This window comes from Pseudomonas gebzensis (assembly GCF_034427815.1).
GTDB lineage: Bacteria > Pseudomonadota > Gammaproteobacteria > Pseudomonadales > Pseudomonadaceae > Aquipseudomonas.
The window spans coordinates 114,722-168,225 of the sequence record NZ_JAXQNS010000013.1 but is presented as its reverse complement, the minus strand read 5'-3'; the positions used below and the strand labels follow the sequence as shown (position 1 = coordinate 168,225).

The following is a 53,504-nucleotide window of genomic DNA, read 5'->3' as shown; positions in this document are numbered from 1 at the left end:
TCGCAAAGCGGCTCCGAGCGTAGATCGATGCGCGAGCTCGCAGGATGGACAGGCAGCCCCCCATAGGGGGGCGGGACAGGAGGTACCCCCGCATTGATCAGAGGAGGATGGTCTAAATATTATTGCTTTTGTACTGCCGTTAGCCGATTTTTGGACGTTTCGGCGGCCAGGTCGACCAAGGCCTCGCCGCTCAAAGTCGGCACGGTGTTCAGCGTCTGCAAAGAACATGTGAATTAGTGTTCCCAGGTACGAGGGCACAATCGAGCACAGAGCGCGAATCGACATTCAGATAGCCCCCGCAGGGGGCGGTACAGAGTCGATGGTCTTCGCCCCTGCGGAGGATGGTCTAACTATGTTCGCGAGGCGATCGACGCGTTTAATCTGCAGCGCCGCATTTTTGATGATTCCTAGCTATACCAATCCACGCTTGTACGTGAAATCTGTGCGTATGCACGCCCTCCTCTGCGCGAGATTTCGTGTACGGCGCTTATCAATGGACAAAGGTCAGCTGCTGAAATAAATGCGACCTCTTACTGGCTAAGGCCTCAATCGGCCTCTCTCGATTTTCGACATACCTGCGACAGCTCATGGCAATTCTTGTGACTGGCCTGGCTTGGGGCATTGATGAGAGACTGAGCCTCGATTCGCTCTACCGGAATGACCTCTCGCTTGTGGTTTGCACAGGTATGCCTCACATTTTAAAGCGAGACTTGGTGCCATCGCGGACCCGTGGCGGCCTTGCTGGTGAGCTGTGCGATTGGGGGCTATGATCGAACGCACGGCAAGAGCATTGGGCTTTTGGCCATCCATTAAGGGGAGCAACCCATGGGTAAAAAAATTGATGTCGCCAAAGGTTTGGCGAGTGATGTTTGGAGTAAGGTCGTACATGACCAAGCAGATAGAACGGGGCTATCAGCAGCCCGAGTTGCAAACTCGCTGGACAAGGGAGTTGACGCCGACGTGGTTGCTCTGCAGGTGACCCGAAACCAAGAAAAAAACAGCCCTGCCGATCCGTTGGCCTTCACTGGAGAGGACATGCAGTCAGTTGCCAAATTCTACAAGGCAAACAAGCGTCGTGTTGCTTATACCGGCGTCCAGGCAGCTGAGATCGATAGCAATCAAGCGGCTCTAGATGATGCTTGCGATTCGGGGTCGAATGGTGCTTTGCCAGCGTGACAACTCGAATGGATCGAAAAGGCCGAGCTCTTGCTCGGCCTTTTTATTTTCCATGATGTTTGTAATTCGCTTCGCAGGGGCATTGCGCTACTGCGGAATCACTGTTTGATGCGTGCTGCTAAAGCGGCTTCCAAGGCATTGACGGCCCAGTCCGGGCACGGGTTCGAACTGGGCTTGTCGGGATCATTCACCCAGGCACGAACAGTGCGAACGGCGCAGGGCCTCTGAGTGTGTTCGCAGATGAGCGCGGCGCTCTGAGCCTGAGTTATCCCATGTCTGACAAGAAGGGATTTGTATCGCGTCCGGTTATCCATGGCCGACTACTCGCTGTTTTGAGGCGTCTCGATAACGATCCTCAACGACCCTTCGGTGGGCACTTCTAAGAGGCTACGAATTTTACGGCTCAAAGCATCATCAAACGGGCTTTGAAAGGGGAAATATCGGGGAAACAGGATCGCAATCGTGGGTGCCATCAGCGTGAACACCAAGCCGATACAGCCAAGAAGCTTGCGCAAGCCTTCTGTGAACGCTGCGGGATCTGCGGCTCTCATGTAAATTAGTACGCTTGTGAATGAGTCAGGCGAAAAGAGCGCGAGCAACAAAAAAAAACCGAGGAGCACGGAGAGCACTGAAATGTAAAACTTGATCAGTGTTCGCAGAACCGAGCCTGCCGCCGCGAAGCCCCATGCCAGATAAAGCCTCCGGTCTTTGCGCACACTCCTGACAATGGCATGATAAGTTTTGGCTGGCAGTGAACCAACTTCGATGCCATTCACGTGAACGCGGGCAATGGTTGATGTCATGGATTTGTCTCATGCAGTTGGTAGCTGAATAGGGATTTACGCCTACCCGCGCAGAGTAGGCATTTATGCCTATTGCGTCAATCGACTGGGCTTCGCATTTTCCGTGAAAAACGCATGGACTCTGGTCGTAGGATTCACAAAGAACCTATCACAAACTATCTCAGGATCTTCCGCATTTCGTCTGCAATCCTGACAGATAGACCCATGACAGCCCATATCCCCGTGCAACTTCCCTTCGCCCTGGAGAATTCAAACACTTGATCCGCGCTGCATCCGTCACTGGCCGTCGGTCAGAACGTGACGTGATGCTTCTCTAGCTGACGCACACCACCGGCGATCGCGTTATAGAGTTGGCTTTGCTGAAGGTGGCTGACGCGCTGTATCCCAGCGCTGTCAACAAGCCCGAGGTGTACTTGCGCGCAGATATCACCAAAGGCTGTCGACCGCATGATGTCTACCACAAACATAATCGGTGCCGCGCTCGATGCGTGGTTGGAAGTCTGGTACCGGTACCGCTGAGGGCTTTCTGGTGCGGATGAGGACCGAGGGCTTTGCGCAGCTTCAAATATGGTCGCGCAGAACAGGGGGCAAGCCTGTGTATTGGCTTTCAAACATTACCAGTTGGCCAGCGAGCTGGTTGCATACCGCGATTTAGACGCGCTGCAACAGGTAATCACCAGCCCCGACTGCCAGGCCGGTATCAAGCAGGAACCTTCCCACAGTGGCAGGAGATCTGTTGCGGCCAAGGTGCTTGCCGCAATTGGCTATGTTGAGACGGTGAAGATCATTCTTGGACACGCCTTCCTTGACCACGGCAAACCAGATTTGGTGTCGACCAAGCTATGAAGGGCGGGCGTTCGGGATGGCACTATGATGCTGGGTCAATACATGAGAGACTTTACCGATATCGGTAAATCTAAGCTACACCATAGGAGTGTTTGATGCCAGTTGTAAAACGGGACCTTGTCCCAGGCCAGGTAGATCCTGAGCACCTTCGACGCCTCATAGGCCTTACCCGAATCACAGCTGAGGGGGTGAAATCTGCGCTCTACCGCCACTTTGTTGATGGCAAGAAGCAGACCGTGGCCTGCGCAGAATTCGGTGTGAGTGACACTACGCTTTCAAGGAAGGTTTCCGACCTCAACAAGCTAAGCTGTGAGGTTCGTGAACTCGCTGCTTTTTACCTTTAACGGTAAAATAACCTTGCATTTATTTACAGTTATGTGTAAACTTACTCTCATTGAAGCGAATCACTGAGGGTTAAAGATGGGTTCACCAAGTGCTGTACGAGTTGTTGTGGATATCACGGGTGGAGCGATCCACGCAGTCTATGCCGATCAGCCCGTCGAGATTGTTTTCGTCAGTCACCACCACGATGACCGTGACGATGATCAAGTGGAGTCTGGCTTCAGGTCGATCCAGGGTGAACCGGTTGCGCTTTGGATGGAGGGCAGTGACTCGGACAACGGTGCGGACTGCGAAGTTGTGGATCATTACTTCGAGCAGTATGCCAAGCCCTAGCCCTGCTATAGGCCCGGTTCTCCGGGCCACTTCACCAGTTCAAGCAAAGCACTAAGGAACCGGCCATGGCCAACCGTAACGAAGAGTTTCTTTCAGTTATTGACAGTGCCGCCAAGGCTGCAATCCTCAATTCAATTGCTGGTCACTACGGGATTACTTCCGAGGAAGCATTCGCCGAGGTTGCTGATGCCGGCGCCGAACACCTGCTGGACTACATGGTTGAGCCGCAGCGCACCGCCACGTCGGTTCTGATGCAGCGTCACGGGATGCGAGGCTGGTAGGCAAGTCGCGTACGGCAAGTTTGCAATTCTGACTGTTGATTGAGGACGCACGAATGGAAAGTCTCCGAGACCGCTATGCCATTTACGTTGAGCAAGCCAAGCAACTGGGCTGCCCCATCAAGACCTTTGATGAGTGGCTGAGTTCTTAACTCCACACCCTTCGGCCCGCCTTGTGCGGGCTGAAGCAGTAGGCAGTATGCAGTAGGCAATTACCGAGTCGCTGGTGGTAGTGGATGAGCTGCGAGATCTATGCGCAGCATTCGAGGTTGTCTCAATGGTTTTGGCTGGTGCAAAAGTGATTGTGACGCTCGATGCAATTCCTCCTCTAGAACGGGTCAGGGCTTTGTTGAAAGCGCAGGGCATTGGGGAGAAGTTGCTGGAGCGGTTGCTTGAAAATGGCCAAGTGCTGGCGATCACCGCGAAACGATAGAAAGACGCGAAACGAGCGGTGTTACGCCGCTCGCCCTCAATTCAAGGAAAACGACAAATGCGCTCACCCACCCTGAAAGAATGCCCAGGCTGCAAGACCCGGCAAAAGTTTTATGCCGGGGATGTTTGCCACACCTGCTCTACCAGGCTTCGCGACTTTCCGTCTATGAAAGCCACCTTGGATCAGATGGCAGGTGGAGCGTCGAGACGGGTACACTTTGGCTCACGGTTACCGCTGCCGTTCGGTTGCTATTCGGCGCCGAGCCGTGAGCGGATGGCCGAAGCATTATCGGAGCTGTTACAGGCATCGTTTGCTACAGAGGTTGTGACTGATGCGGCTGTGGCCGCAATTCAGTTCGCCCTTGAAGATGATGACGGAATGCAGTTCCTACGACTATGGAACCAGGGTGATTTTGATGTGATTCGCTCCGAGTGGCCAGAGGCTCCTGAGCAGGTATTCATCGGCGCCGACCCGTTGCACAAACCGTCGAAGTAAAAGGGGCATGACCATGACACGGCTGATCGAGGCGCTACGCGCAACCTCTGCCAAGTGGCGAGAAGGCAACCAGGAGTACTGTGGCGGCATCGTGCTGATGTGGGAGTGGGATGTGTACGGCTGGATGAATGAATTGCGCGATCCTGCAAGCGAACGCCCTGGCGTCTATGGGGTGGACAAGGACGGACTGATCTTCAGGGCCGAAGGTGGCGATGACTACAACGGTGCAAAAACTTGGGTCGCGGTTGACCCTGACGCTCAATAGGAAATCGCCCAGGTACGACACAAGCCCAGCCCTAGCGCTGGGTCGATTACGTAGAGGCACGCCCGTTTTTGGTGCCCGAGAACTGATAACACAGCTGGAGCATTCATGGCACGGATCAAAACTAATGGTGCAGAACTGAAAAGGTTTTGGGCTAACACAGACCCCCAGTTCTGGCCAACCGATTCCCACGTCGACGGCATGTGGTGGCAAGTGAATGGTGCCGAACAAGAGGACGTAGACGTTGAGGCTCTTGATGATTGCGATGTTGTGCTGGTAGACGGCGCAATTGTGTATGCCGACGATGATAAGGACTTTGCTGGGGTGATGAAAAAGTGGCGTAAGGCACAGACGCATGTGACCTTTGCTGTCGAGCTGCCGACTGAGCATGAAGATGCTCTGGCAACTTTCTTGAAGGGCCTAAAAGGTAAAATCCTTGGGCGGTAGGACAATGCCATGTATACCGATTGTACGAACATTGCTCAAATCGCCGTGAACCGCTGGAACGATGACGATGGCTAAGCACTTTGATCCCTGCCCTGACGACGATGAAGCAGAGCAGGCGCCCTGCGGCACTTGGCTCGGGGATGCCAGCGACGGCACAAGTATTTGGGCGCAAGTCGATTGTGGTTTGTGCCTGAGAATGAAGGTCAAGATCAGCGCCATGCACGCAGCAAGCGAAGCCGCCATCGTCGAGCAGATGGGTGACATGGCGGTATACATGCGCTCAGTTGAAAACACGACCACCGACGTACAACCCAACATGAAGCTTCCAGTCAAGTAACCGGCACCACTCACGTGCGCGCTGGAGGTTTTTTGATTGCCCGTGGACAGCTAGCAGGCGGTTTGATTATCGAAGCTGGCGGACACGCCATCGTCCATGGCCAGGTATCTCGCAATGTGTTCAATCAGGGGACGCTTGAACTGCTAGGCCAGGTGTCAGGCAAGGTGATTGGGAATCCGCCGACCAACCCTATAATGCCGGTTCAAATCGTCGGTACTGACCTTGAGGTTCCGTTTCGTGGGAAGACCACCTCATGGACGTATACCGGGTAGTTCGAGGAATTCGCCTAGTTACGCCCAAGCCCCGCCGTCGAATGTTGGGCCGAGGACGTAGAGGCCGTGAATTGCGACCCTCATTACGGAGGATGGAATCAGTGGCTAAGTACAAGGTTGAGCAGTTCGCTCATATCATCAAGGACAACGGTAAAGGTTACGACAACCTGTACCTTTCCCTCAGGCTTCAGAATTCGGCAGGAAACCCAGCCAGTCGGGAGTACCGGATCACTCCTGACACCCGGTGGCCCGACTTGGCGGTGTTGACCAATACCATTGTCGCTGGACTGGCTTTGGCGCAGCAGACCGGTCAATGGATTGGGCTTTCTGACTTCGAAGAGCGCGTGTATCTGTTTCTGGAATTGCCTAGCACCGCTGGCAAGGAAAATATCCAAGTAACTGCTGAGAAGTTGTAACGCTTCGAAATTGAGTGGCGTTACAGACTGTCGTGACGTCACTCTGCCCGAATACCAGACGCAGCCAAGGCTGCAAGTAAAGGGAAATCACCTTGGAGGTCCCCGTAATGACCCGTTATCTATTCGATGCCCAGCGCTTTTATGCAGATGACGAGCGCTACAGTGACGGCTCAGGGTTGAGCTACATGACCACAGATTTTGCTCGCGTCAGCTCGGCGTTCACCAGCTTTCAGCGCGACCGCAAGGAAATGTACTCTGTCACAGTGACATGCTGCGACACTGGGGCGGTTCTGATGCACGCCGGACCTTCCGCACAAGACGCTGAGCGCTCAATGAATCGCGCTTGGAGTCGGCGATATCGATCGCGTAGCGCTGCATAGCAAATCGCTCAGCTGCAACCCAAGCCCTGGCCTAAAAACCGGGGCCGAGGACGTAAAGACGGGTGCGATTTTCGCGCCCGCGAAACTGATAGGGAATCCGCAGTGACTGGCCCGAAAGCTATCTTGCTGGACCTCGACGGCTACACGCTGGCCAGCGTTCTTGACTACGCTGAAGCCAAAGCCGAATTGGCGGATATCGTCAATGCCCTGGAGTCACCCGGCCCGCTGGCGCTGGAAGCCGCGCTTGAGAAGGTGATGGGGTGTGCGCGAGCACTGGCCGATCAGGTCTTAGCGGTGCGCGAACGGCAGGCCAGCGGCGCTGCCTCTGGATCGCAGAATCTACCGAAAGATAATGCTACCGATGGTGAGCGCTATACCGCAGGCTTGGTGTTTGTCGCGAGTGGTAGCCTCGACCCGGACGGGCACGAAGTCGAAACTAATACGCCCTACTACTTCGGCCACTCTGTCATCCAAGCATTTGAAGCAGGTGCGCATTGGCAGGCTAGGCGCGATATTGAAACAGTGTAGGAAAACGACCATGCCTAATCATCTGGTAGCGCTTTTGAAATGTTTACCTCAGCAGCCACAGCGCCAGGATTCGACAAACGCTCAGCTGGCTGACCTGCAAGCCTTCGCGAACCGCCTTGGCCTGTACGATGCCGCCGACGTGATCAAGCTCATCGTTGCCGCTAATAACAGGTAGGAACACTCCGATGCCGATCAAGCCGAACACAACGTATCGATTCGTCAAAAGCGGCAATCTTGTCCGCGCTGTTGCATCAACCACCTATGGAGGTCGTGGCAACTGGGTCGTGACTCGCATCGATTCGGGCAAGGAAATGATCGTTCCTGGTAGAGCATTGATCGACCCCAATCGTGCTGACTGGTCGTAGGAAGGAAACACAAATTTTGTGAATGGGGAAAGCCCGTGCGGTCATGCGGTGTTCTTCTTGGCCAGCGAACTGGACAGGGTCATGAGCGCTTACATTTCGCTCCCACGCAAGTCGTCGGGGCAGTAATTAATCGGTTTAAGGAAAAGGTAATGCACTCAGAAAATGTGCAGGTGAAGCATCCTGATTTGGACAAGGCTCAGGCTTTTGCACTTCGGACCGGGGTGTCAATTCCGAATACGACAGATCTTGCTGCGCTCGGTGAAGGTGACTGTGTGAAGGTGGGAGTTGGCTTAGACGGTGTAGGTAGTGAGGCTTTTTGGGTCGAGCTGCTCGCCATCGGCCCACCTCAGATGTTTGGAGTAATCGTCAACCAGCTCAAGTTCACAGCCAGGCACAATCTTGCAGCGGGCGACGTAATCATGATCGAGCGCGATGACGTCCTCGCGATAACGAAGTAGCTTTTGATGCAGCTCCTGTCCAGAATTGGACTTTAAGTTTAGTGGTAGCGGAGGCCTCTGGCTCCATTGATCGTGTTGCAGTGGTTGAGGGAGGGTTACGTGTCGATCCTATGGAGCTCGCGTCTGGCCCGCTTCATGAGGCAGGACACATTGCTTTGATGCCATCTCGCTTCCGTCATTTCTTGACCAAGAGTCTTGACGAGTGAAGGCGGTAGATTCTCGCAGCACTTGATCACTTAATCCTTGAGCCAGACGATCCACTCATGCGCGCAATGGTCCAAAGGAGCGATCCCGAAGTTACTGTTTGGGCGCGGGCAGCCGGTGAGTCGATCGGCATACGCGGCCGAGCAGTAAATTGATCAGCTCAGGCATAAGCAGCTCGCGAAAGCAGTGCGGAGTAGGAATTTGACAGCGATGAACAAGAGTCAGGCGGACGCCATCAAGCAGCTTGAAGCAGCGCTACAGCTGTGCAAGAAATCAGGCCTCGCGTTGGTCGGTATTGATGGCGCTTTGTTGGCCACCGTTGCAGACGCCGCGTTCAAGGCAGAATGCCGGGTGATGTCAAGCTGTGAGGCTGTGATGAACAGATCCAACAACGACCACGCCGGGACTGTGACGGTTGAAACCCATATGGTTTACCTCGACAGCGGCGCAACCTAGAAAATTGACAATGAGACTGCACTCGGGCTGGTAATCCTGGCTACGTCGTCTTCTGCACTTGTTGCAGGTAAAGGCGAATAGGAAACTGTCTTCTACTGTGCCCCACAGATGATCCTGATGCTCTTTGGCTTGCCAGCGGAATTACTTGTAGCGCGCTGGTTGTATGCCTGGACCAGCGCCGCAAAGCCACGCGTGCTGCCACCACAGGCTTGGAAGATCGTGTTGCCCGTGCCCAGAAGCCCTATTGCTGACGCAGAGGAAAACCAATGAGCGTCAAAGCTGAAATCAGAGCTATCATGTCATCACCGGACACCAGTGATTGGCTGAAAAGTGCCCTCACCTCGGCGCTAAAGCGCGACTGCAACAATGCGGCGGGGGATGCTGAAATCTTGTTGCACATCCTGGAGCGGCATGCCACTGAGACACTGGAAGCCGCTCGCGCAACGTTGAATCTACACCCTGATCTTGACCAATTCAGCAGTGCTGACTTAGGCCTATCCGCCCAAGGCATCAGCCGGTAAGAAAATGACAATTTAATGCCCCTTGATTGTACGCCCCTAAGGGCGTACAATTGGCTAATCTACGATGGAGATTGGCCATGCTTAGCACCCCCACCTCTTTTGAAATGCCACCTCGCACGCTGAAGGATCCGAGCTACGAGTTCACGGTCCTGTACGAGGGGGCAATTCTCAAAGCAAACCCCGCCTCTGATGAATCCCTGCGTGATGCCATGATTCGCTCGATCGAGAACCATGCTGGCGCCAGCGTTGCCCATTGTGGTCGCTGCAAGCTGACCTCTGGGGGGTATTACCGGTACCCAATCCAGTTGGGCACCGGCAAGCGCGTCGAGGCGTTCATTCCCGCCGCTTCATAGATTTCCGCCCCCTACATTACTGCGCCTGTCTTGCAGGCAAGCTACGGGCTCTGCTGCCCATGTGAAAAAAGGACTGGTATGAGCGACCTCATCCCCTACGAGCCAAAGATCGAAAAAGTTGAGCGCTTCCAGGCGCTGCAAGCCGGTCATTATTGGCGTGCCCTGGTAAACATCCCAGAGCACGCCATAGATCTAGACGAGGTGCTATTGCTTGTCTCGATCCGGTGGGTGGATAACGCCCCTCATACAATCATCATGCGTGCTCACCCGTCCAAGTACGACAAACAAATCAAGGTTGTCGTACCCAAAGATGATGACTCGACACGAGAGACATGGGTGCGCTGCGGGGAGCATGAGTTCCTTTTGCGTGACTTCCTCGGATCTTTCGAGTTCGAGGAGAACCATGAAGAGATCCGCGCAAGGGAGATCCAGGCTGTTCAGGGGCGCGTGCAAGAGCTGCAGCGCGAGCTGGTTGAGGGGCAGAGAGATCAGCAATTCATGGCCACGATCGCGTATGAAAAGCTGGCAGAAGCCGAAGCAGCCGAGCTGCGCCGAAGCGGGGCGAATGACGACCAGATCCAGGAAGCTCTGGTGCGGCTGGGCGCGGATCAAAGCCAGTCGCTGGCGCTGGTCAGGGGTAGTGTAGCTGATGCGATTGGTGCGGGCATCACCACTGAGGCGATTGAGGAACTTCGAGTCAGCGTGCAACGTGAGGGAAAGTTAGCCCAGTACAAAGCTGATTGGATAACCCAGAAAAGCAGTGAGATCGCGAAGACGATTCAGGCTGTAACGCCGTTTTACAAGGAGCTGGCTGCTGCGGCGCTTGCGGGCTCTGAGGATATCCGTAGCTATGTCGTGAAGCTACTGCAGGGTATTGAGTCCCTGGACCTATACATCGGCAAGGATGTCATCGTTGAGACCATCTGCAAAGGCGCGTCCGCATCACGCACCGAGCCACTCACCTTTGTGCAGAAAAAACTCATGATCGATGAAGAGCTGGCGATCTGGGCTGAGCTAGATGAGTGGTTCGACTTCAGCAAAATAGATCTGTTCTTTGAAGCGCTTGAAAGCTATGAGTCCCTTGTCGATCAGATCTTCCCAACGGAGCGGTGCGCGCTGGTCATGGCCACCACGCGACGTCATATCGACTATGGCAACGTTGCGACAAACATGATCTGCAACGCCAAAAACGCATCCGTGTTCATCATGGTACGCGACGGAGGGAATATCTACCGCGTCATCTCCCCCGTTGAAAGCCATTTGGGCACAGCCAGGCTCTTTCCGTCGCTTGATGATCAGGAAGCGATTTTCCGTGGGGTGGATGGCAGCGAGATCAAATTTGATGATGTTCGCTACACCAAACATCTCGAAAGCCACGAGTTATACGCGATCCATTTCAAACGCTTGTTGATACTTTTTTGCGGTCTGGACCATCGCCTGAGGCTGTTCGGTGATTTCTACGAGGGCCCACAAGACCTCAGCTTCGTCACGCTCAAATTCCAAGAAGCCTACTGTCGCTTCCTTCATGATGACGATGGTACCGGTCTGCTAGGTGAAGGTAGCAGCATGCCGTCCTTGGATGCATGGATTGCAGACAAGAATGAGTATCTGCGAAGTGGGTCACGTGTCCTGTGTCTTTGGGCTGCCGTCATGAATCCTGATACTGCACCAGGTGCATGTAAGGAGTATCGCGGCTATAACCCCGGTGAAGGCTTTGACAGACGCTACTCGCCCACCTCAGAGCGGGACATCGTGATCGCATATCGCGAAGGGGAATCAATTTGCGTATCCATTGAGGTATCCAGGTCAAACAGAAAATTCATGTGCAAGGTGAACCTCAGCGCCCTGTCTTCCAGTCGTTGGGGTCGCAGCACCCAGCTGAGATACCTATGCCTCGACGCGATTTCTCCCGAAGAGCTGCACTACTACATTCACAGTCGCCGCACTCGGCAAGACCAAGTCATGTACATTCGAATTTTCAAAGAGGCACTACAGCGTATACAGACTGAACGGGCGCAAGAGCGCAATAGTCGACGAAAGCTGCTAGAGGCCCTGGAGGCAGGGAGAATTGCTTCTGGAAAATCTGCCCAGCAGGTTATAAATCAAGCCGTGATCGCATGGCGTGCTAAAAACCGCGGTGCACCACTTCCCGACTTTTTAGGCATTACAGCCCCGAAGGGCTGGCGGCAACTGCTCGACCAGATATACGTCTTAGCTGGTAAAGGGCAGAAGCAGGTTGAAAGCATCGAGGCCTTCGTCCTCGGGCTGGGGTACACCCCCCTTCGCTTGGTGCTATCGGGCTCGGCAAAGGTGATGGTGTATGCATCCCCTACAACGGCAGAACGTGATGATCGACTGGAAGAACACGCATGGGTGCACCTGATTGAGGTGGCCAGCAAAGCCGCAGGTATTTCTGAGGCGTCCAGGCGCTGGGCTCTTCTCCCGACCGCTGCAGCCTCTGAAACACTGATGCACGAATGGCCAACAGCTGCAGATTGGGCCGGGAAGGCCAGCATGTTCAAGAATCACGGACACAAGCAGTCCGTCTTCGACTTCGCCGAACAGGGGGCTCAGAGGCTCAACGCCATGCTCCAGCCCCTGCAGAAGGAGGCGTTCTCAAAGCTGCTTGAGCAGTGGGCTGACGCTCGCCGTGTTGCCAGCAGCCAATCGCGAGAGATCATCAACCCCATTTTCACGACGCCCATTGGTGTTGTCCGGCTTGCGTACGGAGGGTTTGCCTACCTTTGCGCTGCGAGGGATACAACCATGGGCCTGCTGCACAGCATTGCACCTGACTCTGAACAGCTAGAGCTGCTAGCCAGGATAATTGCTGCAGGCTACAGGTACAAAGGAGGAGTACCTGAGCTAATCCAGAACGAAGTCAAAAGGCAGAATCCGTGGAGTTTGATGCTGGTTGCACAAAACCTTCGGTCATCGCCCTACGGGCCATTCACAGAGCGACATTTGGATGTTGTCTACGAGACCCTTGATGAACGTGACAAGCTGCGGCCATCACTGGATGCCTGGCTACACCGTTATACGCAAAGATACGGAAAACGAGGTTTGGACTTGTGGATGGCTCCACAGCTCACATCCGAGTCGGGCACCACGCTCGATGCCGTTTTCGATGTGAAGCTGCCCGAGAATTATGCGCCAACGGCGGTGCGAATGGTTTACTACGACGTCGAAGGCGGTGAAGCGCGAAGAGTGTGTTTGGATATCTACCCTGCGGATATCGAGCCCCCAGCTCTATGGACACAGGGACAAAAACACATGTCCTGCAGCTCGTATGGGGACTCCTTCCAAACACTAGAGGAGGCGTACCAGTACATGGCGCGCAGTAAGCAGTCTGGCTGGAAGTGGAAACGATCGACAGAGATTATAAACTCCCCTGCCGTACCGGAAGGTGTCACTGAGCGTTGGCAGATGGTGCCCGATGCCGAGTGAATCAGACATCGCTCCCTCCCCTTCAAGAGGTTCAGTTTTGGCGACGGTATTAAGTGAGGTGGTGATGATTGGCCCGGTACACGTTCAACGGGATGCAGATGGTTGGTGGAAGCACCCCTCATTGCCTGACTTCCCTGAAAACATGGACGCCTTCGAGTCCTGGTTGCAGGAGCAAGCTCTGCAGCATATGCAGTGGACGATGGATAGCGACGGCCCCGAAGACCATCCATACCTGCTAGGTGCGGGTGGGAAACTCATTGCAAGGGGTGGGAGCCGCGCTCTCCAGGGCCAGAGTGGTTCCTGCTAGGCATATTTAACGCCGAGAATGGCCCCTACGTCAGCTGGGTGCGTCGTGAGCCATACAAATACAAGGCAACAAGCCCTGAAAACTCTATCAGCGCCAGTTCGCCAGCGAACAAAGATCGTTCAGCGACTTCCCTCATCCACCGTTACATGACGGGCAACTTGAAGCACGTGTTCCCTTGGTTGGGCGACAATGCGCGTAACGTGCGTGTGCTGGTCGACATCGAAGGTAGGATGGTAGCTGCAGCACAGGTCCAGGGGAATGGCGCACGGGACCCGTTTATTGCAGCGACCCGCGACGAGTTGAAGCACATGCAGCAGTATTTCGAGCGCAATAGGGGAATTTACGAACAACCATTTGAGCTTGGTCTATCAGCATGCCCCGAAGAGGACCTGCCGAGCTGGGTTATCGAATGACAAGCGCAGGTATAAAGTGGAGCGCTTTTGGCGCTGGGGCGGGAAAAGCCAAAGTCTAGCTTGGGCGGTGGCTGCATAGGCATGCAGCGCCCAACCTTGAAGTGAGAAGCCATCTTGCAAGTACGCCTTTAGAGGCGTACATTGTCGGTCACCATCTCATGTATAGAGGACGCGTTTTGAAGGACAAACTCAAGTGGGTCATCTGCAGTACCTGTATGGGCAACGGCAAAATAGGTCACCCTGCCCTTTCCAACGGGTTTACCTGGAGTGAATGGAATCAGTTCCACATGGAGGAGCAGGCTGCTTACATGGATGGAGAGTACGACGTAGTGTGCACCGCCTGCAAAGGCTTGGGGCGCATCCGGGTGCCCGATGTAGCGGCAATGAGCTATGAGGAAAAGCGTGAGCTCGTCCTGCAGCGGCGTGAAATGCGTGAGAATGCTCGCATCGATGCAGAAATGGACGCCGACGTCGCGGCTGAGCGGGCATTTGGCTGCTGACCAATTAAACATGGGCTGAGCATTGTCGTCCCACAATTTTAAGTCGCAAGAGCTATGTTGGTCGTGTCCTGCTGCTCGCTTATATCGGGTGCTTGGATAGGGAGGTAGCAGGCCTTGACGAATTGTTTGCAGACATAGCTCTCTGGTTGGCTCGCCGAAGAGACCAGTTTAGTGGTCGCCAGTCTCAACGCCCTAAAGCCTCTAAAAAAGTTTACCGATAACGGTAAATAATCCTTGAACGGTTTACCGACAACGGTTAACATAGATTCATCAGGTCAAGGAGAGATATAAACCCAACCTGATGACCTGAAACTACTACTGAAACGCCAGCCCTTGCACAAATCTAGGGCGCGGCCAAACACGCCTCAAAAGGAGCTTCACATGACTAACTTCATCAAATGCACCCTGGCTGCCCTGGTTGTTGTTACTGCCGCCGCAAACACCGGCTGCTCCGTGATCGATCGCCTGGAGGCCAACGCGCTGGCCGATCGCGCTGCACATCCTGAGAAGTATCAAGAAATTGATTCGGTCAAGATTGCCCAGATGACGAACAATGGCAACGGCATTGCCTTCCCTGAGTTCTGCACCTTTGGGTGCCCTGAAACTCAAGCCGATCTGACCCGCAACTGGTGATCACGTTCAGGACTCCGGCCCCGCGTAAGCGGGGCTTTTCATTTGCATCGTATAATATCATGGCACGCTGTCATACAATGGGCGTCACACGCCATACGCCCACTGGGAGAGCATACAGTGATCCACTCGTTCAAGCGCTATCGGAAGCTGTACCCCACGTCCATACGTACAAGGTTTGCGAACCTGGTCGCCTGCGCGCTAGCGGCGCCGTTCGTTCTGGTTGTTCTCTACACCCTGATAATGGCTTTCATCGGCGGCCTGTGGTTTCTAATTGGTAAGCTGGGCAACGCTGATCTGCTCATGCCCTATGCCTTCACTTGTCTGACCATCGCTATCCTATACAGGGGCTTGGATGCGAGAAGGAGTCGTAAGCTCTTTACCAAGTACCTTGCTGGCCAATCCAAAGAGGAGCTTTTAAAGGTTGCTCTGGCTCCAGATGGGGAATACTCAAAGCTCGACCGCCGCCTGGCTGCCGACGCGGCTCATGAGTCGACCCGTCTAAGCCAGCTGGCGGAGCGATCGCTGTGAGTGAGGTTGTCACTATCCGCATTACAGGGAAGATCGGCCCTGCGCCGCTGTGGGACGACATCCGCCTCGAATATGGCCAAGGGAATGACGCTGTGTCGTTTGCAGTGGTCGCACAGCCCTATCCTACCAGTGACCAAATGAATCACTGGTTAGGCGTACGATGTTCCGACTGGGTTCTCACAACCTATGACATCAACACGGGGGTGGGCCTATTCCTTTCGATCGATTTTGATGGCCCGGAAGTGGGTAGCATTTTGGATATAGACTCCAGCCACCAACTTCCTGAAGCTCGGACTATCATTTACATCCGCGAACCCTGACTTTGTGCACGCTGTAAGCCGCTGGCGTGCCATTGCTGACTTGTTATGGCACGGAAATGCAATGCCAACGCTAATTCAGTGACATTCCCTGCCACAAGCCGCAAAAGAATTCGTTGCAATGTACGCTCTTGCGGGCGTACAATTTCCCCATCATCTATTGGGGGAAAATGCTCATGGACAAAGTCGTCGCCTTCGATCCTTCGATCGGGTCGTACCGCATATATTTCCCTCGTGGCAGCGTGCTTCTTGATGCCGTTCGCGCCTTGCCAGTCCGTCGCTTCCATAAAGACTGGGATGATCCGCACTGGATCGTTGGTGCAGACGAGCAAACCTCGGCAGCCCTTGCCCAGCTATAAACTACCGACAGAGTTATGACGGTTGCACAGGCGTGCAATTTAGATCGTGGTTGCGGACAACCAAAATTTTAGCAGACTACTGAGGTATGTATGATTCTGGATCAACTGGGACACCTGCTCGCACAGATCCCAAACTCTACGTTGCGCTTGGGCGAAGTGGGCAAAGATTTGCCTGGCATCTTGGCCGGAGATGCACCTGTATGCAGGCTCGCTAAAGGTGCAATCGGGGCATCATACGGCGCCCTTTTTGTTGAGGTTGTGAATCGTCTGCCGGAGCTACTAACGGCTCTGCGTAACGCCAAGGCCGAGCATCGTGCCAAACGGCATCACGAGCAACGCGACCAGATTCACGGTGCTATTACCAAGGTGCTTGGAATGCGGCCTGGCTCGAAAGGCTCGGCGGGTATCTGGAGTAGACTCATTTTTACGAGTATCGAGCCAATTCTTGAAGAAGGCTATCTTCCTTCACCCCCCTCCGGCTCTAGTCAAGCAGCTGCTGCATGGGGTGCAGAAAACGTAAAGAAGATCGAGCAGTCTGCAGTACTTGAGTTCACCGCTTTCCTCATAGCACGGTCTGCTAACAAGCAGATCGAGGGAGAAGACGACATTGCGGCACTCCACGCCGAATGGGAGCAAGCTCGGCACGGTGTCGGTGGCTGATGAGGCGTACGATTGACTGCACCGCACCAGGAACGTATGTTCCGCGCAACGCAGCGTGATGGCGGTTTTCTTCTAGCGCAAATGCCACCGAACATTGAAATGAGTGAGAGTGATGACCGATAAAAAACCTGGCAGGACGGTCGACGAGGGTAAGCCTGGCGCAGGAAAGTCACTAATGACTTTGGACCAGTTCCACGTAGTGGTGCAGTTGCTGAAGGGGAAGCCAGGCACACCAGCCAACGATGCCGCATGCCTTGTATTGGTTGAAGGGCTAACCAAGCCTGTCGCAGCTGCGAGGACAGGCGCCACTCGCTCAACAGTACATGATGCGGTCACACGTTATTATGATGCCTTCGTGCTAATCGAGGGTGCTTGGCCTTCTACCGTCTCGGTTGCAAAGGAAATGTCAGCGCCTGCCCGCAAAGCCCACAAGGTTACTGCCAAAAACGTAGCGACCAAGCCAAAATCTACATGAAATACTCTGCCTAGTGCTGGGGTACCCAATTGCCAAGAAATACCCTGCCCCTGATAGAGGCTGTAAGGGAAAGCCGACTGCTGCGCATCGGTCGGGATCCCGAAAGCAGGCAGCTTCGCTTTGAAAGTGCACCTCCTACACTGGTGCGTGGCTACTACTGGATCTACACAGACCACTCTCTTGATGAGCTGGTAGCTTGTACGCCATCACCTGACAAGGGCGGCATCGATCTTGCGCTGCTTGCTAGGCTGCATCGTGATCTGGACAACGTCTGCACACTAGCGCCTGAAGGTTTTCGTCTGGTCTATAGCGGGCGCGCTGGAGAAACAGTTGGAGGAATTCTCGGTCGGCTGCGCCAGCACTTCAATGGCGGGACTGGTACCGGTGCTTTGCACATTTGCAGATCTAGCCTGAGCGACTTGATCAGATGGCGCTACTCCTACGCAACTATTGATGGTAAGGGCTTGGTCCACGCAGATGTGCCGTCCAGGTATGAGGAGTCAGGCCAGGTGGAGCGCATTTGGCGATTGCACTATGGCTGGCCGTTGTTCTGCACAAATTGAGCACCTTCTCAGTGACCGCCTGGCTGTAGAGCCACTTGGATGGGGTGATTGTCAGCAATACAACTGGGCCGAAGACATTGAGCCTTCAAAAGACCAGCTCTAAATAGCAGGACGCGGCACGGGTTAGGATACGGCATCCAAAGGGCTGACTCTGCCCTTTCAGAAATACAGCATTCTTGGGCCCGTGCCTGATCTGACTCGGCTCACCGCCAGGTTGTTTCTAAAAAGCCTGCGCATAAAAAACGTGCCTATCTTTAGTACAATCGCTAGCAGATGATGAGAGAGCAGATAGGATGGAATTGAGACTCGAATGCGGCGCAAAAAAAACCCGATGGCCGTGGCGATCGGGTTTAAAATGAAGCACTCAATTGCGAACGTAGGAGCAATTGAAGTTACATTCTAGAACAAATCGCCCAGAGGCGACAAGGGGTGCCACAACATTTTCACCCGAACCTTGAAGCCCTGAGCTAATGCTCAAAGGTTGATAGGGTAGTTAAAGACAATTCGTGTTTCATCCTGGTCACGCTGGTTGACAGCGTCGGAACGAAGAGTCGCGTTGCGGACCTGGATGCCGAGGTCTTTGAAAGTACCTGCTTGAACAACATAACCCAGAGTGAGATCGCGCTCCCATTCCGAGCGATCGGAGGTCGGGGCATTGATATCAGTGCCCTTTAAGTAAGCAGCAAGGAAAGTAAGACCTGGCACACCCACAGCGCTGAAGTCATAGGTGTACTTTGCCAACCAAGTCCTCTCGCCTGCACGCTGGAACTTTCCGATTTGTACGTCGGTTATCAGGTAGCTGGTTGCGCCGTCGCCCTGGTTAAGGAATGGGAAGTCACTAGTCCCGTTGACGCGCTGGTACCCAGCGGTGAGTCCGTGGCCAGCCAGGCTGTATGTGAACTGTGCGCTCCATGTACGGTTGTCGACTTCACCGTTGTTTTGGTAGCCGGAGGAACGATAGCCTGCAAGTCGGCCCTCAGCAGAGGCATTCTTGCCATCAGAGTCGCTGTTGAAATATCGAAGATCAGACTTGAGACTACCTACCGGCAGAGCTAGAGAGTGAGTAAGGCCCAAAAAATGCTGCTTGTAGAAATCGTCTAGATTGCCATAGTAATACTGCACAGTCAGATCTTTGCTCAGCTTGTAATCCGCGCCTGCATAGTAGAACTTGTTGCTTCGCTGCGCCGTGGCGCTGCGACCATTGGAGCCCGCAATAGAGAGTGAATCACTGTTGGATGAGTTGCGTCCCTTGGCATGCTCTAACTTACCGCCGACAAGCGTCAAATTGTCGATCTCGTTGGAGGTCACTTGGGCGCCTTCGAACGTTTGCGGTAGAAGGCGACCATCGTTGTACTGGACCACTGGCAGCTTAGGCATCAAAGTGCCGATTTTAGCTTCCGTTTTTGAGATTTTGAATTTGGCGGTCGCGCCTGCGTTGGCAAAATCGTTAACCGCACTTCCATCGGTCTCGCTTGGGAAGACGGTACCCCCAAACGCAGAATTGGTACCGTTGTAGGCGGTGCCACGCCCGGAATCGAGTCTGATACCATAAAGCCCAATAACGTCGAGTCCGACTCCCACAGTTCCCTGAGTATAGCCAGAAGTAAAGTTGAGGATGAAGCCCTGCCCCCATTCTTCCTGCTTGCTTGGAAGTGCAGCGCCGCTGCGATTGTCGCTGTTGATATAAAAGTTACGCGCTGCGATGGTGGTCTTCGAATCTTCGATAAAGCCTGCAGCATTCGCACCTGAAGAAATGGTGGCGAGCGTGATCGCTACAGCGAGTGTTGAGGGGTTGTTCACATCCTGCTCCTATGCTATTAATTTTTATCAGTTTTTTTGATTTATTTTGGCGTAATTTAAACGCGATTAGGCAACATGTCTAGGAACAAACACACTGGATCATATTCCCTGAAGCTATAAAAATCACGCTCAGAGCGACTAAAGTAGCACAAAAATAGTGGCTTTTTGAAATCACTGCTTTTAGGCTCCCTGTCTGACATCGACGACGATCCACTCTAGCCTAGTTATCAGTGCACTGAAGCCTTCTCGGGATACGCTGGGCCGGTCCGCCAAAGGGTAGTGGAAACGCTGCCGTAGTACTGAAAGCGAAGAGCTGTAGAGCGTCATGTAATACCTGTCAATCCGTAGTTGACAGGTATTACACCTGGCATTATCATGGACACATCAGCAGCCGCTGCAGCTGAATACTCAATCCAAGGAGCTTGATCATGAAGGTAACGAAATTCGCACTGGCCGCTATCATCGCTTGTGCTGCCACCATCTCTGGTTGCTCAACCGTCTCAGACCTGCATGACAAAGCTGAAGCGAAACGGGCTAATCCACCCTCCTCCTTTGTGCGTGCGCACGAGTTCGAGTCCAAGCTTGATCCTATGGGTTGGGGTGAGAGCAACCAAAACGGGCAGTGAGCTCTTAGACAGACAAAGACCCCCGCTATTAGCGGGGTTTTTTGTTCCTGAACTATTGCACTAGACCCAATCTCAGCAAAAGGGCAAATTTCTAGGTCTACCAGTCCCAACCGCTCGATACGCTAGCCAGGCGGCTCGACGCAATTATGGAGCGAACGTTTATGAGCAAACCGATCACAATGACACGAGATGAATTTGAGAGCGAAAAGCACAAGCTGATTCGCTTATCCATGGGGACGATCCGTCTGGCAGAGCTCATTTTGGTTGATGGTAAAACTCCCTCGGCCGCTGCCAAGGAAGTAGGAAGTTCGCGGCAAAATGTAAGCAAAGCTATGCAACGTGTTTACGCTGCTTTAGAAGACGTCCCAACTGGGTGGGTTCATTTCGAGGGATGGATGCCGGAGAAAGTTTCGATCAAGCTAAAGATTGAGATCGAGCGAGAAAGAAATAAACTGGATGAGTCGCGTTAGAAGTTAGAACCCCCACCAAAGCCTCAGGCTCGGTGGGGGTTTGACATCACATACTGCAACCGCCTCCACATGATTCCCAGAAAGAAGTTACCGTTATCGTTTTGCTAACGACAACGCTACCCTGATAAGCTTTCAGAGTGAAGGTTTCAGACCCTTTTCGCCCTGGGCTTGCATTAAGGTACAGCTGACTATCGAATTGATTCGGGGGCAACGGCTTATCTCTGAAGTGTAAGGAGCTTTCACTACCAGAATAATGCACCACGCCGAACCTATCGACCAGTTCATAACGGTCTGCCCCACTTACTGTCCAAGAAAAAATAACGTCGCCCCACATTGCGTTATCGTAATCAAACGAAGCCTGATTTTCAGTGTAATTCCTCGCGTAACCATTAGATCCCGACTTACCTTTGACCGAGAAGCTTAAAATTTCAGGACCGGCTGGGGCGACTGGCACCAGCGTTTCAAAGTTCACTTGTGCTTGCGCTGCTCCATTTCGCGTGGCAGTCACAACCCCGCTTCCTGGGGTGCTGCTAACTAAGTAGGCTGTTGCCTGTCCATTTGGGTTTGTTTGACTCTCTGTGTAGGTGAAATTGCCTAGGTTGGTGCTCCACTGCAGTGGCTCACCTGCGCCTACAGACCTCCCATTTTCGTATGCGAGTGTGGCTTGAAGCATAATATGGTTAGTGCCATCAGCAGGTACGCTTGGCGGGCTAGCAGAGAGCGATGTAACGTGCGTACTGTTGACGAGTTCGATTGATGTTGTTGCCCCGCCTCCCTTAGCGCTCGCTCCAATCGAGATTACGCCTGCACTAGTCCCTCCAGATGTTGAAAAGGTTACTGAGGATCGGCTGTCCTCCCCCGTCACGCTTGTATTGGAGGAAAAGCGACCAGAGGAGGCCGTCCAGCTCACCAGCACGCCCGATCCTACTGGCTGACCATCTTTCGTGCGCACTGTTGCCGTTAACACAGTCGATTCATTAACACCTATCGACAGTCGACTTTCAGAAGAGCTGACCGATATCACCTGTGAGTTTTCTTTCATATATTCGGTATTTGAGCAGCCTCCCTTATTGGTGTCCCATTTTTCATGTCTGGATGCATCGCAACCCGTCTCGTTTCCTTTGGAGATGATCACTGCCATTCCAGGGATGTGAATATCTTGGTCAACTATCGCAGTATTTTCTTTGAGTTGCGCTGCGCTAACATTCGAACTCATGCACAACCATAATGCGCCGAGTGCCAGCACTCTCACTTTCAAACCTTGGTGTAGCATCTCTTGATCCTTCTCGATTGTGATGCATCTGTCTCCGCGCCTCGTTAAATCGGGGCTGAGGGTCACCTTAAAGGGCGGCCAAGCTGGCACTTTACAACGTATTGTTATATTTTACATTGCTATCCGAATTTTCGAGAGCCGCTTGACACTCGTATGCTAGGTCGACCAGCGTCCCGCTGAATATGAGGCTTAGAGCTGAGCACCAGATGCAGCCTCAAATTCGTCTAACCAGCTTTCTATTTTTCATTGTCCCGCTGAGGTCCAAATGCGTCCCGCGACTGTCTCGGAATCAGAAATCATCAGCGCTGGCGTCACTCTCCAAAAGCTTGGTAAACGAGTCAGCGGCAATTCATTGCGTACTGTCATCGGCGCAGGAAACCCAAAGCGGCTGATGAGAATCTGGTCAGAGGCAATTGACCAGGGAGAGCGAGACGCGACGCATGAAGATGGCGAGTCTGCCAAAGGGTCGGGCTGCGTGATGAGTCCTTCCCAATCTTCCTCGAAATCCATGTGGCCAACACCAGGCGCGGAGCTAGCTAACCTTAGCGATCAGCTGATCGCGCTCAAATCTCAGCTGCATGGGCTCGAACACGAAAATCGACTACTGCATGCCCAGCTGCAGCAGTCGACTTTGATCGCGAATGCAGTCAATGATGGTTTGACGGAATCCAAGATCCGTTGTGCACAATTGGAGGCCAAGGAGGCTCAGCTGGAAAAGCGTATTGGTGAGTTACACGCCAGAGTCGATGAGCAGAGGGGAGAGCTCCATCGAAGCTCTCAGGCACGTATTGCACTGCAAAAGTCTATTGACGCGCTTACAGCCTTGAGCGTTGAGTCTTGATACATGGGGAAGGCTTCAGGATGACGGCTCTTAAAACAGCCCGTCATCTCTGCATATTTGAGGTCGACTCCCGTGGCCTTGGAATGAGTTCTAAAGCCGTGACTCGCACGCCTTGACGATCTTGGAGCCACTCGATCTGCTCAGCCTCCGGCTTCATTTGACAGCCCCCGCTTAGCAGCATCTAGCCAACCTGGCCCCTGTTGCTCATCCATAATATGCTTAACCCCGCTCAAGGCAGACAACTCGGCCCGCGCTAGATTGTGACCCTTGTCTGCAGCCAGATCGAACAAGGCATATGCTCGCGCCTCATCGCTCGGGCTGTGCTTGCGCAGCATGAGGTCCACGCCGCGCTGATAGTAAATCTCACCGCTCGCGCCACTGTCCTCGGGCATGTTCGAAACAAAGGCCTGGGCTCGGACTGGCTGGGGGTTCAGCGCGGATAACATCTTGGCAGCCCCCTGGTCATTTCTCTCGGCAGCAAAAGCTAGCGGAGCTATGGCATCGATCTGCCTACCTTGTTGGATATAAAATTTTCCGAGGGCCGCAGCTGCAGGGACGTCCCCCGCATTGAATGCCTGCACAAGGTAGGCTTCACCTTTCGCTGAGTCGTTGAGCTTATAGTCGCTGTATAGGTTGCAGAAGAGCATGCCAAGCTCGCGCTGTGTGCGGACGCTGGCGCTAACGTTAACCTCCATGACAGCCACGCCCCCAACCAAGTTTTGTGAATAGCCTTCATCTCCTCGAATCATCATCCAGCCTATGACCCGCGAGGCTTCTGGGTCGTTGAGGCTCGCGGCGGCTTCCACATGCTCACGGGCGAGCTTCATATTGGCAGGCCTGATGCCTGAGTAATATTTAGCGAGTTCGTAGTGAGCCTTTCCGCTTCCAAGAGCGGCAGCCTTTTCGAGATATTTGACCTTCAATGCTGGATCTCGCTGAGAGAGCGCTAGGTCCAGCGCCGAGCCTTGATGGGGCGACTGGGGATCGACCACAGTTAGATCCACGGTCACCCACGACCCTGCTTCCTGAATAGATTCGGATTCTTGATTGGTGGGTGGTTCATAGGGGAAGGACTCAGAGACGCCTTCAGGGAGCTGCAAGCCGGTATCAGCTTGCAAAAACAATTGTTTTGGAGTGCGTGGCTGAACTGAAGGCGTTAGGGAGCAGCCCGAGAAGGCAAGATTGGCCAGAACAGCAGCAAGGATTGCGCATCGACGGTTCATTCAAGGCTCCAAGGCTAGCCCTGCCGTCAGATTAAGCATGGTGAAAGCCTAGCTAATTTTGGCGGGCAACTTGATTGGAGCACGCGTTAGCTGATTACTATATACCGTATCTATATACATAGTAAGCCATCACCCTGCGGTCTCAGCAGGGCTCGGTGATCACAACATTTGGAATCAGGGTCGGATGGTCCGAGACTAGGGTAAGGTCGGCGACATTCAACCCGGCGAGATTGTACTCCCGCGATAACTGGTTGTAGGTTGAGATAAGGATCGTGTGCAGCTTGGCGTAGAGCGCAGCGGGATCATATGCCTTGCCAAGTTCAGGCGTCTCTTTTTTGTACTGATAGCTCGCCACACGCAGATACGATTCGAATTTGCGGATGCGCGGGTCAATCTGTTTGACGCTAGAGACATATATCGCTAGGCCAAGCGCGTCACACCGAAGCTCAACAGCGTTGCGGGTATAAGCACGTGCATCACGCATTTCTGTGATTGAGCTACCACAGGCGTGAGTGACGGTACCGTCGGATGCTGTGAAGGAAATTTGGTTGTATGCCCCGTACACAATGCCCTGTCTTGTAGGCGCTCCTGAGTCGGTCCATTGACCGCGAACGGCCTCGTGGATCAGCTTTTTAAAGCTGGACGCAATCGTGTTGATAGCGCCTTGCGCGGCAGGGGAACGGTGTTGCCCTGCCGTCGATTTTCGAGCGGGCAGCCCAATCACGTTGGAACCTTGTGTACTCATGCGTCAGGCCTCCCAGCCTTGGAGAAATTGCATTTGGTCGAAAGGCCAAAGCGAAGCGTTTAGTATCAAATCGTGATATCAGTCTGGTGCAGGTACGCCAACAAAACAAGACCTGGACCAAGCTTTTTCAGTGGAGTTTGACAAGGTTTAATAATACTCTACGTTGATTACTCCTCAGGACTCGGCAGATGCAAGGCTATTTCATAAAGAAAATGGGCGAGAACCGAGGCAAACCTCGCATTTGGCTGGAGAATTCTGAGGTCTCCTCCGCCGGATTCAAACCAGGCGATCGCTACGATGTAAAGCTCAAAGGTGGCGTGGTTACCTTGCAGGCAAATCCTGACGGGTCGCGAGTGGTCAGCAAAAGCAAGCGTACATCGCGAACCGGTGAGCCTCTTCCGATCATCGACCTGAACAGTAAAGCCTTGCTGGCGCTTTTCGAGGGTATGGAATCTGTTCGCCTGGTTCAGCGCAAAGGCGAGATCTACTTGCTTCCGTTGGCGTCAGAGGTACGTAAGAAAGAGCGTCTCAATAGGCTAAACCACAAGCTCGTCAATGGCATCCCCCTTAAAATCGGCAGTCTGTCACACGGCGTGGGCCTGCTTTCAAAGGCAGTTCACGAAGGGCTTCGCCAGTCGGGGATAAAAACCGAAAAGGGCCTAGTCAACGAGATCCGGCCTGAATTGCTGGATCACGCCTCCCACGCATCAGAATGGTCAGAAAGTACGATTCAGGTTGCTGCCCCAATGCAAGAATTCGCTTTCGATGAGGCTGCTATGCGGCACGTTCCGAAGCACGAGGGCATCGAGTTGGGTCTGCCTTGCTCAGGGGCTAGTGTCTCAGGCAGAGCTAAGCGGGGCACTGAAAAGGCTGAGGATCACCCCCAAGTAGGCCATCTTTTTGTGGCAGCCTTGATGATTATCGCCAAAGCGAACCCGGCATTTCTGCTGTTTGAGAATGTTGTTCCGTATAGCAGCACCGCAAGCGCTTCCGTTTTGCGCCACCAACTCCGCGATTTGGGATACGAAACCCACGAGACGGTGCTCAAAGGCGAGGACTTCAACGCGTTAGAATCCCGAAAGCGTTGGTGCATGGTCGCAGTCACTAAGGGTATGCACTTCGACTGGGACATGTTGCAAATGCCGAAGAAACGGGATCTGACCCTGTCTGAAATCATGGATGAAATCTCGCCAGATGACCCTATGTGGAGCGAAATGCGAGGCCTGAAGGATAAAGAGCAGCGCGATATAGAAAACGGCAAAAGTTTCAAGATGCAAGTTTTCCAAGAAGGTTCGCCGAAGATCACGACAATCACCAAAGGCTATGCGAAAAACCGTAGTACGGACGCCAAAATCCAGCATCCAAGTGATCCTGAGCTGTTGCGCATGCTCACAGTTGCAGAGGCTGCAAGGGCGATGCAGTGGCCACCCAGTGTCGTAGAAGGACTTTCCAAGACAATTGCCTTCGAGGCACTGGGTCAAGGCGTGCAACGCGACCCGTTTGTTGCAGCAGCCAAATTGCTCGGTGAATCAATTCTCGACTATCACCACAATGGCGAGTTTGGTGCACGCCAGCTTGTGCAGCTAGTAGCAGATTCAATTCAGGAACGGGCCTGTTCAGTGGTGAGCCAGGTTCGACCAGCCGTGGCAGGAATTACTTACGAAGGTCCTGTAAGCCTCAGCGATGTCGGCATCGTTATTCAGGACGTTGGTGGTGGCGTCGGCATTCTTCACAAAGCATCTGACCTACGTCAGGTGGCATTAGGTGAGACTCTGAGAGTGAGATACGCTTCTAAGACCTCAGCTCCTGAGATTGAACACCTCGATACGCCTGCGCCGCGTTTTATGCCTGAATCGGTAGGCTCCCAGCACGAGATCCGCGAGCCAATTCAAGCCCCCGACCATGCGACTCAGCCTGAGCACAGCAACCAGCTGGCGCTGTTTGGTAAGGCTGAATCGTTGGTATCCGAACCAGAGTTCGAGCGCCCTCGCCCGAGCTATGGCATGCGTATGTAATAAACAGTCAAGGAGATATCTATGTCGGTGCCAACCATTGAGTCACATCCTAATGCGGAACGAGCCAAAGCACTCATTACACGCCTCGAACAATTGAACCAAACCGTAAAGGAGTCAACAGCAAGCGCGCAGTTGATAGATGTCACCCTGAAAATTGGTGTGACCTACGCGGCCTTCCTGATTGAAGTTCGCGATCGTAACACCGCCCTAGACGCTGTCGATGTACCTGAGATGCTCAATCGAACCGAAGAGCATTGCAGGATTTACGAGGTTCAGTTCCCGTCGATCGCGAAAGGAGTCGGCGCATGAACCACCAGGAGCAAACTTTTCTGCAAAAGGTGAACGACAACTTCAGCCAGTTCACCAAAGGCATCATGACCTCCCCCGAAAAGTCATTCGCCCTCGCGGCAACTCCCCTCCTCGGCGCGGCGGTTGCATACGGGGCCGTGTACGCTGCAGGCGTAATCACAGGGAATCCTGAGGCGGTTACATCAGCCTATTTCCACATCAACAATCCCGATTCATCGATGGCTCTCGCTGCACTGAAAGGTGAGCTGCCATTTGACGCGGCAAACAAGGCGTTTCAGCTTGTCGTGGGTGGGTTCGGTTCCGGCGCGATTGCTGCGGGTCTTGCAAAGGTTGCGCAGGCCTTCCAAAGCCTCAGCGAAGAAACCGATCACCTGAAGCGTGAGAACCAGTTGCTTAAACGCGAATTCGCAAATGACCGGGCGCTGGATAGCGGTGACCCGAAAAGCTCTGAATCCTTGCGATCCAAATTCAATAAAGGCCTAGAGAACGTGCAGGTGCGTAGTGAAGAGCGCCAGCAGCAGGAACAAGCAACCAGAGTGAGCAGCGGGCCGTCTCAACGGTGAATTTGAAAGTCGCAACTGGGGACCTGCATCATTAAGGTTGCGACTCTCAGAGTCTCGTAAGCACTCCCACAAAAGGTCCACAAGTTTGCAACAGCCATTAAGCTTCACCCTTGTCCTCGTGCCAATGCTACTGCTGCCAGCAGCAATCGCGGCGTGGTACATGGCTAGCATTTTCAAGCGCGTTGAGTGGTTCGCCTGGGCTTCAATTCTTCAGGTATCAGTTAGCGCTGCGTGTGTGATGTTTTATCTGTTCGGCACTCTGCAGAACGATCGCACAATGGGCATGGCCGTTGGCCTGTTCGTTGGTCTCACCATTGCTTATGCGGGCAAAATTCTCCTCGATAAGTCACGTTAAAAATCCCACACCCTATAGGTATTCTTATGAACAAATCTGAACTGATAGCATCCCTTGCTGAGCGCGCAGACGTCTCCAAAGGCAAGGCCACCGCCCTCTTGGAAGCGTTCCAAGACATCGTCGGGGAGGAGCTCCGAGAAAAACGTGAGGTTGTCCTGGTTGGTTTTGGCACTTTCAAGGTGAAAGAGTCGGCAGCCCGCGTCGGCCGCAACCCTAGTACGGGTGAGCAAATACAGATCGGTGCCAAAACCACAGCTTCCTTCAAGCCAGGCAAAGTCCTAAATGAAGCCGTGCGCTGATCTTACTGGTTTTGTTGCTGATGGGCTTTAAGCGGGTCTCTCACGCTAAAGACACCAGTTCCGTACTCAGTCGGTAGTGAACACGCTTCTTGGATCAGATCTACGCAAGGAGCGAGCGAATCCGAACTGGTGCGGCTGCGCATCATGTCTGGACCCGAATCACCTGAGGCTTTGTCCCGACAGGACAAGAGACCGTCAGACACAAACTTCTGTGCCCCCCGCCCCGCGCATGTCGCGGGGTTTTCATATGCGGACTTGATTGTACGCCTGCGGGGGCGTACAATAGTGGTTATTCAACTCATTCAACGAGGACCACTTCTATGCACTACTGCGTCGTTTCAAGGAATAGCACCTATCTTGACAAACACGTCGAGTGCGGCGAGATCGTATCAGTACACACTACGTTGTCGATCGCGAAAGAGAAGGCCGCCAAGCTTCTCCTACGCAACATTGGCCGCAATGACTTCATAGCTGTGGAGTCTGAGCAGCCACGCAAGAAGGGTGATATTGCACTGGATCTGATAGAGCTATACGACGTCGCAAAGCGGGAAAATCGCTGCTTAGATCTCATGCGTGCAATTCTGTCGGTCGAGCTGACTGGTAAGCGGTCTCCGTTCGCAGATGATGCTGGGTACCACCTTCAGGATCTAGGGCTGACGATCGAAGAGCTTCGAGAAAAATACGAGCCTCTAGTCAGGCAAGAACATATGAATGCCACTGACCTGAGGCAAGCTGAAGCTCAGAAAAGATCGAGAGCATACACCGAGCAGAAGGCCATCGATGAGATCCGCAACGAGCCATGCTTTGCGGTGCCTGCTGTCAGAGGTATTCAAGCTCGCGGCGAATTCTACCTCGCGCAGATCCCCTACCCTATCCTCGCCAAGCTTTTTGTCTTTGACGAGGAAGCGGTACCTGCTGAGCTTCGCGCTCAACGCGTGCTCAACAAGAAGCGTGGCGAGGCAATAAGCGACTACCTGCTTGAGAACCGGGATGACTACGTACTTCCTGCGCTGACCGCCAGCGTAGACACTCGGATGGCATTTGAGCCCATGGGTGGCGTAAGTCAGCTGGGCATGCTGCATATTCCCATGAGCGCAACCATGCTCATAAATGACGGCCAGCATCGCCGTCACGCTATCGAGCTGGCGCTTAGAAGTGACCCTACGCTGCAAAACGAGACAGCTCCTGTGCAAATCCACTTTGACCAGGGCCTGAAAAAATCACAGCAGATGTTCGCCGACATCAACAGTAAAGCGGTGAAACCGTCGTCAGCGCTCAATGCACTCTACGATCAACGCAATCCATACAACGGCTGGATTCAGTGCATGCTGGGGGCGATGCCAGAAATCAAAAAACGCATCGACTTCGAAAATTCAACACCTGGCCCGCGCTCCTACAAGCTCTGGAGCCTGATCGCATTCAAGAAATTCGTTACGTTGCTAACCGGTGTAAACGAGAAGACGATCGGGCAACAAGAAAAGCAACGTTTGGATGCAGCGTCAGGCCTCGTGGAGCGCTTCCTAGCTGAATGTGGCCAGCATCTGCCTAACTGGGCCCAGATGATTGAGAGCAAGATCGCAGCTTACGACATACGGGAGACAATGGTGATCGGTCACGCAGTATTCCTGGAGGCGCTGGGGATTTTCGGCCGTGTGGCCCTTTTTCACGGCAATCGGCTGATCGAGTTCAACCGTTACGAGAAGGTCCTAGACCCGGATCGAGCAAACTGGATGGTGATGGAGAAGCTGGTCAACATCAATTCAGCCAAGCTCGATCCCATGTGGGAAAATCGATGCGTGGTCTTGGGCAAAATGCAGAAGACCACCGACGGCACCAAGTCAACAGCTGCAAAGCTATTGCAGCTAACCGGTGTACCTCTCCCTGAGGATCTGGCTAGCGTAAATGAAAGAGTCGAGGTCCGATCCGTGGCCGAACGCTCAGCGAATTTGTGAACCGGGCCTCAGCGAAGGGCCGGTCATCTGGTTGGCCCTCACTTGATCGCGGCATGGATTCATGAAATGCGCAACTGGCTGCTAAGGCCAGCGCGGCAAGGCGAATTCCAGGTGTCAGAAAAGCACAACATTATTGACTGCCATCAGATGCGTGGCGATAAATCCTGCGACTAAGCTGGGGCCGTATGGGCACGGCCCCGATCTCCTTCTGACCATCAAGTAGACGATCCCAACGAGCACGCCCAGCACACTCGCTATCAGGCTGAAGGTCAACATTGACCCGATGCCTAGCCATGCACCCGCAACCGCGCAAAGTTTTGCGTCCCCACGACCCACTGGGAGCCACCTCAGGGCGCAATACCCTACTGCGGCACCTACAACATGGTCGGGCACCTGGCTAGGGATTAACACCGCGTAGTAGAGCAGTCCAGCCCAGGCCAGCGGCAACACGATTGCATCAGGGATGTAATAGGTCTCGAAATCTATGATCGCGACCAGCATGAGCATCCAGAAGACCATGCCATACAGCAACGCAGAAATGGTCGGTCCGTATTGCCACATAGACAGGCATCCTAATGCCATACAGGCAGCGCAGATCGCAATTATCCGCCGCCCTCCCCCCAATCCCCACCCGAAGGACTTGTCCAGCTGAGCTGGAGCACTTTCAGGCGGAAGCTTTAGGAAGTCGATTGCACTTGCTCTCCATTCGCGATCGAGGGCGGCAGGTATGCCCAAACTAGTGGCTGCAACCACTAAGCCTGCTAGCAAGCCAGCCACAGATGATAAAACGAAGAGGGGCCACGTGAGCATGATAGGAGGCACTTAGGGTTTGGGTGGTTAGAAGCCAAGGAGGAGGTAAATAGACCTTAGGGATGCTGCGCGAGCGCCCGATTGACCTTATCAGCGTAAATCTTCTGATTAGCTGGGGTAGGCGAGTTGTATGCACCCACAGCGCGCCATGTTAGGCCGTGCCTCTTAATGCTGTGCGCGAGGATCCACGCCCCAACATAGGCAGACGTGCAGGCATCGAGAAGGTCAGCTTTCTTGATGCCATGCTTTGCCAGGGTCGGGAGCCACCAGTCGTTGATCTGCATGAGCCCGGTATCACTGGTGCCATTTTTGTTTTTGCCAATAGCTTTTGGATTCAGATCTGACTCGACCTTCGCGATCGCCCTTAGAAGCGCGAGATCCACATGATGATGAGCAGCTGCTTTGGCCATGCAACCATCCACCTGGCTGTCGGCCAATGCGTGTCCCGTAACAAGCATGACCGCCAATGCGAATGGCAGTAGAAGGCATTGCCTAAGCATTTGCAATTGGAAGACGAGCATATTAGAGGTACCGACATCCTTGGGTTACAAGGGCCCGAGCGGAGGTAGAGGCAGGGGTGATTACAACTTTGTTGGAAACGATCGACACCCCCTGAGTAACCCGGATCGAGCTGGACGGATTTGAGGTGGTAGTGCCGTTGAAGCTCCCGCTAACTGACACTGCGCCCGAATTGCTGACGTTACCTGAGCCAGTTATTCCACCTGAGATAGATCCACTGATGGCAATGTCACTGCCGGTCATTGTCACGTCAGCATTCATGAGAGTGGCATAGGCAAACGGTTGCATTTTCGCACCGCAGGTTGGCGTAGTGAGCGTGGCGTTATTTGCCATGGCCTGGGTAGATAACAGCATATGATCGTTGAGCTCGAACCAACGTCCTCCGCTGCAGACTGAGAAAGCTCCTCGTGTACTAGTGCCGTAGGTGCCTTCCTGGGAACACACCTGCCCACGTACAGCATTGGTGGGTAGATTGATGCCCTGCTCTGCAGTCACGACCTTGCTCACAGTAAGATTGTCTTTGAGGAAGATGTGGCGCGTGTCGCCTTGGCGAACGAACTGACTGAACATAGAGTCGTTGAGGGACGCGAGCACTACAACGTGACCGGCGCTGCCAGCTGGAACACCCAGGCTCGACGCTTTCACCTCAAACAAAGGGCCGCGCACGGTAGTCGAGTCGAGCATATTCGATCCGCCGTAGCCTTCGGTTGCGGCCAAGGCAGCTCCTACCAGGTTGATGTCAAAGTCAGAGCCTGCAGGTGGAGCCGGACAAGTTGTGATGCCGACCGCACCAGCCGAGACGAACTTGTTCATGGGCCAACAAGTGAAAACGTAAGCCTCGATCCTGCAACTATTGCCCGGACAAGAACCTGTCCTGAGGATCTGGACATGCGCAGAACGCCCGAGCGGAGGTGTATCGGGGAAGGAGTCAGGGAGAAGATCAGAATCTTTGAGATCCTTGATCGAAACTGTCTTGGACCCTCCCGAAAACTGAGCCCAGGTTGGTGGCGTGGGATACGTTCCAGGTGGTGCGCTGCTCGTGTCGGTCTTTGTGAAGGCCGCATCGTAGTCAGACAAAGCTTTGACGACCGCCGACCGCACGGTATGCAGATACCGCCCCGTGGATTCAGCGGCAGCGTCATTGATGTGGTCGACAAACTTGCGCGCACCCAACCCAGATAAAATGGTCATGATGAGGATGGCGATCATGACTTGTATAAGCGCAAATCCGCGTTGGTTCTGCGCTTTGACCGATCGTACCTGTGTTGAGTGTGCCAAAATCAAATCGTCCTCAGCTGCGGTTTACGGTGAATACGAAGGTGTTGGTATCACCATCCGTGCAGTTAGCGGCTGCACTGCCAGCGACATAGCCAGCCGTGACGACGTTAGTGTTGTAGTTGGTGGTTTTGGCAACCTTACCGTTGATCGTGATGTTGTCGAAGGTACCTTGGAGCGATGTCGCCAGGCCGGGACAGGCAGCATCGCTCACACTGGCAAAGGTCATAGTGAAGGCTGCGCCGGTGGTCTCCAGGGTAATCAAGCCGTTATCTCCACCTCCGATGCCGTGGCGGACGTCGGTGCCGCCAGTTCCTTGACCGGAGACTGCGCCAACCTGCAGAGAGGAGCCCCGAACTGCCCTTGCAAAGTACGCCTGGGTAAGACCTGCATATGGAGTGGTGCCAGTGCCGGTGGTTGAGACTTTCACGCGGGTCACAAAGCGCTGAACTTCTTCAGCGACAGATGGAATAGCTCCTTCGACCAAATACGTCTTGATCTTAGGGATGCCCCAGACCGCCAAGATCAGCATGATCATGATGCCAATACCGATGGTCAGCAGGTAATTACCCTTTTGGTGTTTAGAATTTTTGAACGACTTCATAATTGCAACTCCGTTGTTTATAAAAAAGCAGATATGTTTAGGCTAGGAACATCTGCAGAGACCGCCGAAGATCGTCAATGGCTGTCATATGCCAACCAAGCAGGTAAATGGACACACCTATAGATATACCCATAATTCCCCAAGCGATCAGAGCACTCTGCAAAGTGATTTTTTTTAGCACGCGCTGTTTTAGCCTGATCTTCACGTATTGAAGAGCCTCGCTCAGACCTTGCGATTCCACAAGGTCAGAGATGTACCACTGCATGGTTTTGTCCATAATGCCAGTAGTAAATATATCCGGTCCTACGTTTCCACGAGATACCATTGCCAGGATGCGAGACAGATGGTAGCGCTTCCAACGGGTGGCGCCATTGATCTGCATTTGCAGCGCGGGCTTCAAATTCACAGCAGTCTTGTCACTTTCACGTACAAGAGCAGCCAAAGTTGATAAAAACCGAATGCTTTGGAAGTCACGATAAAGACCCCATACAAGGCCGTACTTATCGAGGAATCTTCTGGGCCGTCCTGTGACACGCGAAAGCGATAAGGTTACTGCTACGAATATTGCAACAGTAGAGCTAATGATCAACGCCTTCGAAGATTCTACAAATCCAGCGAACTCAACCAACTCGCGGGCGCTGCCAGGATAGTGATCGAGAGGCAACATAGAAAACGCTTCGACGATCTTCGGCACGGTGTAGGAAGGCATCAGAATAACCATTGCAGTAGTCATCGCCATGCACATGACAGAGGCAATGAGGGTCACAAACATGATCATCCGAGCCTTGGTAAGCAGCTCACTATTCTCAGCCAGATCGCGCAAAGCACCATCGAGTGCTTTCTCACCTCCGCTTTTGAGTAAAGTGTCCAACACAGCAACGTCTTCATCCGGCAGGGTACCCGCAAAGGTCCGTTGTAGGCTCCCACCACCACTTTTGAACTGTTTGATCCAGTGAGCAGATAACTTGCCTCTTGCAGAGTTACCGTAGCGGTTAACATCGCTTTGGAAAATGTCGATAAGCGATTTACGACCGCGAGTACCTGCAATAGTGTCTGCAAGGTAGGTGTAGTAGTCTCCCCGTTTTCCGGCGAAGAATATTGAGGCAAGTTTTGCGTCGATCGTCATACCAGGAACAGTGTGCTGACTGAGCCAAGCAGATCCCCGCCCTAAGAGTGATTTGATTTTGAATGTGGCTGTCATGCTTTCTCAACCTGGGAGACTGGCTGTCGGATTTTGCCAATCAAAGGGGCAAGATCAGCCGTTTGACCTTTCAAAATCCCCAGCTCTTCAGCCATCCTTAAACGCATGCGCTCATAGGTATCAAAGTCCATTGTTTTCTGCTCAATGTCTCTTGGGTCGAGCTGGCCGAGTAGAGCTTTATAAAGGGCACTCTCCATGATCGACTTGTTGGTCATGTCAGCATCCGACACATGAGTGCGCGGCAGACTTTCTACATACTCTTGGAGGCCAAGGGTATCTCGATTGCGGATATGCCGAAGAATGCCGCGATCGACTTGCGGTTCTAACATTGAAGCTACAACAGTCCGACCAATATAGCCATTCAGTTGAGGTAGATCGTCGCTTCGACATTCATCACATCCATCGTCGTTCTTAACGCAAAGTGATGATGGATCAAGCTGGAAAAGTCGTTCGAGTCGCTCAATGTATCCCAGCCAGTACGCACGATCGTGGAAATAGCCTCGACGATCATTGCCACCTACTTCGGCAAGTTTGCTTATGGGAAGACTGCAATGTGGGCACAGTACTGGAACCAGCGCCTGATATACTAGCAAGTTCAAAATCCCTGGAGAGGCAAGGAAGTCGTAGGGAATCCCAATAGCTTCGGATGCTAAACGCTCTGGAATCTGAACGTTTGATTTAGCGTGCAGGGTGCAATATAGATTAGTACCTGAGCCTGTGATGTCTACAAAGGCAGCGCCTGTTTGGGTATCTCGAATTTCGCCTAGGAGAATGTCATTGCCAGCAGACCGTTTGAATGTCTTCAGTTTGGAAGTAAATGCCTGATCATCATCGCCTTCCAGAGAGCGAACAACAGTGCTTTGAAGCGCGTTCTTGATCAGGTATTCAACTGGGTCTTCCAGCGTAAGGATTTTACGCGAATCTGGAATCATGCTGAGAAGTTCAGCAAGGGTTGTTGATTTACCGGAGTTCACTACCCCGGCAATAATTATCGACCCCCCCTCCGCATTTTGAGCTCGTACAAACATTGAGATTTGGGAAGGCAAGAATCCCTGAGATTCTAAGGAGCGACGCTTGACACGCTGATCCATCTTGAGAATCCGTAGAGTCACAGAGGGGCCTCGATCGGCAGCAAGGGAAGCCCAGCGGCACATGATTCGCTCATTCTCAACATGAATGATCAAGTTGCACTGCTGCTCGGTATTTTTGGAAAAGACAGCTGCACCCCCACCTTTACTCTTCTGCCATGCCACATTGATTAACTCAAGCAGACGGCTGGTTTCGATTTTCCCTGAGGGTGGTGCAGTGTATTGACCTTCGATCGTGTAGCGTATCTGTGAGTAAGGCTCGCCGTCGTCAACGTTCAAATGCACGTCTGACGCTGATCGCTCTACACCGTATCGAACGATTTCAGTAAAGGCTGAGAGGTGTCCTGATTTGTCGTCATCGCTCGTCCACTCTACAACATCGTCGTCTTTACGAGCATTGATGGCCAGAAGGACGGTTTGAGTTACTACCACCAGTTTTATGGCCTCAGCCTTAGCCCCCGCTGTTACACACTTCTGGAAAACAGCGCTGAGGATATCGCTGGCATGATAACCCTGGATTGTTAGTACTACCCACGATTTGTCGGCAAGCTGGACCGGACAAACCTTATTGACGACGTTTTCCACAAGCTCCCGCCAGACAGTCCTTATGGGAGAACCGAGGTAGTCAAGCAGCTCCGCTTTACTGCTGATAACAATTTTTCTATCTTCAATGATCCCGTCGACTTGGCCCACCTGTGGCTCGGATTTGCCAGCAACCAACTTCTCAATAGTGAGAATAGATTTTGAATGTTGCGCAACGGTCATGTAGATACCTATTTAAATTTGTTAGTCATGCAAGCTTCGTGTTCTGTCTTCGAAGCATCGACGACCTTCACACAAGGGAGCTTGATACGTACAAGTTGGAAAGGAAATCCTGAGGCACTACCTACCGGCTGGGTTTGACCACGTTTATATCTAACTTGCGAGCCATTGATAGACACATCTGCCATGAGGCTATTACCCAGACCAAAGATCCCGAGGACCTCCATATTAAACGGCGGCACTTGGGGTTGGGCAGGATCATCTACGCCTACGGCAGGTGATTCTTTACCTACCGCATCTGGAGTTTCTTTAATGGGACTAGACTGGGAGTCCATCCTGGCCTCAGCATCAGCGAGCATCTTCTTTTCAGCCCGTAGAGCGCGCTCAGCATCAATCACGATCATTTCACTTACTGTCCGCGAAACCGCAATCGCAGGCGCTGATGGCCCTGACATAGATTCATCTGCGGAAACAGCAGAGCAAAATGCAGAAAGTATGGCAATAAAAGTTGCTTGCGCTCGCTTAACGCACATACATTTCCCCAACTAACTTGGTTGTAAATAGGCTATCGCGTAACGTTGGCACTGACGTGACTCCTTCAACAGCCATGCTCACACTCAAAATTTTCGTGTAGTTTATGAGTGGCAGAACAAATAGGGATCGAGCCGGACCCACCAGCTCGATAGTTTGAATACTGGGTTTTTCTATTCCTTCAGTGTTACCAGCCGGGTAAGTGACAGGAACCATTTCATAGCGGCTTCCATTTTTAACCGATACTTGGGGGTCTGGAAGCTCTAATTGAACCGGTGGCGAGAGCTCAACAGACCTGAACGCAGGCAACACTCTTTGGAGCGCGCTGATATAGTTGAGACTGAAATCCTCAATAGGTTGGATTTCCACCCTTTTCATTACAGTCCTATGTGCGGGCACTGTCCAGGCTGCCACAGCGCCAGTGAGACCGTTCCAGCTTGCTGTCCAGCCTGTTGGCAACCCCCCCACAAAAGACAAATTGGTTGCCCCTATGCCTGCGTCATAGTTGGCACTACAGGACCACGCATTAGGAATTGCTGTGCATCCAGCCTTAACTAGATCCCATCCGCCAATGTCCATAGGTGCACGGCCTAGCCCCTGTATTAGAACTGTAAGACCCTGCGGGCCGTCCAATAATATGGAGCCCGCCCAAACGTCCAGAGCGTTCGCCCACTCGTTTCGAGCATCGACCGGTTGTTGCGCTTCAAGCTCAAGTGCTTTGCGAGTTTCTGCTTTTTTATACTGATCCCAGGCGGTATCAATAGCGATCAACCCGACTAATCCTCCCAGCAGCATTAACAATGGGCGAGGGATCTTTTGGAAAGCATTTTTAACTGGAGCTAGTTTGGTCCGTATGTTGAGATGGGTTTCAAGATCGAACTCGGACTTTACGATATTGACCGCTGACGAAGAGTCTTTAAACCTAGACTCTACCTCCTCAATAAGCGCCCTAGCGTCCTCCTTTGACAAAAGAACATCAGTGCCCTGGATGATGTTACCGTCATGGACCCCAGCAACCCATACAAGCTCTTCACCCAAATCCTGAGCTGTGAGGAATACGCCCCCTTGATGGGCTTGCGCAAATATTGCAGCTGCCGAGTAGAAGCTGCGGCCTCTAATCTTCGCTAGCTCTGATGGAATCCTGACGGTGCCGCAAGAAGCTGAGTGTTCGCCAGCTGCAACAAAATGAGTTGCTTTATTCGCTACGGCTGCCTTCATCGACTGTGCAGCGAGATTGGCGCCCAGCAATGTCTGCCATGTTAACCCACCAAAGACAATCGAAGTATCTGGGTTGGCCTCAAAAATTAACGGCTCGTTCATGACTACTTTTCTCGCACCAGTGCAGTCAGTACGAAGATTGTGACCCTGTCGGCCTTATTAGCCACGTCCGAGCCCCCAAACAAGATTGATGCTCTACGATCTGTACGACGTTCGTCATAACTAGAACTGTTCGCCGTAGTTGCACTGATGACGAAGGGTTGCCCGCTACGCAAGATTGCAGAGCGTACAAGCACATCACTGACAGAAGATGGCGACTGCACGTAGCTACCGTCTGGAAGTACTTGCTTATCGAAGACTGGAGTTGGCGTATTGTCGTACTTGATGGCCATGTTTATGTCGCCATCTGAGTACGCATAGGGAACAACAGTAATGATGCGCCCTGATACTTCTTCTGCCTGCGTTACGGTAACGGTCGGCTGATTTGCGTCTGAAATACTTGGGGTCTGCTCAAGTTTGTCGATGTACTTCTGGCGCTGAGGTCGACCTGATGTGGCGGGCTGACCATTGATAGCGCCAAAGGTATTCATTTTCTGATCGACGATCTTTCCTACCTTGCTCAAAGCCTGGATTGCTACACCTGATCCGGCCCATTGGCCACTGCCAATGGTAGCGCCGATCGACATTGCGGCGCCTTCCTGCTCAAGCAAAGAGTTCAACCCATTGATGTTAAATCCGTTGCTGCTTCCGTTCCCGTTGAACATCAGATTCCATTTTCCACCGCTTTGGGCGCTGGTAGTGTGCTCAACAGTGATTTCTTGAAAGACCAGGTCAATCCTGCGCGAGCGCATTTTGTTTTCCTGGCTGATGAACTTCTCGATTTGATCTAGCGAGGATTTTATGTCGGTGACAACTAGGAGACCACCAGAACCGGCTGCGATCTGTCCTGACCGCGACATAAACTGGGTCACTTTTGAGACAACCCCTTCGAGGGGCGATTCTTTTGGCGCAACAGCATCGAGATGTGCTTTTGATTTGCTGTTGAGACCACTACTTCCTGCTGCGTCGATTCCGCCGCTCAAGTCGATGGACATTTCCGAACTAGAGGCCAGCTCGGCACCCCTGATTTCGAATGTGCGCGTCTCGGTGCGATAAAACACGATCGCGCCAAGACTCTCATCATATTTCCAGTACACCCCCAAGCGTAGAGCAATGTAGTCGAGAGTGGGAGCCAGCAGTTGCGTCCCAGTCGCCTGGCCCAGAATCTTCTTAGTCGAAGCACTAGGGAGGGCGGTGACTGGAATATCTGCGATCGCATAAGCACCAGCGGTTGGCAGGGGTGAATCAAGCGCGATCGGGGTAGTGCTAGCTGTCGTTGGTGCGCGGACTGGAGTTACATTCACCCCCCCGCCCTGCCGCTCCTCTAAACGCGGCCCGAAGTCTTCCAGAGGCAGCAATGCATCAGGCATCACCTTAACTGGAATGCGCGATGCTTCGGTAATTCTGGATGCCAATGTGACAAGGTCTGCCTCATCGCTCCAAAGCATTGTTGTATCGATGGTTCCGCGCAAAGGCGCTGGTAAAGTCACCTCGCGAGAAAGCGGGATCGCTTTTCCCGTGATGTACGGACGATTCACGTCCTGGGCGGCTCGGCGCGCATCGAGCGTGACAGTGTTCATGTTCCGCGCAACGTGATCTTGCGCTGCACCGCCCACTTCGGACTCGAGTCCATCAATGTTGGCTTTATCGATGTAGGTCGAGCAGCCAGACCCCAAAGCCACGCTCAATGCCAGCAGAGCTGGCCGCAGGATTTTTTGCTTCACAGTAGGTTTCATTCAGCGAGCGCTCATCTGGTCGCATACCTGGTTGATCGGCACTACCCGAACGACTCGGTTGCTGTAGAAGCAGGGTTGCAATGGGGTATCGCCGAGCTCGGTGGTGGATATCAGCTGGCGTACTGCAGCTTTGAAGTCACCTGAGAAAGGTGCGCCAGCAGTAATCGGAATATCGACCGGTACTGCCCAATGCTCCGGCTCGAATGTCCAGTTAGCTGTTCTGCTCCAACTTTTCAGAGCTTCGCGGATGGTCCGGTCTTTCGCCGAAACGATCCAAGTAGGCAATGCAGGCTTAGCTGGCTTGGGTGGTACGTACGCCGCTACGGAGGTCTGCGTGTTGAGTGCAGGTTTCGTCAGGCCGCCCGCCTGAACTGTCGGCGGGACTGCAGCCGGAGGCATTACCGCAGTACCCTTTCCAGCTGCAAACGTAGTAGCTCGGCCAGGTGCACTGGACGAGTTGGTTGCGGGTAGAGATCCAGCTTGCCGAGAAGGCTCTGGCATGATGCGCATACTATGCGCCAGGCTAGACCCGCTTGGACGCCCCTTGGAAATCATGATCGTGTGATCAAACCAATCGATGTGGAAATGGAGCTCGTATCGCTCGCCCACCGCCTTCATCACCTCAGGCCATGTTTGTCCCCCAGCAAAGGTAATCGCAGAAGGGACAGCCTTTTTGTCGAGCTGCTTTGCCCTGTAGACCTGCCAACCTTTGGGTAAAATCATACCCATCGCGTCGTCAAACGGGATCTCTTCGCCGAAACCAGGAACAATACCTGGCTCACCTGAGCCACGCTGAGTGACCGGGGTGTATGCGAGGTCTACCAAAAGCTCTGCATCCTTGTAACGCGCCTGCTTGGGCTCCATGCTGCCGCTCGGCGCAATGAAGGTTGCCTTGCCTTGAGCGCTATATGGCTCGTGCTTTCCCATCTGGCCTCGCTCTGCGCCGATGATGCCGGAGTCATCAATGCCAAAAGACGCGGAAGCCGTGGAAGAAAATGTGGCTACGGCCATTAGAGCGACGGCTAGCTGGCTCAGCTTCACGAATGCGCTCCTTGTCCTAGTTCTACGTGTCCGGCTTTCATTCCTGCTCCAATCTCTCGCTGAAATTCACTCTGAGCACCCCTCATCTACCGTTCGGTGGCAAGGTGCACAGCTTGTTGATTTAGGTCTCACATGCTCACGACTAGGCCAGCGCCCAGGCTTGGGTGGACCAGCAGAGCGATCCAAAATGAGCGTGCTTTTTACGACGCGCTGCAGTGAATCCCAAAGCAGCTGTGACAGGCGATGCCAGAGGATGCAGGGGCATCGAAAAGCCTGCAAAAACACGGTAATATAATACTCTACATAGCAAGGCTGTGTGTCAAGAATTTAGAAACCGCGCTGTATCTCCGCTTAAAAGTCGCGTGGCAGGTAAGCAACCATTGACAATCAGGCCTTGCTTGCAAAGATTCGATGATCCGTGGGGCCAGGCTAACGTCAAGAAAGGATTACCTGCTACGCCATCAGCCAAGCCCTAGAAATCCCCGTATAAAGCTATCATACGTTGCATTACAAGCGCGTGGCTTGAGCGCCTAACGCTAATGAATGAGCATGAGGTACCTAATGAGCATCATCTACTCACCACTGTTCAAATGCATGGAAGCTGTCTGTATGTTGTCTCATGCTCGGCACCTTCGGCGGACGCTCGGAACCCGAGCCTGCCCTAGGAGTCAGCGGCTGCTCAACAAAATGGAGTTCAAGGCCGAAAATCTTGCTGGAGAAGCAGGCTACGACGCCGCAAGTCGTGGGATGTCAGCTCAGGTACCTGCATGCTTGAAGTCATTCCGCGTTCTAGCTAATGCATTCATGGCCGAACACGCTCAGGTCACAGATCACTTACGCTTTGAGCAGCATGTCTCACCGCGAAGCCAGCAGTCCTCATGACTACCGATAGCCTGCGCTTCAAACACGTTTGGGTATTCAGAGACCCTCCGGGTCGGCAGGGAAGATCTTGGCGGGTGGCGCCGCGCTGCATACACCTCTCCATTAGGCCCCAGGGCGAATCCCATATGAGAAGCTCTAGTGCCAGGGCACGAATCCAGATCCTGCGTTAGGAGACTTTCCGCTGCAGCTGGCTCATGCGTGTCTCCCGAGGGTTTTGCATGCGTACTGTGCCAGCGGTGGAACCCTCACCCCATTCGTCAGATGGGTTGCTCCTGTCCCAATGACAGATTCAAAGATGGGCTTATCAAACCACGCGGGGGCCTTTTTTAAAGTTTACCGATAACGGTAAATTTTACTTGCTACTCTCAATCGAATCTACTAAAGTTAACCGCAACAGGTTAACTGGGATTTAAAGATGAGCAAGCATAATTTCTCCGTAAAATGCGCAAGAATTTGCGGTCATTTCGATCTAATTTCTATGACCTATGGTTCAAAGGCCGAGAACACCCACGCTCGCCTTTATGCCGCTAATACGCTGTGCAGCGCGTGCGTTGATAGCCTCATTGGGATTGTAAAGCCAGCTGATAAAGGCTTCTTCAAGCTCGACTTGCCACCCCTACGAGGGACACCCCGCGCTGTTTCGTATGCTAACTCTATCCGCATCCAGCGCTTGCGCTACGTTGGCCCAATCATGGCAAAGCTTCAAAAGATGGACGATCCTTTCGCCCAGATATCGCTAGCTATCTTTAAGATGATGTTCAAAATCAGCTCCTCCTCGTTCTGGATCAATGGTAAAGATTTCAGCAACGATTGGAACTGGATGTCTTTCGAAATTGCTGCGCTAATGCGCAAGACACGTACATCGGCGCTTAATCCAATGCCAAACTCCGCCCATGCATATTGGCTCGCCACAGACCAAGCTGTAATTGCAGACGCAGCTAACGCTCTGCAACTGCTTCCACCAGCCCAGGGCCATATTGAGCCCGCAGTACCAGCGGTTGAGGCCCATTGCGCGGTCAATTGAGAAAATTCTCGGTTGACCTCGATTCTAACCTCAACCCTCAGGGATGACAGGGTTGGTGCAAGATCTTTATCAAGATCTTGCATTCATATACATTGCGAGTGAGGATGGTCATCCATCTTTTCGCTCGCAACGTCGTGGCGCTTACAATCACCTGTGGGACGACCTTTACTATCGAGCCTTTACTACCCTTCAAATATATGAGTTGCTATGGCCAACCTTAATCTCTTCTACGAGGTTCAGCTGTCTTCTGCAAAGAACGCAGTATGGATTCATTCATCTTGCGGTAGCACGGTAGGCCGGTTCGGCCGAATGGGTATAGATCTACACACTACCGTGGCTGAGCAATTGGCCGGTGCGCCTGAGTGCCGACACTGCACTCATGGCAAGCCAACTTCTCAGGACTGGTCTACATTTCGGTTGCTGGCTATGGAATTTTGGGGTGTTGACGTGCCCTTCGATGCCTTTGATCCTGCATTTTTTAGTACGGATGCAGCGCAATGAAGGGCAACTCAAGTCCTCACCGTCTTGTAGTTTCAAAATGCTCTGTTTGCCTGATGGTTATCGACTTGAGCGCTGGCGTAGGCCATGCGGAGTGAAAGCCTTGGCGATCCCGTGCCTCTGTGCTCCAAGCATCTTTCGAAAGTGCCGAACCTCCAGAGCCTCGGCTTGTGACCGGGATAATCTCAACCTGGCGCGTCAGTAGTTGGCCAATTTACTGGAGGAGCTCAAGCTCATTCCTGTAATGACACAACCGCTAGCGCCAGCAGAGTGCGGCTCTATACAGTCCCGCGCTGCCAGGTACAGCTTATCTACTTCACGCACAGCAAGGCTCGTGAGAGCTGCGCGATCTGCTATGCGGCTCGGACAATGCTGACCATGCAGGTCATGGCCCGTATCACCGATCGCTGTACCAAAGACTCTTGAGGCCCAGGATGAACCACCCCGACCATCACTCCCCTACCCTTCGGCCTTACGAGATACGAGCGCTCGCGTCAGCTCCATTAGAGCGCGAGTTGCTACAGCCAAATACGATCGGCGAAATACCAGTGGCCATGGTGGTTGCATCTCCTCACCAGCCAAGGCTTGTGTTCAACATGCACCGACTGAGCGAACTGAAGGAGTCGATCGGAATTCAAGGTCTCATCAAACCGATCATGGTGAGGCTTACCGCAGCGGGGTATGAGCTCATAGGCGGTGAGCGCCGCTGGCGCGCAGTGGTTGCGCTTGGCTGGGAGACCATACCGGCAATGGTACGAGAAATCTCCGACGCGCAAGCCATGCTGCTGGCGATGTTGGACAACATTGATGAGCCCTTGACCGACTATGAAAATGCATTAGCGTACGCCCGTATCCTAAGGCTTGGGCATGAGCGGAGCCAAGCATCGCTGGCGGCCAGCTTGGGCATCAATAAATCGATTGTAAGCCGCTGTCTGCTGCTCGTTGAGTTACCTGAGAACATTCAGGCAATTTTGCGAGAGAAACCAGGACTTATCACCGCCAACTATGCCAAAAAGTTCATCGACTACACGAAGCAGGATGCATTCGTTGTCGAGCGTGTGATTCGGTCGGCGATGACCAACAAAGACCCTGCTAAATGCCTTGGCCAAGTAGCAACCCTCCAGCTAATTGGGCAGCGACTTAGTGCCTGCACCCAGGTCGACTCTCAAATTCGACCAAAGCGCCTCACAGGATTTGGAACGATGAAGATTAAAGGGCAGAGGCTAGAGATCAAATGTGAGGCAGGGATTGACCCTATCCTTTTGCAAGAGCACTTCGAGAAATTTCTTAGCCAGATCGATCCTTCAATTTTGCGCGCCGAGCACAGTGCCAAGAAACAGGAGTGATTCAATGACGTTCACATGGGAAGCACAGGACGTTGATCCAGGTCGCACAGTTGATACGAGCGATCGTGATGAGCGCTACACTTCTCACCAAATGGCCTGCAAAATTGGGGTGGACTGTTTTGATCTTGATCGTCGCCCTTCATTGCCACCTCTGATGTCGTTTGCGAACTTTCAGAAGCATCCCCCAGTGTTCAGGAGTCGGGAGCATGAGGAAGGTGATGAGTAGCGCGCCAGTTCGGCACAAGCCCCGCAAAAAGCGGGGCTTAGCCAGTAGAAGCGTATGGAAAAGGTCCATATGCAAAGACGGAAGACCTTCGTGAAGAAAAGCATCATTGCTGCGCCAGTTCTTACCCTGCTCGCTCTCGCAGGTTGCGCATCAGCCCCATCCCAGCAAGACCAAGAAGCCACTGTAGCGTATAAGGTCACCTCTCCACCTCTGTTCCCAGGTCAAATCCCACTGGTGATCAACCAAGCTCCTTCTCTCAGGGTCGGCGGTAACGAAAAAGCTATCGGCCTGTTTTCCTTGCGTGAATGCAATTCCGACAAAACTGATTGCAAGGTTGGTCAAGGGAAGGTGGACGCCTACGTAAAAGTCGTTTCCCTGGGGGCTGAAAGTGCCACCGTCCAGGTTGCCTTGAACATGGATATTGGTGCTGAGCAGACAGCAGGTGGTAAGAGCAAAACCGCGAGCATGAGCATGAGCCGTTCGCTGAGCAAAGACCTCCCTATCCTGACCGACAACCAGTCGCTTACTAAAATGGTAGATCTGCCTTACGGGGCCATTGGTCGTATCGATATGAAGCACGGCGTGACCTTCCGTATGTGCGTACTCACAAAAGCGGCGATTGCTGCAAGCGGCTGCTCGGGCAAAGAGGTGGTCCTGGCATCTCAGTAAAAGTCATCCAGCCTGGTGAGCCTACACCTCGAAACGAGCCCGCTACAGCGGGCTCATTCGGTCAATTCGTTGGGCAGCTTTTGCTCGGCTCCAGGAGCAATCGACAGACACAGTACCTACCGGTCCGCAGATCACTGTCCCGTCAGTGCTGGCGCCAATCCCCACTCTCAAATTCCGAGCTGTCCACACCTAGGTTGCGGAGCCGCAGTTGTTTTTTGGTTAAGAGATTAAGAGCGGGATAAGAACGGATAGGTTGAGGTTTTCTTCGGATTTACCCGTTCCCACGCTGGCCTGGACCTAAAAGTCCGGCCTAACAAACCTACGTCATAGAGCGTCCGATACCTACAACATAGGGCGCATTGGACCTCCAACCTGTTTTTTCCGACCTATTTTATTCACAGACTTATCAACAGAAAGACCCAAAATGCCCCGATTTGAGCTTTGAAACTGGGGATGAGCGCACTGATCCTCCAACGCTTAGCACTCAGCTGCGTTACGTGATCTGGTGATTCGAACATTGAGCTCACAGAACCTACAACCCATAGATGAACGGGCGCGGCAAACCTCCAACCGTCGTGCTTACGCAGGAACGTTGAGCCCCCTGAACCTACAACAATCCGGATATTGGGCGCGTCATACCTACAACAAAATCCCAGTTATTCACAGGGTTAGCCACAACACCTAAAAGCCATCTCACCAGCTTTGACCCGCTTCAGGTTCGCTACCCAATCAGCCATAATGTGCATCCTGGTTGTAGGTTTGAAGCGCTGCACTTGGAACCATTCGACTTAATTCGGGTAATTGGTAGTAGGTTTGTTGCGCTCTAGATCCGCTCGCATTGGCAGGATCCCCAATCCAGAGCGCATCTAGGTTCGTTGCCCCGGACCCTTGGCTTGCTGCCAGCGTTGAAGGTGTAGTGCGCCGTATCGTTCCTGCTGATGCACCCCACCCATAGCTCCAATGCATTCTCGAAGGCCATTGGCGACGAAATCCAATAGATGGAGCTGGTCTCGTGTTGTACTGGTGGCCTGAGTTGGCCAGAGTGCGCTCCTGCAGCTGGAAGGGCTTCCCAGGGCATCTGAGCGTAGCGGTGGTGTTCGGCCTAACTCTCAACTGCGGCAGCGGGCCACTCTCTTCACATCAGTTACCTGCGCTATTGGCGCCCTCACCTTTGGATGCCTCAGGCATAAGGGCGCCAACAAACCGAGTAAGTCGCCCAACATCATGAATTTCAAAGGGTGATGGAGGTTCTGTGCGCCCAATCAAGCAAATGTAGCTGATCGGGTTGGAGGTTTGCTGGGCTGCATTTTGCAGGGCGCTTCGCGGGGGTGATTCAGACCGGCCGCTGCGCTGATGTCCGTCATATGCCAGGAAGGGTGTTGGAGGAATTCTGCGCTCAATTTGCTGCAACGTTCTCCAGATCGTCAAAAACATTGTCCGTGCCATTGTCCAGTGACGAGCCGCTATTTGACGAGCCGGGTTGGTGAGCGATAGCAGAGCGGACGTCATTCAGGGCGGCACGCCCAGTCACGACGCTTTGTTTCTTGTTGGCGCGCATAACTTTCTTGCGGAACGACTCTGTCGGGAAGACCTCATAGGCCACATCGACTGTCTGTCGACGATCTTGGGGGTTTTTTATCATTGTCTCATTCCAGTTCGGGAGTATCACGTCCTCCTCGGCCAGGGCCGTGAGCGCCAGGCGAATGGCTCGCATGTTGTCCTTCATGCGCGGCGACAGCCCCCTTGGGCTGCTTTCAAGAAAAGGGACCAGCTTGAACTGGTACGGATTGTCAAGGGAGGCTTGAGCCCAATAGTGCGACATCCGCTTGAAGAAATAGCGTCCCAAGTCTGATCGGATATTCATCGACGTGCTGTAGTCGTACATCCTGAATTGCTGTGTGCGAATCGCATGCTGAACGAGCGGATGGAAGGTTGCGAAGCATTTAGCGGTACCATCTTCTAGGTACGCCTCGCGCCTGCGCACTGCCAATGAAGAGAGGAAGTTGCCGCGATACGCATCCCGATCGCTTCCCTTGCCTTGGGAAACTTCCAGCAGGGAGGAGCTCATAACGTCCAAGGCTTCAAGCACTTCGCTGGCGCTGTAGGTATGATTGGTTCGGGCAAGCTCTTTGCGGAGCTGGTTGACGGTAAAGTAGACGCCGATGGTGTGATTGTTCCCGTCCGCTGCCAGCCCGAGATTCCCATTCACTGCGAGCTTGCGAAGCACTTCCTCGACCATTTCTTCACGGGAGCCAGGGTAGAGCATCACGCTTTCGCTCTCCCCGCCCTTCTTGCGCTCAACCACCGCAGGCTTGATCTTCACCTGGTAGACGACGCCACGCGACTTGAAAGAACGGGTGAGTACTCGATTCTTTCTCACCTCCTCCTCAGTGATGGACCAGACGTACTTGGGCAGTGCGTCGTACAGCTCCACAGTGTTGCTGTAGTCCGATTCGGACGGGTCCATAAGCTCGAATAAACGCAACTGAGTGCTCGCTTCGGATGGTATGTCCCCTTGGGCGCTCAATGCTTTTCTTTGCCTTCCCATTTGATTCCCCTGAGCCCAACGTGTGCGGAATGGCTGTCGCGCAGCACTATCACTCAGCACATCATACAAGCCTGCTAGTTCAGCCGCACGCGGACCTGCGCTTGCGTGACCAGCGCAGGCTTCAAAGCTACCATCGCGTAAGCTCGATCGGCGTCAGTCCCTATGATCCAGATGATCGTCAGTCGGAGCGTGCGCGCCACTAATGCGCAGGTCGCACCGTCATGGGGGCTGCGGTGGCCCCCATTGCACGGTTTATGCCTTCGCGCCATTCGATATGCCTGTTCGACTTATTGTTCAAGCCGCTCTGGCGCGCTTTCCCTTCGCTGGAGAAGGAGCGCTGAGTGGGAGACTGTTGGGCAGGTTTGGGGAGCATGATGGAGGTTCAGTGAGCCCGACATCGGCGCCGCGATGGAGGCTAGGAGGATGTTCTTCCTCCCCAGCCCTGGCAACATCTTCGGGTTAAGCGCCAGCTACTAGCTTGTTGACGCTTGTGATCTCGTTGTTCCAGACCATCTCGTAGTGGCTCGACTGGATGATCGAGGCGACATGGCGTGGAGTTGTCAGAGCCCAGCAAGTGTTGCCTTCCGAACGCACCGAGTGATAGCGCAAGCCCGGTGCTTTGGCCTTCTTCACATCTGTGCCGAGGGCGCGGGAGGCTGCGTAGTTGTCCGGAGCGTAGATTGGGTGCGTAAAAGGCAGGGTGGTAGCATCTAGCACCCCTACTTCGTCAAATTGGCACACCAGGCCACGGAAGACGAACCGCTCATAGTTCAGGCCGTGAACATTGCTCCAGTACGCTTGCTGGTGGTGGCGCACCTCAGCAATGGCCGTTTCCATGGTGTCGGCCAGATATAGCATGCCGAACGATCCGTCGCCAAAGCGCGACCCATCTGGGTTCACATGAGTGAATGGGGCTGTTGCATACGAGCACCCATTGATACCGAATGGGATCTCGCTGCGCGGGATCAGTTTGAGGCTACCCACCTCGTTTTGCAGTCGTGGGTTAGTCAGCGCCTGGATTTCATACAGGATGTCGAACTCATCGGCGCTGGCCACGTCATCGAAGAGGGCGATGGGGGGAAACTTCGAGTTCACCAGTCGGTACGACTTGGTGGACTGGCCACCGCGCAGCGGGCTCAGGCTAGCAGCAGTTACCATTGGGCACCTCGCAGCACATCAACGCGGCGGAAGGTTTCGTACAGCTGGATAAAGGAGCCACCAGCCATAATGTCCAGCGGTGGGCGCCCATCGAAGAACTCATTACCGTTCGGCATCGAGGGGAACCCGTAAACGTTCTCAGGGTTGTCGAAGATCGTGCGCAGACTCGCGTGAATGTTGAGCACGAGGCTTATGCGTTCAAGCTGGTCTCCATCGAGGCTAACCGATCGATGTTCGTCCTTAGAGCGCACATAGGTACTGCGTGAGATACGCAGGACGTTTTCGATCTGCTTGGAGGTAGCTTGCCACTTCTCCATGATGTTGACGGCTGCGCGCAGCGCAACGGCGCCTTTGTCTTTGCCCGAGTTGGATGTGGTGCTTGCTGCAGTGCTCATTTTCGTCACCCCGAATTCTTGTCTACAGATACAAATATACATAAATTGCGTCTTTAGATCAAGCGGGAGCGAGCTTCATGTGTTGTGAGAGCGTCGAGCCTAGGATTAGAGAGGATTCAGGCGCAGCAATCCTACAACGCGCTGCCGGTGCTGGAGTCGATTCGCGGGGGGCGGTCGGGGCGCTGCGGCCCCTAGCGATCAAGAGCCCAAGCCGAGCTCTCGTGTACGGTAGAAGCCCGCGATGCTGCTGACAGAGTAATGTATGGCTTCGAGTTCGCGGACCCATTCTTCGAGCTGCTGAGTAGTTATGTCGTTCGTCATGCATACAGCGGCTTCATTCGTGCCCTTTACCAGGTATGCCCGAAGAGCCTCCACAGCGGTCTCACCGTCTATGCGGCTAAGTCGTAAAAGACCATCAAAGTGGATTTGATCAACAACACCAGGTGTAAGGCTCGACACCATGTGATGAACCTTGGTGATGTCCGAAATCTTCCTATTGAGCAACGAACGTGAGACGCCGAATGTTTCGCTGGCGGTGATCTGCGGTATTTTTCTGACCAGGTGTGCACGCAGCGCCGCGAGTATCCTTTCACTAGTGATATTGGTGAGTCGCACCAGGTGGTCCAGTTCATCGTCGGTGAGCCTGCCAGGCTCCAATTTGCTACTCATGATTTTCTCAACGCCGTGGGTTGAATTAACTGATAACGGTTAGCTTTCTCGTGCATGCTCCGGAGCCGCAACGGTTAGCTGCGGTTGAGCCACTTCCCTCAGGGTGGACTTGCTGACAGATGAACCTGTCTACATCGAGGGAAGTGGCAATCCGAGTGCCCTTAGGGCGGCCACTCAGAAGAAGGTGTGGTTGGATGTTCCAAACGAGTCACCCCCATCAAGAGCCTGTTTCCAGAAATGCCCTCGGTGCTCGGCGTCGTTGGGGATGATCTTGTGTTCCACTAGGATGCTCCTCGCATCAAGTGTTCGGTACCGCTTGCAGGGAGGGCGGAACGCTGCGCGACAGATTTAATTCAAAGAAAACCATGTGGATTTAGAGAATTAAAACTGTCGCAGGGAAGGCAAGCGCCCTTCGGTCTCAAGCTTGGTTCGGAGAAAGCGCAAAACTGTCGCAACCCCAGATTCGGTGGTTGGAGAGCCATGCGCCGGGGAATTAAAGCTGTCGCACCGTGGGTAAGGATGTCATGAGGGGTACAAGAAAGCCCCGCAAGCGGGGCTTTGTTTCAGACTCGGCGGGTTGCCGTTTCGTAGACTTCATCGTCCCGCCTAGCACCCACGCACACAATCAGTATGATTTCTGTGCCAACCACCTTGTAAACGATGCGGAGATTGCCCGTCCTGATTCTGCGGTGACCGGCAAGCACGCCACTGAGGGCCTTCCCGATTTTGTCGGGCTCTCCTTCGGCGATCCTCTCTTCAATCACCTTGAACACTCTGTGCGCTCCGGCTTTGCCTAGCTGTTCGAGGTCGAAATACACCTCAGGGTGGAACCGTACACTCCAACTCATTTCCTAATGCCTACTCAAAGCGAGCCTTCATGTCCTCCAAGCTCACTGTGTTCTGAATATCCAGGGTAGACAGACGTTCAATAGCCAAGCGCTCAGCGCGAAGATCTTCTAGCTCATCCTGCAATGCCTGGTAGGTATCAACACCCACCAGGACTGCTGCGGGCTCGTTGTCTTTGAAAATCACCAGATGGGTAACATCACCGTTGGTGACCTCCTTCAGTTTCGCGCTGAAGCCTCGAACCATTGCTGTAGCGGACACCGCCTGGTCAGCCCGGTCTAGGAGTGCACTCATGTGGTTGCCTTTTGCGTATGTTGTCAGTCGAGTAGGAGTAGGAGTAGGAATCGAAATAGCTGACGAGTAAGGATTAGGTTCAGAGACGAATGAGTAGGAGTAATGGGTAATAGGAGAAGTAGAAGTATTTGTCGTCTTTAGAGTACGTCGGCAAACATGGTGCCGTGGTGATTATACGCACAATCATGTGTAAAACAATACGCGAATGGAAAACGACGAATGGGGCCTTCCACCGGCCGCACCGGTGGTCCTGCACCGGCGATCAACTCACCTCCTAGCCTTCGGCTTCAGGGGTAAGCCGAACCCCCTCCGACGCGGATGTACTACCGCTCTGTCGCCGCTTCCAGTCTGGTCAATGGATTTCTCTGCTGTACCTCAAGCATTGTTGCGACAGCCTTTAAAACCTCGCGACAGCTTTAATTCTTCGAAATGACATGCAGCACGACCCTGTACCACGGACGCAGTCAATTTTGTACCACAGGCCCTACACTACTGTACCACAGGGGTGTATCATCGCCGCAAAGACAAGGCCATTGCTGCGCCTTGCCACAGGGAAATCCAACCAACTTTGGGGGCGCCACTCGTGGTACTCAAGAAATCTCAGAAGCCTCTATTTGACTTCTCCAGAAAACCATTGCCAGTGATCGTAGCTGCCAACTACAAAGGTGGAGTCGGTAAGTCGGTTACCAGTCGTACTCTGGTTCAGGGACTGTCAATGCACCCTGAATATCACCAGGGCAAGCCAATCCTTTACATTGACTTGGACTCGCAGGGCAACACGGGGCGCCGCTGGAATCTACTTGAACCAATTCAGGGCATGCCCTTTACAACTCCGCGCCCGCACCCTCAGTTGCTCGCGGATAAGGAGAGCAATGTCCGTTCCTCCATCTGTGACCTCTGGTTGGACTTATTGGGCCTGGGTGATGAAGCGTTCTTGCCCGTGCCTTATCCAAGCAACACTGGGCAAATCCTCCAGTCTATGGGGGAGATCAACAAAGACATCGCCCAGCCAATCGGCAATAACCTGATCCACATCGTGCCGAATGATGAGCGGCAGCTCATTGACGTCCAGACCTTCAAGAAGGACTCGAAGCTTGCAAGAGCTGCAGCTGACAGCTTGAGGGAATGGCTTCGTTCGCCTGAATTGGCCGAGCAGTACAGCTTCGTGGTGATTGACACGCCTCCGACCCGGACCGCTGTAATCGACATCGCGATTAGCGCCGCCACCCACATTTACATCCCGTTCATCCCTGAGCCGCAAAGCTTGGACGGCATGTATTCCATGATCAGCTACTTCCTGACCATGGTCAGTGATCGCCGAGAATCCAAGGAGAAGGTCCCAGTCCCGTTGGAGTTTTTAGGCATTCTGCCAAACATCGTTCGGAAAAATACGAAGGTGCACAAAGAAGGCTTTGCAAGCCTGAAAGGGACACAGCTTGAAAAGTACCTCTTGAAATGTGGTTTAGCTCAAGCGGTTGCTTACCCTGAAACGGATAACTGGCTTAACAGCCCGGAGCACGTTTTTGCCGACAAGGAGAGCAAAACCCACCTCCAGGCGACCAAGTTCGTGAAGGAAATTGCCGACAAAGTGATGGCATCTCGTGCTCAGTGGGGAGACTTCTAATGGCTAGGAAGGTCGTTCAACGCTCAGCCGTACAAACCACCACTGACTTTGGGCTGCTCTCAG

General features: G+C 53.3%; 62 protein-coding genes (1 of these 62 cut by a window edge). 40 read left to right on the top strand and 22 right to left on the bottom strand.

What is annotated here, in order from left to right; genetic code table 11:
* The first annotated feature begins 825 nt into the window (after positions 1–825).
* Positions 826–1,176 carry a hypothetical protein gene (locus SJI00_RS21420; protein WP_322463683.1) on the top strand — a complete coding sequence of 117 codons (351 nt, stop codon included), beginning with the start codon at positions 826–828 and terminating at the stop codon, positions 1,174–1,176.
* 320 nt (positions 1,177–1,496) lie between these two features.
* Here SJI00_RS21420 and SJI00_RS21415 read toward each other — a convergent pair whose 3' ends face one another.
* Positions 1,497–1,979: a hypothetical protein gene (locus tag SJI00_RS21415; RefSeq protein WP_322463682.1), complete on the bottom strand. Its 483-nt coding sequence runs from the start codon at positions 1,977–1,979 to the stop codon at positions 1,497–1,499.
* Positions 1,980–2,546: 567 nt separating this feature from the next.
* On the opposite strand from SJI00_RS21415, the gene SJI00_RS21410 reads away from it, so the two are divergent.
* A complete protein-coding gene (locus tag SJI00_RS21410; protein WP_322463681.1) occupies positions 2,547–2,825 on the top strand; it encodes an integrase in 279 nt (92 codons plus the stop codon).
* Between the two features lie 95 nt (positions 2,826–2,920).
* Entirely contained in the window at positions 2,921–3,169 is a 249-nt protein-coding gene (locus SJI00_RS21405; RefSeq protein WP_322463680.1) for a PapB/FocB family fimbrial expression transcriptional regulator, read from the top strand.
* 82 nt (positions 3,170–3,251) lie between these two features.
* Here the strand turns inward: SJI00_RS21405 and SJI00_RS21400 are convergent, their stop codons facing one another.
* On the bottom strand, positions 3,252–3,374 hold the full coding sequence (locus tag SJI00_RS21400; RefSeq protein WP_322463679.1) for a hypothetical protein: 123 nt from the start codon (positions 3,372–3,374) through the stop codon (positions 3,252–3,254).
* Positions 3,375–3,565: 191 nt separating this feature from the next.
* Between SJI00_RS21400 and SJI00_RS21395 the strand changes: the two genes are divergently transcribed.
* The 23 genes from SJI00_RS21395 to SJI00_RS21285 all read left to right on the top strand — a co-directional run bounded on the left by SJI00_RS21395 (position 3,566) and on the right by SJI00_RS21285 (position 17,344).
* Positions 3,566–3,781 (top strand): hypothetical protein, encoded by a 216-nt coding sequence (locus tag SJI00_RS21395; RefSeq protein WP_322463678.1) that lies wholly within the window; start codon positions 3,566–3,568, stop codon positions 3,779–3,781.
* Between the two features lie 274 nt (positions 3,782–4,055).
* Positions 4,056–4,211 (top strand): hypothetical protein, encoded by a 156-nt coding sequence (locus SJI00_RS21390; protein WP_322463677.1) that lies wholly within the window; start codon positions 4,056–4,058, stop codon positions 4,209–4,211.
* Positions 4,212–4,268: 57 nt separating this feature from the next.
* The gene (locus SJI00_RS21385) at positions 4,269–4,706 is read left to right on the top strand and encodes a hypothetical protein (RefSeq protein WP_322463676.1); all 438 of its coding nucleotides are present in this window, start codon (positions 4,269–4,271) and stop codon (positions 4,704–4,706) included.
* A gap of 13 nt (positions 4,707–4,719) precedes the next feature.
* Positions 4,720–4,971, top strand: a complete 252-nt coding sequence (locus tag SJI00_RS21380; RefSeq protein ID WP_322463675.1) for an antirestriction protein ArdR — start codon at positions 4,720–4,722, stop codon at positions 4,969–4,971.
* A 105-nt stretch (positions 4,972–5,076) separates the two neighbouring features.
* Entirely contained in the window at positions 5,077–5,415 is a 339-nt protein-coding gene (locus SJI00_RS21375) for a hypothetical protein (protein WP_322463674.1), read from the top strand.
* A gap of 67 nt (positions 5,416–5,482) precedes the next feature.
* The gene (locus SJI00_RS21370) at positions 5,483–5,752 is read left to right on the top strand and encodes a hypothetical protein (RefSeq protein WP_322463673.1); all 270 of its coding nucleotides are present in this window, start codon (positions 5,483–5,485) and stop codon (positions 5,750–5,752) included.
* A gap of 373 nt (positions 5,753–6,125) precedes the next feature.
* On the top strand, positions 6,126–6,440 hold the full coding sequence (locus SJI00_RS21365; RefSeq protein WP_322463672.1) for a hypothetical protein: 315 nt from the start codon (positions 6,126–6,128) through the stop codon (positions 6,438–6,440).
* A gap of 503 nt (positions 6,441–6,943) precedes the next feature.
* The gene (locus SJI00_RS21360; RefSeq protein WP_322463671.1) at positions 6,944–7,348 is read left to right on the top strand and encodes a hypothetical protein; all 405 of its coding nucleotides are present in this window, start codon (positions 6,944–6,946) and stop codon (positions 7,346–7,348) included.
* Between the two features lie 10 nt (positions 7,349–7,358).
* On the top strand, positions 7,359–7,523 hold the full coding sequence (locus SJI00_RS21355) for a hypothetical protein (RefSeq protein ID WP_322463670.1): 165 nt from the start codon (positions 7,359–7,361) through the stop codon (positions 7,521–7,523).
* Positions 7,524–7,533: 10 nt separating this feature from the next.
* Positions 7,534–7,713, top strand: a complete 180-nt coding sequence (locus SJI00_RS21350) for a hypothetical protein (RefSeq protein ID WP_322463669.1) — start codon at positions 7,534–7,536, stop codon at positions 7,711–7,713.
* Positions 7,714–7,862: 149 nt separating this feature from the next.
* A complete protein-coding gene (locus SJI00_RS21345) occupies positions 7,863–8,171 on the top strand; it encodes a hypothetical protein (RefSeq protein ID WP_322463668.1) in 309 nt (102 codons plus the stop codon).
* Between the two features lie 414 nt (positions 8,172–8,585).
* A complete protein-coding gene (locus SJI00_RS21340; protein WP_322463667.1) occupies positions 8,586–8,831 on the top strand; it encodes a hypothetical protein in 246 nt (81 codons plus the stop codon).
* Positions 8,832–9,097: 266 nt separating this feature from the next.
* Positions 9,098–9,352, top strand: a complete 255-nt coding sequence (locus SJI00_RS21335) for a hypothetical protein (protein ID WP_322463666.1) — start codon at positions 9,098–9,100, stop codon at positions 9,350–9,352.
* A 77-nt stretch (positions 9,353–9,429) separates the two neighbouring features.
* The gene (locus SJI00_RS21330; protein ID WP_322463665.1) at positions 9,430–9,705 is read left to right on the top strand and encodes a hypothetical protein; all 276 of its coding nucleotides are present in this window, start codon (positions 9,430–9,432) and stop codon (positions 9,703–9,705) included.
* Between the two features lie 78 nt (positions 9,706–9,783).
* Positions 9,784–13,152 carry a hypothetical protein gene (locus tag SJI00_RS21325; RefSeq protein ID WP_322463664.1) on the top strand — a complete coding sequence of 1,123 codons (3,369 nt, stop codon included), beginning with the start codon at positions 9,784–9,786 and terminating at the stop codon, positions 13,150–13,152.
* Between the two features lie 465 nt (positions 13,153–13,617).
* Positions 13,618–13,872, top strand: a complete 255-nt coding sequence (locus tag SJI00_RS21320) for a hypothetical protein (RefSeq protein WP_322463663.1) — start codon at positions 13,618–13,620, stop codon at positions 13,870–13,872.
* A 176-nt stretch (positions 13,873–14,048) separates the two neighbouring features.
* Complete coding sequence (locus SJI00_RS21315) at positions 14,049–14,372, top strand: hypothetical protein (protein ID WP_322463662.1); 324 nt, start codon at positions 14,049–14,051, stop codon at positions 14,370–14,372.
* Between the two features lie 381 nt (positions 14,373–14,753).
* Positions 14,754–15,005, top strand: coding sequence for a hypothetical protein (locus SJI00_RS21310; RefSeq protein ID WP_322463661.1), 252 nt, complete (start codon positions 14,754–14,756; stop codon positions 15,003–15,005).
* A gap of 117 nt (positions 15,006–15,122) precedes the next feature.
* Complete coding sequence (locus tag SJI00_RS21305) at positions 15,123–15,533, top strand: hypothetical protein (protein ID WP_322463660.1); 411 nt, start codon at positions 15,123–15,125, stop codon at positions 15,531–15,533.
* Positions 15,530–15,853: a hypothetical protein gene (locus SJI00_RS21300; RefSeq protein ID WP_322463659.1), complete on the top strand. Its 324-nt coding sequence runs from the start codon at positions 15,530–15,532 to the stop codon at positions 15,851–15,853. Before SJI00_RS21305 ends, SJI00_RS21300 begins: the two co-directional genes overlap by 4 nt.
* A gap of 173 nt (positions 15,854–16,026) precedes the next feature.
* Positions 16,027–16,209 (top strand): hypothetical protein, encoded by a 183-nt coding sequence (locus tag SJI00_RS21295; RefSeq protein ID WP_322463658.1) that lies wholly within the window; start codon positions 16,027–16,029, stop codon positions 16,207–16,209.
* Between the two features lie 90 nt (positions 16,210–16,299).
* Positions 16,300–16,869: a hypothetical protein gene (locus SJI00_RS21290; protein ID WP_322463657.1), complete on the top strand. Its 570-nt coding sequence runs from the start codon at positions 16,300–16,302 to the stop codon at positions 16,867–16,869.
* A gap of 112 nt (positions 16,870–16,981) precedes the next feature.
* On the top strand, positions 16,982–17,344 hold the full coding sequence (locus SJI00_RS21285) for a hypothetical protein (RefSeq protein WP_322463656.1): 363 nt from the start codon (positions 16,982–16,984) through the stop codon (positions 17,342–17,344).
* Between the two features lie 1,037 nt (positions 17,345–18,381).
* Here SJI00_RS21285 and SJI00_RS21280 read toward each other — a convergent pair.
* Complete coding sequence (locus SJI00_RS21280; protein WP_322463655.1) at positions 18,382–19,707, bottom strand: OprD family porin; 1,326 nt, start codon at positions 19,705–19,707, stop codon at positions 18,382–18,384.
* Positions 19,708–20,135: 428 nt separating this feature from the next.
* Here SJI00_RS21280 and SJI00_RS21275 point away from each other — a divergent pair, with 428 nt between their 5' ends.
* The gene (locus tag SJI00_RS21275) at positions 20,136–20,333 is read left to right on the top strand and encodes a hypothetical protein (RefSeq protein WP_322463654.1); all 198 of its coding nucleotides are present in this window, start codon (positions 20,136–20,138) and stop codon (positions 20,331–20,333) included.
* 161 nt (positions 20,334–20,494) lie between these two features.
* Positions 20,495–20,803: a TrfB-related DNA-binding protein gene (locus SJI00_RS21270; RefSeq protein WP_322463653.1), complete on the top strand. Its 309-nt coding sequence runs from the start codon at positions 20,495–20,497 to the stop codon at positions 20,801–20,803.
* A 46-nt stretch (positions 20,804–20,849) separates the two neighbouring features.
* Here the strand turns inward: SJI00_RS21270 and SJI00_RS21265 are convergent, their stop codons facing one another.
* The gene (locus SJI00_RS21265; RefSeq protein ID WP_322463652.1) at positions 20,850–22,076 is read right to left on the bottom strand and encodes an Ig-like domain-containing protein; all 1,227 of its coding nucleotides are present in this window, start codon (positions 22,074–22,076) and stop codon (positions 20,850–20,852) included.
* 265 nt (positions 22,077–22,341) lie between these two features.
* Between SJI00_RS21265 and SJI00_RS21260 the strand changes: the two genes are divergently transcribed.
* Positions 22,342–22,917: a hypothetical protein gene (locus SJI00_RS21260; RefSeq protein WP_322463651.1), complete on the top strand. Its 576-nt coding sequence runs from the start codon at positions 22,342–22,344 to the stop codon at positions 22,915–22,917.
* Between the two features lie 140 nt (positions 22,918–23,057).
* Here the strand turns inward: SJI00_RS21260 and SJI00_RS21255 are convergent, their stop codons facing one another.
* The gene (locus tag SJI00_RS21255) at positions 23,058–24,140 is read right to left on the bottom strand and encodes an SEL1-like repeat protein (RefSeq protein WP_322463650.1); all 1,083 of its coding nucleotides are present in this window, start codon (positions 24,138–24,140) and stop codon (positions 23,058–23,060) included.
* Positions 24,141–24,282: 142 nt separating this feature from the next.
* Entirely contained in the window at positions 24,283–24,885 is a 603-nt protein-coding gene (locus SJI00_RS21250; protein ID WP_322463649.1) for a hypothetical protein, read from the bottom strand.
* Between the two features lie 188 nt (positions 24,886–25,073).
* On the opposite strand from SJI00_RS21250, the gene SJI00_RS21245 reads away from it, so the two are divergent.
* The 6 genes from SJI00_RS21245 to SJI00_RS21220 all read left to right on the top strand — a co-directional run bounded on the left by SJI00_RS21245 (position 25,074) and on the right by SJI00_RS21220 (position 30,378).
* Positions 25,074–26,900: a DNA cytosine methyltransferase gene (locus SJI00_RS21245; RefSeq protein WP_322463648.1), complete on the top strand. Its 1,827-nt coding sequence runs from the start codon at positions 25,074–25,076 to the stop codon at positions 26,898–26,900.
* Positions 26,901–26,921: 21 nt separating this feature from the next.
* Positions 26,922–27,209 (top strand): hypothetical protein, encoded by a 288-nt coding sequence (locus SJI00_RS21240; RefSeq protein WP_322463647.1) that lies wholly within the window; start codon positions 26,922–26,924, stop codon positions 27,207–27,209.
* Positions 27,206–27,772: a hypothetical protein gene (locus SJI00_RS21235; protein WP_322463646.1), complete on the top strand. Its 567-nt coding sequence runs from the start codon at positions 27,206–27,208 to the stop codon at positions 27,770–27,772. The genes SJI00_RS21240 and SJI00_RS21235 overlap by 4 nt, the downstream gene beginning before the upstream one ends.
* Positions 27,773–27,857: 85 nt before the next feature.
* The gene (locus SJI00_RS21230; RefSeq protein WP_322463645.1) at positions 27,858–28,127 is read left to right on the top strand and encodes a hypothetical protein; all 270 of its coding nucleotides are present in this window, start codon (positions 27,858–27,860) and stop codon (positions 28,125–28,127) included.
* 26 nt (positions 28,128–28,153) lie between these two features.
* Positions 28,154–28,426, top strand: a complete 273-nt coding sequence (locus SJI00_RS21225; protein WP_322463644.1) for an HU family DNA-binding protein — start codon at positions 28,154–28,156, stop codon at positions 28,424–28,426.
* Between the two features lie 320 nt (positions 28,427–28,746).
* On the top strand, positions 28,747–30,378 hold the full coding sequence (locus SJI00_RS21220) for a DNA sulfur modification protein DndB (protein ID WP_322463643.1): 1,632 nt from the start codon (positions 28,747–28,749) through the stop codon (positions 30,376–30,378).
* Between the two features lie 114 nt (positions 30,379–30,492).
* On the opposite strand, the gene SJI00_RS21215 is transcribed toward SJI00_RS21220, so the two are convergent.
* From SJI00_RS21215 to SJI00_RS21170, 10 genes are all read right to left on the bottom strand, one after another.
* Complete coding sequence (locus SJI00_RS21215; RefSeq protein ID WP_322463642.1) at positions 30,493–30,939, bottom strand: prepilin peptidase; 447 nt, start codon at positions 30,937–30,939, stop codon at positions 30,493–30,495.
* Between the two features lie 305 nt (positions 30,940–31,244).
* Entirely contained in the window at positions 31,245–31,598 is a 354-nt protein-coding gene (locus tag SJI00_RS21210; protein WP_322463641.1) for a lytic transglycosylase domain-containing protein, read from the bottom strand.
* 112 nt (positions 31,599–31,710) lie between these two features.
* A complete protein-coding gene (locus SJI00_RS21205; RefSeq protein ID WP_322463640.1) occupies positions 31,711–32,916 on the bottom strand; it encodes a hypothetical protein in 1,206 nt (401 codons plus the stop codon).
* A gap of 82 nt (positions 32,917–32,998) precedes the next feature.
* Positions 32,999–33,586: a type 4 pilus major pilin gene (locus tag SJI00_RS21200; protein WP_322463639.1), complete on the bottom strand. Its 588-nt coding sequence runs from the start codon at positions 33,584–33,586 to the stop codon at positions 32,999–33,001.
* A gap of 37 nt (positions 33,587–33,623) precedes the next feature.
* Positions 33,624–34,787 carry a hypothetical protein gene (locus SJI00_RS21195; protein WP_322463638.1) on the bottom strand — a complete coding sequence of 388 codons (1,164 nt, stop codon included), beginning with the start codon at positions 34,785–34,787 and terminating at the stop codon, positions 33,624–33,626.
* On the bottom strand, positions 34,784–36,640 hold the full coding sequence (locus SJI00_RS21190; RefSeq protein ID WP_322463637.1) for an ATPase, T2SS/T4P/T4SS family: 1,857 nt from the start codon (positions 36,638–36,640) through the stop codon (positions 34,784–34,786). Before SJI00_RS21190 ends, SJI00_RS21195 begins: the two co-directional genes overlap by 4 nt.
* Positions 36,641–36,648: 8 nt before the next feature.
* Positions 36,649–37,041 (bottom strand): hypothetical protein, encoded by a 393-nt coding sequence (locus SJI00_RS21185; protein WP_322463636.1) that lies wholly within the window; start codon positions 37,039–37,041, stop codon positions 36,649–36,651.
* 118 nt (positions 37,042–37,159) lie between these two features.
* Positions 37,160–38,488 carry a type 4b pilus protein PilO2 gene (pilO2, locus tag SJI00_RS21180; protein ID WP_322463635.1) on the bottom strand — a complete coding sequence of 443 codons (1,329 nt, stop codon included), beginning with the start codon at positions 38,486–38,488 and terminating at the stop codon, positions 37,160–37,162.
* Between the two features lie 2 nt (positions 38,489–38,490).
* Complete coding sequence (locus SJI00_RS21175; RefSeq protein WP_322463634.1) at positions 38,491–40,221, bottom strand: hypothetical protein; 1,731 nt, start codon at positions 40,219–40,221, stop codon at positions 38,491–38,493.
* Positions 40,222–41,262, bottom strand: coding sequence for a toxin co-regulated pilus biosynthesis Q family protein (locus SJI00_RS21170; RefSeq protein WP_322463633.1), 1,041 nt, complete (start codon positions 41,260–41,262; stop codon positions 40,222–40,224).
* 1,297 nt (positions 41,263–42,559) lie between these two features.
* On the opposite strand from SJI00_RS21170, the gene SJI00_RS21165 reads away from it, so the two are divergent.
* The 3 genes from SJI00_RS21165 to SJI00_RS21155 all read left to right on the top strand — a co-directional run bounded on the left by SJI00_RS21165 (position 42,560) and on the right by SJI00_RS21155 (position 45,907).
* The gene (locus SJI00_RS21165; protein WP_322463632.1) at positions 42,560–43,168 is read left to right on the top strand and encodes a hypothetical protein; all 609 of its coding nucleotides are present in this window, start codon (positions 42,560–42,562) and stop codon (positions 43,166–43,168) included.
* Between the two features lie 932 nt (positions 43,169–44,100).
* A complete protein-coding gene (locus tag SJI00_RS21160; protein WP_322463631.1) occupies positions 44,101–45,012 on the top strand; it encodes a ParB/RepB/Spo0J family partition protein in 912 nt (303 codons plus the stop codon).
* Between the two features lie 316 nt (positions 45,013–45,328).
* The gene (locus tag SJI00_RS21155) at positions 45,329–45,907 is read left to right on the top strand and encodes a YajG family lipoprotein (protein WP_322463630.1); all 579 of its coding nucleotides are present in this window, start codon (positions 45,329–45,331) and stop codon (positions 45,905–45,907) included.
* Between the two features lie 1,396 nt (positions 45,908–47,303).
* On the opposite strand, the gene SJI00_RS21150 is transcribed toward SJI00_RS21155, so the two are convergent.
* From SJI00_RS21150 to SJI00_RS21125, 6 genes are all read right to left on the bottom strand, one after another.
* Complete coding sequence (locus SJI00_RS21150; protein ID WP_322463629.1) at positions 47,304–48,392, bottom strand: replication protein; 1,089 nt, start codon at positions 48,390–48,392, stop codon at positions 47,304–47,306.
* Between the two features lie 522 nt (positions 48,393–48,914).
* Entirely contained in the window at positions 48,915–49,613 is a 699-nt protein-coding gene (locus SJI00_RS21145) for an RES family NAD+ phosphorylase (RefSeq protein ID WP_322463628.1), read from the bottom strand.
* The gene (locus SJI00_RS21140) at positions 49,607–50,008 is read right to left on the bottom strand and encodes an antitoxin Xre-like helix-turn-helix domain-containing protein (protein ID WP_322463627.1); all 402 of its coding nucleotides are present in this window, start codon (positions 50,006–50,008) and stop codon (positions 49,607–49,609) included. The genes SJI00_RS21145 and SJI00_RS21140 overlap by 7 nt, the downstream gene beginning before the upstream one ends.
* Before the next feature lie 198 nt (positions 50,009–50,206).
* Positions 50,207–50,677 carry a PapB/FocB family fimbrial expression transcriptional regulator gene (locus SJI00_RS21135; protein ID WP_322463626.1) on the bottom strand — a complete coding sequence of 157 codons (471 nt, stop codon included), beginning with the start codon at positions 50,675–50,677 and terminating at the stop codon, positions 50,207–50,209.
* A 563-nt stretch (positions 50,678–51,240) separates the two neighbouring features.
* Positions 51,241–51,525 carry a type II toxin-antitoxin system RelE family toxin gene (locus tag SJI00_RS21130; protein WP_322463625.1) on the bottom strand — a complete coding sequence of 95 codons (285 nt, stop codon included), beginning with the start codon at positions 51,523–51,525 and terminating at the stop codon, positions 51,241–51,243.
* Between the two features lie 10 nt (positions 51,526–51,535).
* A complete protein-coding gene (locus SJI00_RS21125; protein ID WP_322463685.1) occupies positions 51,536–51,769 on the bottom strand; it encodes a type II toxin-antitoxin system Phd/YefM family antitoxin in 234 nt (77 codons plus the stop codon).
* 631 nt (positions 51,770–52,400) lie between these two features.
* Between SJI00_RS21125 and SJI00_RS21120 the strand changes: the two genes are divergently transcribed.
* Complete coding sequence (locus tag SJI00_RS21120) at positions 52,401–53,441, top strand: ParA family protein (RefSeq protein ID WP_322463624.1); 1,041 nt, start codon at positions 52,401–52,403, stop codon at positions 53,439–53,441.
* A protein-coding gene (locus tag SJI00_RS21115; protein WP_322463623.1) for a ParB/RepB/Spo0J family partition protein crosses the window boundary here: on the top strand, positions 53,441–53,504 show its 5' end (the start). The gene runs 1,340 nt beyond the window's last position; only the first 64 of its 1,404 coding nucleotides appear in the window; its start codon is at positions 53,441–53,443; the stop codon falls past the right edge of the window. The genes SJI00_RS21120 and SJI00_RS21115 overlap by 1 nt, the downstream gene beginning before the upstream one ends.

Bases quoted from the DNA above. Each gene is read 5' to 3' on its own strand.
- SJI00_RS21190 (WP_322463637.1), bottom strand. From the start codon at position 36,640: ATGACCGTTGCGCAACATTCAAAATCTATTCTCACTATTGAGAAGTTG.
- SJI00_RS21335 (WP_322463666.1), top strand. From the start codon at position 9,098: ATGAGCGTCAAAGCTGAAATCAGAGCTATCATGTCATCACCGGACACC.
- SJI00_RS21410 (WP_322463681.1), top strand. From the start codon at position 2,547: ATGGTCGCGCAGAACAGGGGGCAAGCCTGTGTATTGGCTTTCAAACAT.
- SJI00_RS21215 (WP_322463642.1), bottom strand. From the start codon at position 30,939: ATGTGGCAATACGGACCGACCATTTCTGCGTTGCTGTATGGCATGGTC.
- SJI00_RS21165 (WP_322463632.1), top strand. From the start codon at position 42,560: ATGAGCAAGCATAATTTCTCCGTAAAATGCGCAAGAATTTGCGGTCAT.
- SJI00_RS21135 (WP_322463626.1), bottom strand. From the start codon at position 50,677: ATGAGTAGCAAATTGGAGCCTGGCAGGCTCACCGACGATGAACTGGAC.
- SJI00_RS21340 (WP_322463667.1), top strand. From the start codon at position 8,586: ATGAACAAGAGTCAGGCGGACGCCATCAAGCAGCTTGAAGCAGCGCTA.
- SJI00_RS21405 (WP_322463680.1), top strand. From the start codon at position 2,921: ATGCCAGTTGTAAAACGGGACCTTGTCCCAGGCCAGGTAGATCCTGAG.
- SJI00_RS21355 (WP_322463670.1), top strand. From the start codon at position 7,359: ATGCCTAATCATCTGGTAGCGCTTTTGAAATGTTTACCTCAGCAGCCA.
- SJI00_RS21145 (WP_322463628.1), bottom strand. From the start codon at position 49,613: ATGGTAACTGCTGCTAGCCTGAGCCCGCTGCGCGGTGGCCAGTCCACC.
- SJI00_RS21350 (WP_322463669.1), top strand. From the start codon at position 7,534: ATGCCGATCAAGCCGAACACAACGTATCGATTCGTCAAAAGCGGCAAT.
- SJI00_RS21125 (WP_322463685.1), bottom strand. From the start codon at position 51,769: ATGGTTCGAGGCTTCAGCGCGAAACTGAAGGAGGTCACCAACGGTGAT.
- SJI00_RS21420 (WP_322463683.1), top strand. From the start codon at position 826: ATGGGTAAAAAAATTGATGTCGCCAAAGGTTTGGCGAGTGATGTTTGG.
- SJI00_RS21265 (WP_322463652.1), bottom strand. From the start codon at position 22,076: ATGCTACACCAAGGTTTGAAAGTGAGAGTGCTGGCACTCGGCGCATTA.
- SJI00_RS21375 (WP_322463674.1), top strand. From the start codon at position 5,077: ATGGCACGGATCAAAACTAATGGTGCAGAACTGAAAAGGTTTTGGGCT.
- SJI00_RS21285 (WP_322463656.1), top strand. From the start codon at position 16,982: ATGACCGATAAAAAACCTGGCAGGACGGTCGACGAGGGTAAGCCTGGC.
- SJI00_RS21295 (WP_322463658.1), top strand. From the start codon at position 16,027: ATGGACAAAGTCGTCGCCTTCGATCCTTCGATCGGGTCGTACCGCATA.
- SJI00_RS21390 (WP_322463677.1), top strand. From the start codon at position 4,056: ATGGTTTTGGCTGGTGCAAAAGTGATTGTGACGCTCGATGCAATTCCT.
- SJI00_RS21270 (WP_322463653.1), top strand. From the start codon at position 20,495: ATGAGCAAACCGATCACAATGACACGAGATGAATTTGAGAGCGAAAAG.
- SJI00_RS21245 (WP_322463648.1), top strand. From the start codon at position 25,074: ATGCAAGGCTATTTCATAAAGAAAATGGGCGAGAACCGAGGCAAACCT.
- SJI00_RS21380 (WP_322463675.1), top strand. From the start codon at position 4,720: ATGACACGGCTGATCGAGGCGCTACGCGCAACCTCTGCCAAGTGGCGA.
- SJI00_RS21290 (WP_322463657.1), top strand. From the start codon at position 16,300: ATGATTCTGGATCAACTGGGACACCTGCTCGCACAGATCCCAAACTCT.
- SJI00_RS21220 (WP_322463643.1), top strand. From the start codon at position 28,747: ATGCACTACTGCGTCGTTTCAAGGAATAGCACCTATCTTGACAAACAC.
- SJI00_RS21200 (WP_322463639.1), bottom strand. From the start codon at position 33,586: ATGAAGTCGTTCAAAAATTCTAAACACCAAAAGGGTAATTACCTGCTG.
- SJI00_RS21240 (WP_322463647.1), top strand. From the start codon at position 26,922: ATGTCGGTGCCAACCATTGAGTCACATCCTAATGCGGAACGAGCCAAA.
- SJI00_RS21385 (WP_322463676.1), top strand. From the start codon at position 4,269: ATGCGCTCACCCACCCTGAAAGAATGCCCAGGCTGCAAGACCCGGCAA.
- SJI00_RS21160 (WP_322463631.1), top strand. From the start codon at position 44,101: ATGAACCACCCCGACCATCACTCCCCTACCCTTCGGCCTTACGAGATA.
- SJI00_RS21395 (WP_322463678.1), top strand. From the start codon at position 3,566: ATGGCCAACCGTAACGAAGAGTTTCTTTCAGTTATTGACAGTGCCGCC.
- SJI00_RS21255 (WP_322463650.1), bottom strand. From the start codon at position 24,140: ATGAACCGTCGATGCGCAATCCTTGCTGCTGTTCTGGCCAATCTTGCC.
- SJI00_RS21325 (WP_322463664.1), top strand. From the start codon at position 9,784: ATGAGCGACCTCATCCCCTACGAGCCAAAGATCGAAAAAGTTGAGCGC.
- SJI00_RS21140 (WP_322463627.1), bottom strand. From the start codon at position 50,008: ATGAGCACTGCAGCAAGCACCACATCCAACTCGGGCAAAGACAAAGGC.
- SJI00_RS21185 (WP_322463636.1), bottom strand. From the start codon at position 37,041: ATGATCGTGATTGATGCTGAGCGCGCTCTACGGGCTGAAAAGAAGATG.
- SJI00_RS21275 (WP_322463654.1), top strand. From the start codon at position 20,136: ATGAAGGTAACGAAATTCGCACTGGCCGCTATCATCGCTTGTGCTGCC.
- SJI00_RS21250 (WP_322463649.1), bottom strand. From the start codon at position 24,885: ATGAGTACACAAGGTTCCAACGTGATTGGGCTGCCCGCTCGAAAATCG.
- SJI00_RS21225 (WP_322463644.1), top strand. From the start codon at position 28,154: ATGAACAAATCTGAACTGATAGCATCCCTTGCTGAGCGCGCAGACGTC.
- SJI00_RS21260 (WP_322463651.1), top strand. From the start codon at position 22,342: ATGCGTCCCGCGACTGTCTCGGAATCAGAAATCATCAGCGCTGGCGTC.
- SJI00_RS21195 (WP_322463638.1), bottom strand. From the start codon at position 34,787: ATGACAGCCACATTCAAAATCAAATCACTCTTAGGGCGGGGATCTGCT.
- SJI00_RS21175 (WP_322463634.1), bottom strand. From the start codon at position 40,221: ATGAAACCTACTGTGAAGCAAAAAATCCTGCGGCCAGCTCTGCTGGCA.
- SJI00_RS21330 (WP_322463665.1), top strand. From the start codon at position 9,430: ATGCTTAGCACCCCCACCTCTTTTGAAATGCCACCTCGCACGCTGAAG.
- SJI00_RS21210 (WP_322463641.1), bottom strand. From the start codon at position 31,598: ATGGCCAAAGCAGCTGCTCATCATCATGTGGATCTCGCGCTTCTAAGG.
- pilO2 (WP_322463635.1), bottom strand. From the start codon at position 38,488: ATGAACGAGCCGTTAATTTTTGAGGCCAACCCAGATACTTCGATTGTC.
- SJI00_RS21205 (WP_322463640.1), bottom strand. From the start codon at position 32,916: ATGATCGCCATCCTCATCATGACCATTTTATCTGGGTTGGGTGCGCGC.
- SJI00_RS21310 (WP_322463661.1), top strand. From the start codon at position 14,754: ATGACTAACTTCATCAAATGCACCCTGGCTGCCCTGGTTGTTGTTACT.
- SJI00_RS21370 (WP_322463673.1), top strand. From the start codon at position 5,483: ATGGCTAAGCACTTTGATCCCTGCCCTGACGACGATGAAGCAGAGCAG.
- SJI00_RS21345 (WP_322463668.1), top strand. From the start codon at position 7,863: ATGCACTCAGAAAATGTGCAGGTGAAGCATCCTGATTTGGACAAGGCT.
- SJI00_RS21415 (WP_322463682.1), bottom strand. From the start codon at position 1,979: ATGACATCAACCATTGCCCGCGTTCACGTGAATGGCATCGAAGTTGGT.
- SJI00_RS21235 (WP_322463646.1), top strand. From the start codon at position 27,206: ATGAACCACCAGGAGCAAACTTTTCTGCAAAAGGTGAACGACAACTTC.
- SJI00_RS21130 (WP_322463625.1), bottom strand. From the start codon at position 51,525: ATGAGTTGGAGTGTACGGTTCCACCCTGAGGTGTATTTCGACCTCGAA.